Source organism: Streptomyces sp. NPDC007856, assembly GCF_042868225.1.
Lineage (GTDB): Bacteria > Actinomycetota > Actinomycetes > Streptomycetales > Streptomycetaceae > Streptomyces.
The window spans coordinates 165,233-219,749 of the sequence record NZ_JBIAEC010000011.1 but is presented as its reverse complement, the minus strand read 5'-3'; the positions used below and the strand labels follow the sequence as shown (position 1 = coordinate 219,749).

Below are 54,517 nucleotides of genomic sequence, written 5' to 3'. Positions count from 1 at the left end.
ACTCCGGCGACGGTGAGGCGCTGCCCGTCGGTCAGCTCGCCGTCGGGCGCCCGGTCGGGATGGGTCTGTTTCCACAGCGGCAGATCGTCGGCGTGCAGCAGGACCGGGGCGCCGGTGCGGGCGGCGAGGTCGGGTGCGGCGTCGATGTGGTCGTTGTGCGCGTGGGTGCACACGATGGCCCGCAGGGTGCGACCGCCGAGGGCCCGGGCGATGGCGTCGGCGTCATGGGCGGCGTCGATCACGACCGCCTCGGTGTCGTCGCCCACGATCCATACGTTGTTGTCGACGTCCCAGGTGCCACCGTCCAGCGAGAACGTCCCCGAAGTGACGAGCCGTTCGATGCGGGCGCCCGCCATCAGAGGACCACCACCGAGCGCAGCACGTCGCCCTGGTGCATCCGCTCGAAGGCCTTCTCCACCTCGTCCAGCGCGATGGTCTCGGTGACGAAGGCGTCCAGGTCGAGACGGCCCTGCAGATAGAGGTCGATGAGCATCGGGAAGTCACGGGAGGGCAGACAGTCGCCGTACCAGGACGACTTGAGGGCGCCGCCCCGGCCGAAGACGTCCAGCAGGGGCAGTTCGAGCTTCATCTCGGGGGTGGGGACGCCGACGAGCACGACGGTGCCGGCGAGGTCGCGGGCGTAGAAGGCCTGCTGGTACGTCTCCGGGCGGCCGACGGCCTCGATGACGACGTCGGCGCCGAAGCCACCGGTCAGCTCGCGCACCGCGTCGACCGCGTCGGCCTGCTTGGAGTTGACCGTGTGGGTCGCGCCCAGCTTCTTCGCGGTGTCCAGCTTGCGGTCGTCGATGTCCACGGCGATGATCCTCGACGCACCCGCCAGCCTCGATCCGACGACCGCCGCGGCTCCCACCCCGCCGCACCCGATCACGGCGACGGTGTCCCCGCGGCCGACGTTCCCGGTGTTGATCGCGGCGCCGAGGCCGGCCATCACTCCGCAGCCGAGCAGCCCGGCGGCAGCGGGCGAGGCGGCCCGGTCGACCTTGGTGCACTGGCCGGCCGCGACGAGCGTCTTCTCGGCGAAGGCGCCGATGCCCAGCGCGGGCGAGAGCTCCGTACCGTCGGTCAGGGTCATCTTCTGCTTGGCGTTGTGCGTGTTGAAGCAGTACCAGGGCCGACCGCGCAGACAGGCCCGGCACTGGCCGCAGACGGCACGCCAGTTGAGGATCACGAAGTCACCGGGCGCCACCTCGGTGACCCCCTCGCCGACCGCCTCGACCACACCCGCGGCCTCATGCCCCAGCAGGAAGGGGAAGTCGTCGCTGATACCGCCCTCGCGGTAGTGCAGATCGGTGTGGCAGACCCCGCAGGCCTCGATCTTGACCAGCGCCTCGCCCGGGCCGGGGTCGGGCACGATGATCGTTTCCAGACTGACAGGGGCGCCCTTGCTCCGCGCGACGACACCACGGACCTGCTGAGACATGGCCACTCCTCGGCTCACAGCGGGATCGAGACGTTGCCCATTACGGCACACCTCTCACGTTTCGCAACACAGCATCGCGGAGGCCGAAGCAGCGGTCAAGGATCGGTCAGCCGTCAAAGGTTTCGCCGACGACTCGGCCGGCCGACTCCGGTGAGCCGGAGTAGGCGTTCGGCGGCCGAACCGTCGGCGACGGGGTGGCGGGTCTCTTACATGATCAGGCGGGGGCGTACACCCGATGGACGAACTCCACGAGCTGGTCGTCGCCGAGGTGCCGGGCGATGTCGGTCTCGCTGATCATCCCGATCATGCGCTTGTTCTCGACCACCGGAAGGCGCTTGATCTGGTGGCCCTCCATCTCCCGCAGGGCGTCCGAGATGTCGGCGGCGGCATCGATCCAGCGCGGCGTGCCCTCGCACAGGTCACCGCACGTCATCCGCGCCGGGTCACGACCCGAGGCGATGCACTTCACCACGATGTCGCGGTCGGTGATGATGCCGCACATGCGGTCACCGTTGTCGGGGTCGCTGACCGGAAGTGCGCCCACCTCGTGGTCCCGCATCATCTGCGCGGCCCGGTCCAGCGTCTCGTGCCGGGGTATCCACTGGGCGCCCGGGCTCATGATGTCCTTCGCAGTCGTCATCGCTCGTCCCTTCACGACTGTGCCGGTGCGAGCAGTCAGCCCGCCCGGGAATCCTGGGTCGTCGGAGCGGACCGACGCGAGCGCCGGCCGACGGAGGCCGCACGCACCCGCCCTGTCCGCTTCCTCAGATAAGTGACCAGGTCGGTGCGCAGATAGCGCCGGGCGGCGGCGGCCGCCTCCCGCGGGTTGCGCTCGCCCATCAGCACGCACAGCGTGTAGCCCGAGTCCTCGAAGGCGGCACGGGACGCGAGATCGGCGGGTGCCGCGACGGTGGCGCGTTCGCACACCCGATAGTGTCGCAGCAGGCGGCGGACTTCGGATTTCGCCGGTAGCAGCATGGTGAGTTCACCACCCCAGGTGACTCGGCGGACTTCCGGTGGTGGCGCCGATGCCGCGGCGCACGAACACATCCATCGGCCGAACAAGGCCTGCAGCCATGGTGCCCGAGGTGCGCGGCGCTGTCTTGTTGGCCTTTCAATCGGCGCTCAGGCCCGTGCTCCCGGCCCCGTGATCCCGCCGGGCCCGGTCGTGTCCCGCCTCCTGCGCCACCTGGAAACGCGGTGGTGGCGGTGACGGCGACGGGTGCCGCCCACGGCCGTCATCGCCAGCCCGAGGCAGAAGACGAGTGCCGGCGTGAGGCCCGAGCCGAACAGCGCGAGGCCCGAGCCGAACAGCGCGAGGCCCGAGCCGAACAGCGCGAGGCCGTTCCGTCCGCCAACACCAGGTACCCGCAACTCTCCGGCTCACCCCCGCTGCACCGCGTGACGTCCGGCGCCCCGCTGCATCACCGGTCCGCGCCCGCCGACCCCGCCAGGACACTCAGCGTGCCGTCGGCCTCCATGCCGATGTGCAGGCCGTGGCAGATCCGGTCGAGGGTCGAGCGCAGCCACGCGCGGTCCGGCTCCCCGGCGGGCTCCAGCCGCATCCGCCGCGCCTGCCAGGGGACCATCCGCATGCCGATCGGGCGTCCCGTGTCCGCCTCCACCGAGACGAGGTAGCCGAGCCGGAGGTCGTCGCGGTACTCCTCGTAGCCCGAGATGCCCTCGTAGTCGTCGATGAAGTCGCCGCAGCCGTAGAGGATGAACCGGCCCCGGTACACCTCGACGGGGCGGGGATGGTGCGAGGAGTGCCCGTGGACGATGTCGACGCCGCCGTCGACCAGGGCGCGCGCGAAACGCGTCTGCTCGCGGGGAACGAGATAGCCCCAGTTGGTGCCCCAGTGCACCGACACGACCACGATGTCGCCCGGCCGCTTGTCCCGCCGCACCCGCTGGACGGCCGCCTCGGCCGCCGACGCCGACAGTTCGCGGACGTAGGCGACACCGGAGCGGTCCGTGGTCGCGGCCCAGTCGGGCGGGATGCCGCTGGACAGTGCTCCGAGGGCGAAGACCAGGATGCGGTGGCCGGGACCGAGCGGGACCGCCGCGGGCGCGTAGGCCTCGTCGGCGTCGCGCCCCGCGCCCACCGCTCGCAGTCCTGCGCCGGCGAGTGAGTCCAGGGTTTCCTCCAGGCCCGGCCGGCCGAAGTCCAGCACATGATTGTTGGACAGGACGCACACGTCGGGCCGGGCCACCGCGAGGGCGGGCAGGTTGGCCGGGTGCATCCGGTAGTGCACCGCCTTGCCCGGCATGAAGGCGTCGCTGCGCGTGACGGCCGTCTCCAGATTGACGATCCGGGCATCCGGCGCGACCTCGTCCAACAGCCCCAGCACGTCGCCCCACGGCCAGGCGGGGTGGACCGGCGCGGGGATCGGACCGCTGACCGCCTCGACCAGTTCCACGTACGTCCGGGCATCCGTGACGTAACCCTCGCGCAGCACCGGGCTTCCGGGGTGCGGAAGGATCTGGTCGACGCCGCGCCCGAGCATCACGTCCCCGCACAGGAACAGCGTCACCACGCCGCCCATACACCCACCCTAGGCGGCGTCTTCCCGGCCCGGTCCGGCTCAGGGAATGTGTGAACAGGCGTGACCCGAACAGAAGGCTCCGGCCGGTCGGATTCACTCCGCCACGGGACGAACTTGTCCAGACACCTTCTCTCCATGAGGCGATCGGGGGAAGTTCCCTCAGCCGTACCCGCGAGCACCCTAGAGTCGCAGTGTCATGTACGCGACCGATCAATCGGTCGCGGCCCGGGGACTTCCCACCTCACCAGGAGAGCGCATGGTCTCGCGTCGTACAGCTACCGCCCTCACCTCCGCAGCGGCCGCCCTGCTGCTCGGCTTCAGCGGCTACGCGGCCCCCACCGCGAGCGCGGGCACCGGCACCGGCCTCTCGGTGTTCGCGTGGAACGTCGATCTCGGCACCGCGATCGTCGACAGCACCCAGAACGAGAAGGCGGCGCAGCGCACCCCGACCGTCGAGTCGATCATCCGCAAGCACGGCGCGGACGTGGTGGTGCTGGACGAGGACTTCAACAACAGCTCGACCGCCGACATCATCAGCAAGCTCGCCGACCTCTACCCGTACCACACCCCCGTCGTCGGCCAGACCTGTTCCGGTGGCGGCTGGACGGGCATCAGCGGTGACTGCTCCAACTCGTGGTTCGTCATCAACGGCGGCACCATGATCCTCTCCAAGTATCCGATCACCGCCCAGTACGCCCACGTCTTCAGCAACTCCACCTACGGCACCTGGGACTACCACGCCAACAAGGGCGCGGCGCTGGCGCAGATCGAGAAGGAGGGTGTGAAGAGCTGGGTGGTCGGCACCCATCTGCAGGCCGACGAGTCCGACGCCTCCACGGACACCACACAGTCCACCCGGCTCGCCCAGCTCGGCGAGATCCGCACCTGGGTGGACGGCATCGCCGGCTCGACCGCGCCGGTCCTGATCGGCGGAGACCTGAACGTGGAGTACTACGGCGGCCAGTCGCGCGGTGACTACGCCAACGCCCAGGCCGCGGTGAACGGTGTGCTCGGCACCCCGGCCACCGACTCCGGTCAGACCCTGAGGACCATGGACTGCCCGGTCTCCGTCTGGTGCCAGTACATGTCCGGCATCGAGTCCTTCCCCAGGGACTACCGGGACGACCTCGACTACCTCGGCTATCTCAACGCGCCGGGCCGCCCGACGCCGGCCGCGATGTCCACCGTCAAGGTGGACTTCGACCCCCAGTCCGGCTGGACGACGGGCCAGACCGACACCAACGCCCCCAGCGACCACTACCCGGTCGAGGCGACGTTCCAGCTCGGCTGACCCGCGCGAGCCCGACAGGCCGGACGACAGCGGAGAACCCCTGGGACACCATGCCCCGGGGGTCCCCTCCGGCACAGCCGAGCAGGAGGCCCAGGAACACGCATACCCGGACCGGGGGGTGCGTGACGCCCGCGACGGCGCCGGGCGGGGTGATGCTGCCGCTGGGCAGGGCGCGCCGGTCGAAGGAGGTCGCCGACAGCCTGGGCATCTCCCGCGAACTCGCCGCCTTCCGCCTGGACAGGCTGGTGACAGCGGTATCCGCAAGGTGGGCCGACGGCCCAAGGTGTACGAGCCGGTGGCCGAGGCGATCGCCGTGCACATCCCCGAGCGCCGACACGAGATGCCGGCGGAGGTCCTCGCGGAAGCCGTAGTGACCGTCCGTCTCCAGGAGCAGTCGGGCGACCCCACGTCACCGTCCGGCGGGGAGTAGGCCGAACTCATGGGCGAAATCCGGTCGTTCGGACATAGGTTGTGCGGTGAGTGATCCATGCCTTGACACGCCCGCACCGAAAGACGGACACGACTCATGACCGACCCCGCGACCACGCCCGAGACGGCGATGGGCCAGAAGATCGACACGTCGGTGCCGCACTCCGCCCGTATCTGGAACTACTGGCTCGGCGGCAAGGACAACTACCCCGTCGACGAGGAGGCCGGCGACGCGTACACCGCGGTCTTCCCCGGCATCGTCACCATCGCCCGCAGCAGCCGTGCGTTCCTGCGCCGCAACATCACCTATCTGGTCCGTGAGGCGGGCATCCGGCAGTTCCTGGACGTCGGCACCGGTCTGCCGACCGCCGAGAACACACATGAGGTCGCCCAACGGCTCGCCCCCGAGGCGCGGATCGTCTACGTCGACAACGACCCTATGGTCCTGGCGCACGCCCGCGCCCTGCTCTACTCCTCCCCCGAGGGCGCGACCGCCTACATCGACGCCGACGTGACTTCCCCGGAGGAGATCCTCAAGGCCGCCGCCGCGACACTGGACTTCGACCGTCCTGTCGCGCTGATCCTCAGCAACATCCTGGGACACGTCGCCGACCACGATCAGGCCCGCTCGATCGCGGGCCGCCTGATGGACGCCCTGCCGTCGGGCAGTTACCTCTCCATCAACGACGGCTCGCGCGGCATCGACCCGGTCTTCGAGCAGGCCCAGGACGCCTACAACGACAGCGGCGCCGTCCCGTACAACCTGCGTACGGTCGACGAGATCACCGCCTTCTTCGACGGCCTGGAACTCGTCGAGCCCGGCGTCGTCTCGGTCCCGCAGTGGCGTCCGGAGCCAGATTCGGCCACCCCGGAGACCATCGCGGAGCACGGCGGGCTCGCCCGGAAGCCGTAACCGGCAACAGGCCGACGCCGCAGCCTTCTCGGACAACCCGTGCCCTGCGCGGCCGCGGCTGTCCGAGGGGGCGAAGTGCCATGGACCTCGCGCACTTCGCCATGGCGCCGGGCGGGCGCCCAGGGCACGGTCGTTCGTACCCGTCCAGGAGGACGAGTTCACCGGCATCGAGGAGTTCTCCCTCGGCGGGCTGACGGTGCGCGACGGGCACGCGGCGATCCTCACCCACGTGGAGGCGACGCTCGGTATCCTGACCTTCGTCGCCAGGCCGGCTCCGGTCGGCCTGCTCGCGGCCGTGAACCCCTTCGCGCCCGCGGGGGCGACCATGGCCCTGCTCCACGCCCAGGCCCCTCGCGGCGGCGTCCCGCGGAGCGGTATCAAGGGCCCCGGCCGCCTCGTCGTCCCCTGGCCGTCAGGTTGCTGGCGATGGTCGCGATGGGAGTGATCTTCGGCGCCCGATCGGCAGGCCCGGCGCCTCGGGCCTCGTGTACGCCGAGTTTCGGCATCGGCAGTGCTCTGGCCGGCGTCGCCTGTGCCTGGCTCCCGCAGCGGTTCTCCCTGCGCGCCCGGTGTGTGTCATTCGCCGCGGCCTCTTCATCGGCATGCTCACACTGTTCGTCGATGCCCGGCTCGTGTCCCTGCCCGCAGGCATCGCGCCGACGAGTTTCACGGTCGCGCCCTACATGATCAGCCTCTACGCCCTCACCGAGCGGCTCGCCCCCCGCCGGACGCGCCGCGATCGCCATGACCGTCCTGTCCGGCCGCGGCCCCCTGGGGACCGCCGCCGGACAGGCCGCGTCGGGAAGCCTCGCTGAGGGGCACGGCGTCGCGGGACCCCTCATGGTGACTCTCTTCGTCGCGTCCTGCGCGCTGCTGCTGGCGCACTCGGCCGCGCTGGCCGAGTAGGGACGCAATGTCTGGATCACCGACCTCGTGCCTCGGGCGCCGCGGTAGCTGTTCAGATCGGCGGCGGGCCCGCCTCGATGCGGCGCAGGACCGGTGCCAGCCGGTCCAGGTCGGGGCCGGTCTGGACCTGTCGCTCGTCCCACCAGGTCGCGCCGGCGTCGTACAGCGGACCGATCACGTCCCTGGCCTTGGCCGGGTCGAGGGGCGTGGCACCGCCGAGCACGAACTCGAAGGGGCGCTCGGCTGTGGCCGTACGCTGCTTGCGCACATAGCCGATCAGCTCGCGTACCTCCGCCGCGTCCGGCACATGCCCGTGCCGGGCCGTCTCGAAGAGCGGCACCGCGCCGTCCCACCGCGCCGCTCGGCGCATGGGCGGACGGCGCGGCCAGAACCCGCCGATCCACACCGGCGGACCGGGCCGCTGCACCGTGGCGGGCAGCAGCGTGACGTCCCGCACCTCGTAGTGCCGGCCGTGGTGGTTCACCGGCTCGCCGGACCAGAACCGCCGCAGCAGCTCCAGTCCCTCGTCCAGCCGCTCGGCGAGGAGGCGCGGATCGGTGGCGTCGCCAAAGCTGCCGTACTCGTCCTCGATCGGGCCTCCCAGGCCCGCGGCGAAGATCACCCGGCCGCCGCTGAGCTGGTCCAACGTGGCCACTTGGCGGGCGAGTTGCTGCGGACGGTAACGCGGGACCGGCGTCAGCAGGGTGCCCAGCCGGATCCGGGACGTCGCCGACGCGGCGGCGGTCAGCAGCATCCAGGGGTCCCCGAAGGGACGGCCCTGGTGCTGTCGGTGCAGGACGTGATCCCAGACGAACAGCCCGTGCCAGCCCGCCTCTTCGGCGGCAGCCGCCACGGTGGCGACGTTACGGGGATCGGCGAAGTCGCCGAAGTTGGGGATGTTGATGGAAAACCGCATCCCAGCAGCATGCGCACCCGACGGCGCAGGGGCAATCGGATATGCGATTCCTCAGAGTTCGGGAACGGTGGAGCCACCGCCTGCCTTGACCGCTTCCACGGCTGCCTGGTGCAGTTGCCGGCTGTGCACCTCGGAACGGCAGGGCACGGGGCTGCCCGTGAGGGTGAACCATTCGGACGTGCCCGTGTACTGGACCGCCACGTCGGCCTCTTTGCCGTCCCAGGTGGTGTGGACGGTCAGGTCGCCGGCGACGATCCCCGCTTCGACGGTTCGTGCGCCACCCTGGCCGGTGAAGACCCCGGGGGTCGTCCATGATGCCCAGACCATGACGTCAGCCTTCCTCTCCGGGTGAAGGGACGAATGAACTGATCCACTACGGGATGGGGATTCCGCGTTCCTGTGGTGCGCGGTGCGGCGGCAAGCCGTCGAGGGTCGCCCGTGCGGGACTCCGGCTGACAGCCTCGGCGCGGGTGTGCAGGCCCGCGGCGGCGGCCACGTAGTCCCGGGCCGTGAGCAGACCGACCAGCCGTCCGCGCGGATCCGTGACCGGCAGGGCGTCGAGGTGTTCCTCGGTCATCACGGCTGCGGCGCGCAGAGCCGATTCCTCGGGGTGGACCGTGACGGTCCGGCGGGCGTGCACGAGCTCGCGCACCTTGCGGCGGGACAGCGTCACCGCCGCGGCGGCGCAGGCCACGGCGAGTTCGGCGCGATCCAGGACTCCGGCGCAGCAGCCGTCCCCACGGACCACCGGGAGCTGACACTGCTCGGACCTCTCCATGACCTCCCACGCCATCAGCACGCTCTCGTCCTCACCGATCGCGTACGGGGCGGCATCCATCAGACTCCGCACCACGAGTCGCTCGTTCACGGTTGCCTCCTCGCGCCGGGCGTCCGGTCGCAGTGTTCCCCTCGGACGGCACCAGTGTCGCGCCCCACGCGCTTTCACGCTCGCCGGGCAGACGGCGCCTGTCATGGGGCCGTACGGCCCCTCCGCGGGCCGTTGGCCCCACGGTCGGCGCCGGGGTGCGGGGCGGACCGGAGGACGTACGTACGGCCCTCTCGGCCCCACTCCCCGTACTCGGGGATCAGACCGGCGTCCATCGCCCGGAGGCAGGGGCGGCCGATGTGCGCGTAGACCAGCCGTCCGACCCGGTTCCGGGCCGCTTCCGGGCCGACGTCCCGCACGGGTGCGTGCCCGCCCACTCCGCCGCGGAAGCGGATGGGGCGGTCCCAGCACGAGGCTTCCGCGAACATCAGGTCCGCGTCCGCCGCCCAGGCCGGGAAGGTCCAGAACTCCGGCGCCCACACCACCGCCCCCGGCTCTCCCTCGATGCGGTAACCGCAGGTGGGATGGGAGGTGTGGGCGACCGGCAGCGCGCGGATGCGCAGCTCGCCGAGGTCCAGGTCCGTCATGCGCGGCACCAGCCCGCGCTCGGCGGCGAGACGCCGCAGGGCCGAGCGCAGTTCGGCGTGCTCGTCGGTCACGAGCCAGGCGTCCAGCGGGCCTTCCGGCGGCTGTGCGCCGGGCCCGCCGTCGAACGCGACGCGCCGGCGGCCGTAGGCGACCAGCAGGCCGGCCGGGGCGAAACGCGGGGACGCCATGGCGCCCACGCCCAGCAGCGTGAGCCGGAACCGAGGCGGCATACCCGTCACCTCCGGGGAACGTCGCCCGTCCATCGTCTCAGGCGGGCGGCAGCCGTGAACCCGAGCGGTCCTGCGACGTACGGGGCCGGACGTCGGACCTCTCGGGGACGTTCGGCCCTGTGCCCGAAGGCCTTCGCCGTTCGATGGTGGGGTGGAGGGGGAACCGACCAGCGGCTCGCCGGAGGCCGGGCGATGTGACGGTCGTCGGACCGGGACGAGGGCGAGGAGGAACATCATGTCGCACACGGCGCAGTGGAACGTCCGCCTCCATCTCTTCGAGGACGACGACGGAACGACGAAGGCAGATGTCGTGCTGGACACCGGCACCTCCGCGCTCTCCGCCCAGGGATGCGCGCGCTGCCATCCCGCGGACGCGAACGTGCCGGAGATCGGCGACGAACTGGCGGCAGGCCGGGCCATGATCGACCTCGCCCATCAGCTGCTGAGCACCGCCGAACGGGACATGCGGGGAGCGCAGGCGCCCGGGCGGAGTGTCCGCCGCCAACCCTCTGCACGGCCCGTGTGAGTACGCGGCAGCGCCTCCCCGTCGATCTCCCGCTCGTGCCCCGGTGCGGTGATGTGTCCCGCGTGGCAGGTTGGAAACAGCACGACTCTGCGGAGAGGGCAGCGATCATGCGAGCTCACCTCGGCGACCAGCTCATCGTGGAGAGTCCGGCGACCGGTGCCGGCAAGCGCGACGGCGAGATCGTCGGACTCCACCATGAGGACGGAACACCGCCCTACGACGTGCGCTGGTCGGACACCGACGAAGTGACCCTTGTGTTCCCCGGACCCGACGCACACGTCCGTCCTCTGCACCACGAGCGGACCGTGGGCACCCACGAGCCACGACAGGACCCGGGTGACGTGGCCACCGTGTCCCCCGCCGCCTCACCGCGCTGGGCGGCCGACCCCGGCGACATCGGCCGACGCGTGGCCGTAGAACGCAGGAGGCAGGGCCTCAGCCGCGAGGAGACCGCCGGCCGCGCCCGGATGTCGCCCGACTATCTGGCCTACCTCGAGGAACGGCCCGCCGACCCGACCCTGGCGACGCTCGTCAGACTGGCCGACGCACTGGGCACCACGGTCGCCACCCTGCGCGGCGGAGGCATCGATCTCCCACCCGGCCAGGGCCACGCACTGCTCCATCCCGAGCTGCGCGACCTCGCCCCGGAGGAATGCCGCACGCTGCTCTCCACACACGGTGTGGGACGCGTCTCGGTGTCGACGTCCGACGGCCGCCCGGCAGTCGTCCCGGTCAACTACGACGTGGTCGACGACGCCATCGTCTTCCGGACCGTGCCTGATTCCGTGGCCGCGGCGGCCGCGGAACGGGAGGTCGCCTTCGAGGTCGATCACCTGGACGAGGCCCTGAGCCGGGGCTGGAGCGTCCTCGTCGTCGGCCCGGCGAGCGTCGTGACGGACCCGGACACCGTACGGCGGCTCACCCGGCAGGCCCACAGCACGCCGTGGGCGGGTGGTCACCGGGAGATGTGGGTGTCCATCCGGCCCGTGACCCTCACGGGCCGACGGATCGGCCCGGCCGAGGGGTAGACGGGTTCATCGGCGGCTCGCGGTGGCGGCGATGGGGGGCGGGACGGCCAGGATGCGACGGCGGTGCCCCGCTCACATCAGCTCCGCCGCGGCCACGGGCAGCTCGGCCAGCCGCCATTCGAGCATGCCGTCGTTGAGGCGGATGGCGCGTCGCCCGCGGTCGGTCAGGAGACGGACCGCGTCGTAGGCGAGGACGCAGTACTCGCCCCGGCAGTAGACGACGATCTCGGTGTCCTCGGGCAACTCGTGGATGCGGTCGGCCAGTTCGTGGACCGGGATGGAGATCGCGCCGGGGATGTGCCCGGCCCGGTACTCCTCCACCGGCCGCACATCGAGCACCGTCACGCTCCCTGCCGCGACGCGGGCCTGGAGTTCCTCGCGGCTGACCTCCACGGCGCCGTCGTCGCCGAGGTAGGCGTCGCGGGCGGCGGGCACGGCGGCCTGGTGGCTCTCGGCGACCTTGCGCAGCAGCGCGAACAGCCGGGCCACGTCGTCGCCGGCGAGCCGGTAGTGGATGCGCACGCCGTCCCGGCGGGTGGCGACGAATCCGGCCTGCTTGAGCGTCTGGAGATGCGCCGACGCGGTCGTCAGGTTCAGCCCGGCCGCCTTCGCGAGGGCGTCGACCGTCCGCTCGCCCTGGGCCAGCAGATCGAGCAGTTCCAGGCGTTTTCCGCTGGCCAGCGCCTTGCCGCTGGCCGCGAACGCGTCGTACAGCTCCGCCTTCGAGCCGGTTGCCGTGGTCTCCGCCATGCGCTTCCTCCATAAATCCATGGAATATTGTAGAGGATACGGGGGCGGCACGAGTACCGGATGTTGGAGGCACGGCCATGGGCTTCGCGGAGGACCATCTGATTCCGCTGGTGGACGAAGGACTGGGCAACAGCGCCTACCTCGTCGACCTGGGCGAGGGCCGTGCCCTGGCCGTCGACGCGAGCCGTGATCTGCGCGCCCTGCACGCCGCCGCCGACCGGCGCGGGCTGCGCGTCGCCTTCGCGGCCGACACCCATCTGCACGCCGACTTCCTCTCCGGTGCCGTCCAGCTCGGCCACGACCACGGCGCCACCGTGCTGGCCTCCGCCGCCGGCCGCCGCGCCTTCCCCCACCAGGCCCTCGCGGACGGCGACGAGGTCGACCTGGGCGGGCTGACGCTGCTGGCCCTGGCGACCCCCGGGCACACCGACGAGCACCTGTCCTTCCTGCTGCTGGACGGCGGCCGGCCGCTCGGGGTGTTCACCGGCGGCTCGCTGATCGTGAACTCCGCCGCGCGCACCGACCTGCTCGGCGCGGAGCGCACCGAGGAACTGGCCCGTGCGCAGTACCGCTCGCTGTGTCGGCTGACCCTGCTGCCCGACGAGACCGCGGTATGGCCCACCCACGGCGCCGGCTCGTTCTGCTCGGCCCCGCCCGGCGCCGAGCGCACCACCACCATCGGCACGGAGAAGCGGGCCAACCCGCTGCTCGCCGCACCCGACGAGGACGCCTTCGTGTCCCGGCTGCTCGCGGGCCTCGGCAGCTACCCCGCCTACTTCGAACGGCTCGCCGAGCTCAACCGGCGCGGCCCCGCCGTCCTGACCGCCGCACCGACGCTGCCCGCCCTGGACCCCGAGCAGGTGCGCACGCTGCTCGCCGGCGGCGGCCACGTGGTCGACGTCCGTCCCGCCGCCGAGTACGCCGCCGCACACATACCGGGGTCGATCTCCATCCCGCTGCGCGCCCAGTTCGCCACCTGGCTGGGCTGGCTGCTGCCCGGCGAGGACCCCATCGCCTGCGTCACCGGGGAGGGCCAGGATCTGCCGGAGCTCGTCTGGCAGGCGTACAAGATCGGTTACGAGCGGCTCGCCGGCCGTCTCCCGGGAGGCATGACCGCCTGGCAGGAGGCCGGCCTCCCCACCTCGGCCACCGCGTTCGTCACCCCCGACCAGGCGCCGGCCGCCCCGTACCTCGACGTCCGGCAGACGGCCGAGTACGCGGCCGGACACGTCCCCGGCGCCGTCCACCTCGAACTCGGTGCCCTCGCCGCCCACACCGCCGAGGTCCCCGGGGGTGCGGTGGTGGCCTGCGGGCACGGGGAGCGCGCCATGACCGCCGCCAGCGTCCTGGAGCGCGCCGGGCACACCGACCTGACCGTGCTGAACGGCAGCGTTGGCGACTACGCCGCCGCCCACGGCCACCGGCTCACCGGGGGCGCTGCCCGGTGAGCGCGACCACCGAGTCCGCGGCCGGGCCTGTTCGGCTGGGACTTCGCGAGAATTGGCTGCAGTTCACGCTGCTCGTCATCGTGAACGTCTGCGTCGGCGGCCTCGTCGGGCTGGAACGCACGACCGTACCGCTCATCGGCGCCCGCACCTTCGGCCTGACCAATGACCTGGCCGTCTTCTCCTTCATCATCGCCTTCGGCCTGACGAAGGCCCTCACCAACCTCGCCGCGGGCGCGCTGACCGCCCGCTTCCGCCGCAAGCAGCTCCTGGTGACCGGCTGGCTCATCGGCATCCCCGTGCCGTTCGCCCTCGCCTGGGCGCCGTCCTGGGGCTGGATCGTCGCCGCGAACGTACTGCTCGGCCTCAACCAGGGCCTGACCTGGTCGATGACGGTCAACATGAAGATCGATCTGGTCGGACCCGCCCGGCGAGGACTGGCCACCGGCCTGAACGAGGCGGCCGGTTACACCGCCGTCGGCACCACCGCCCTGGTCACCGGCTATCTCGCCACGGCGTACGGCCTGCGCCCGGTCCCGGAACTCATCGGTGTGGTCTTCGTCGCCGCGGGGCTCGGCCTCGCCCTGATCGTGCGGGACACCGCCGCGCACGTCGCCCTCGAACTCTCCCGGCACACCAAGCCCCTGGCCTCCGGCGAGAGCACCGCCCTGGCCGCCACCTTCGCCCGGACCTCCTGGCACCACCGGTCCCTGCGCGGCGCCAGCCAGGCCGGCCTGGTCAACAACCTCAACGACGGCCTGACCTGGGGCGTCTTCCCCCTGCTCTTCACCGACCACGGTCTCGGTCTCGCCGCCGTCGGGCTCGTCAAGGGCCTGTACCCCATCCTCTGGGGCCTCGGCCAGATCCCCACCGGCCACCTCTCCGACCGGGTCGGCCGCAAACCGCTCATCGTCGCGGGCATGCTGACCCAGGCCGTCGGATTCGTCCTCGCCCTCGTCCTGTTGGACACCCCGCTCCTCGCGGGCGTCCTCTCCGCCGTCGCGCTCGGACTCGGCACCGCCATGGTCTACCCCTCCCTGATCGCCTCCGTCTCCGACCACGCGCACCCCGCCTGGCGGACGGGCGCGCTGGGCACCTACCGCTTCTGGCGCGACATCGGCTACGCCGTGGGCGCCCTCGTCGCGGGCGTCCTCGCCGACACTCTCGGTCTGAACGCCACCGTCGTCGCCGCCGCCGCGCTCACCGCCGGCTCCGGCCTGCTCGCCGCCCGCTGGATCAGCGAGCACGACGGCGGCCGCTGACGCGGCTCACGGTGTGCGCGCCGGTCACTCCGGCGCCGGTGGGATGTTCTGGTTGGCGCGGAACAGGTTGTCCGGGTCGTAGGCGCGCTTGACCGCGGCCAGGCGGTCGTAGTGGCCGCGGTAGGTGGTGCGGACGCGCTCCTGGCTCTCCCCGGGGCCGATGAAGTTGACGTAGGAGCCGCCCATGGAGTGCGGGTGCAGATCGGTCCAGTAGTCGACGCACCACTGCCGGATCACCTCGGCGTTGGCGGGGTCCGGGTCGATGCCGGCGACGATGCCGGACCAGACGGCGTCCCGGTAGGCCCAGGCCGTGCCGTCCGCGTCGGGCTGGTGCGCTGTGCCGTCCACCGGGTACAGGTGCGCGGTCGACAGACCGGTCGGAATGTTCTGGCCGTATTTGTGGTGGACGTCGATCGCGGCGTCGGAGATGGTCTGGAAGAAGTCGCCGCGCCAGTACCACTGCAGTCCCTCGGGAAGCAGCCCGTCGAACATGGTCTGCAAGGCGGGGTAGGGCATCGGGGTGGCGAAGTGGAAGGCCGGCGGCGCCGGCTCGTTCACCACGGCGAACATCTCCGCCAGGCGCTCGTCGGAGAGGTCTCCCGTATAGCACCAGATCACAGCGCACATCTTCTGCCCGTGGATCGGCTCGGGGAAGGGCGGCCCGGGCGGCACGACGAGGAGGGCGAAGAACCCGTAGAGCTCGTCGGGCGCGGCAGGCAGGAACTCCCGGTACCAGCGCAGCACTTCGGGCGTGCGGTCGACGGGCCACACCGTCACTCCGGCCCCGACCGTGGACGCCGGGTGCAGCCCGAAGGTGAACGACGTCACCACGCCGAAGTTGCCGCCGCCACCGCGCAGCGCCCAGAACAGGTCCGGGTGGCTGTCCGCCGACGCGGTGACATAGCTACCGTCGGCGAGGACGACATCGGCGGACGACAGGCTGTCGATCGTCAGGCCGTACCTGCGGGTGAGATAACCGTGGCCGCCGCCCAGGGTGAGACCGCTGACGCCGGTGGTCGACACGATCCCGGCCGGCACGGCGCGCCCGACGGCGTGTGTCGCATGGTCCAGGTCACCGAGCAGGGTGCCTCCGCCCACCTGAGCGGTGTCCGTCTCCGGGTCCACCCTGACCCAGCGCATCGGCGTCAGGTCGAGGACGAGTCCGTCGTCGACCAGGCACAGACCGGGGCCGCTGTGGCCGCCGCCGCGTACGGCGAGCTCGACTCCGGTGTCCCGGGCGAAGGAGATCACCGCCTGCACGTCCGCCACGTCAACGCACTGGGCGAAGGCGGCCGGCCGCCGGTCGATCATGGCGTTGTAGATGCTGCGGGCCGCGTCGTAGCCGGGGTCCTGCGGTGTGATCAGGGGTCCCCGCAGTGCCTCGCGCAGGCCGCCGACAGTCGTTTCGTCGATGGTGTTCATGACGGAGTGCCTTCTGAGAGGTACGAGTCCTGCCCATTGCCAGGCTATGCCCGAATGGGATCTCCGCACCTCACGAACCGGGATCGCCGGCCGACGCCACGGGAACGAACTGACGGCCCGCCCTGGCACCGAACGCGCCGGAACGCCGAGGACCCCCGGCAGGCGTGTGGCCGGCCAGGGGTCCTCGACGGGTCAGCCTGTATCAGCCGTCGGACTCCGACGACGGGATGTAGGCACCCGGCACGTCGTTCGGTGCGTAGATCTTCTTCTCACCGGGATACGGCGTACTCCAGTTGTGCGTCTGGTACCACGTGAAGTGGTTCATCTGGGCCGGGTTGGCGAAGTCGGCCGTCGCGTGGGAGCCGGTCAGGTGCTGCTTCGACTTCCAGCTGTTCCACTCGGCGGCGAGCTGCTGCATGTCCGCCGGGACCTTGGCCGCCGGGACGGCCGCCGCCTTCGGGTCCTGCGCCGCCGGGGTGTCGACGCCGCAGGAAGGCGGGGTCTTCAGGCCGTCGGTCAGCGAGGTCCGGTTGGGCAGCGCCTTGAACGGCGTGTAGTCCGGGCGCTGGGTGAACGCCCCGCGCATCGGGCTGGCCGCACTGTCCTTCTGGTTCATCGGGTGGATCCCGAGGATCTGCTCGATGGTGCGGACCATCGTGATCTGCGAGTAGTAGTGGTTGTCGACGGTGCCGTGCTGGGCCCAGGGGCTGATGATCTGGATCGGGGCACGGTGGCCGTCGACGTGGTCGAGACCGGCCTGGGAGTCGTCCTCGACGACGAAGATCGCCGAGTCCTTCCAGTACTTGCTGTGGGAGATCTCGTCGACCATCTTGCCGACCGCGAGGTCGTTGTCCGCCACCGCGGCCGCCGGGCTCGCCGGACCACCGGTGTGGTCGTTGGAGAGCCAGAACATGTTCAGGTTGGCCGGACCGTTCTTCTCGAAGTCCTGCTTCCAGATCTGGTACTTGTAGACGTCCGGGACGTCGAGGTCGAACATCGGGAAGCCGGGCACCGAGACGGAGTTGAGCGAGGGGATCGCCGAACCGGTCTGGATGGGGTACGCGGTGGGCCGGCCGGTCGCGTCCATGTTCTTGGCGTCGCAGTACAGGTTCTGCCAGGTCGCGCCGGACGGCTTGTTCTCGATCGACTGGAACTCGCCGAAGTCCCGCACGGTCTTCCCGGCCGCCTGCGCACCGGTCCAGATGAAGCCGGACTTCTGGTGGCCGAGCGCGTCGTTCTCGGTGTCGTAGCTGCGCTGGTACTCGCCGGCCGAGGACTCGGTGTACTCCGGGTCGTCCGCCTGCATCAGCCAGTTGTGGCCTTCGGCGGAGTTCGTACCGACGTCGTACGTGTTGTCGTACAGGCCGAACTGCTTGGCCAGCGCGTGCTGGTTCGGCGTCACGTTCTCGCCGAACTGCGTCACCGACGGGTCGCCGTTGCCCTGCGGCATGTCGCCGAAGACCTGGTCGTAGGTCCGGTTCTCCTTGACGATCATGAAGACGTGCTTGATCGTCGAGGGGTCGCCGAGCCGCTGCGGGACCGGCACCGGACGCGCCTTGCTCCCGCCCCTGGCCATCGAGACCGAGCCGGGGGTCCAGCCGTTCTGCCGGAAGACCTTGGCCGTCTCGGACCTGATGACGCTGTCGTCCGGCAGAGTGAACCGCTGCACGCTGGACGTCGTGTCGTGGGTGCCGTGCCCGGCGGGGTTGTTCGGGCGACGGGCGTCGATACCACGGGTGTTGGAGACCAGCACCTGGTTGCCGACGGTCGTGATCTCCGCGGGGAAGTAGTCCGTCGGGAGCAGACCGACGTAACTCACCGGCTCCAGCGGGCTCTTGTACCGGTAGACGGCGACCGCGTTGGCGCGGCCGAGGGTCACCAGCAGCCGGCCGTCGTCGGTGAGCGTCACCGCGTTGGGCTCGTAGCCCACCGACGCCTCCGGCCACGGCTGGGTGTCGATGGTCTGGACGACCTTGTTCTTGTCGGTGTCGATGACCGACACGTTGTTGCTGGCCGTGTTGGTGACGAACAGCGCCTTGCCCTTGGCGTACAGGGCGGTCGGGTGCAGACCGACGTCGATGCTCGACGGGTCCGCGGCCGGGTTCGCCAGGTCGATGACGCTGACGGTGCCGGTGGTGGTGGCTCCGGTCCTCGGGTTGGCCGGCACCTGGGTGCCGTACGAGTTCATGGTGGTGTCGCCGGCCCTGGCCGGACGGCCGCCCTCGTTGCCGACGTAGAGCTTGTTGCCGACCTGGACCATGTCACGCGGGGCGTTGCCCACGTTCCAGCTCTGCTTGATGGCGCCGGTCGCCGCGTCGATGGCGACCACCCGGTTCTGGCCGTTGACCGCGGAGTACACGGTGGAGCCGTCGGCGGAGAACACCGCCTGGCCGACCAGGGCGTGCTTGGATCCGTCCGCCGGGATCTTGATGCCGGTCGGGTTGTCGACGGTGCCGTCCGGGTTGACCGTGAACTTGGTGTAGCCGTCGGTCTGGCCCAGCCACAGCTGCTTGCCGTCGGGCGAGTACGTGGGGCCTTCCTGACCCACGGAGTTGCTGCCGAGACGCGGGGTCGACGTGGCGGCGGTGCCGACGACCTGCTGCACCTTCCAGTTCTTCACGTCGACGATGGCCAGCGCGCTGCCACCGTCGGTGACCGCGGCCGCTATGTGGGTGCCGTCCGGGCTGGGCGAGGACGACATGATCTTGCCGTTGTTGATGACGAGGCGGTCGCCGTACGGGGCGAGGTACTGGTCGCTGGAGACGACCTGGCCTCGATCGGTCGTCTGGCCGACCTGGTCGGTGCCGAACTGGTGGGTCTGGGCGTAACCGACGCCTGCGGTGACGGCGAGGACGACCGCTGTGGCGCCTGCCGTGAGGGCGCTCCGGCGCCCGATTCGTCTACCGCGAAACTCCGTCTCCACAGGCCTGCGATGGCGTGTTACCTGCATGGAGAGTCATCCTTTCGAGGTGCTGAGAAGTTCGACGTTGCCGTCGAACTGCCAAAGGGGGTTCGGTGCGTCGCCGGTCGGGGTCCGCACCAGGAAGTAGCCGTTCACTTCCTTCGGTCCGTCGCCGTCGGCGACGAACCGCCCGTCTGAGGTGGCGTCGAGTTGGTAGACGGCCGTCCCGGTGGCCTCGACGCCAGGCAGATGCCAGGACACGACACAGCGCCAGTCGTTGCCGGGTCCCTCTGCGGCGACCCTGACGCTGCCCTTGTCACACGTCGCCGCGGCCTTCAGCTGCGCTTCGGTGACGTGCGGGCGGTTGAGCTGCTCGGTCTGCATGCGATAGAGGTGGGCGAACTCCGTGGCGAGGGAGCGCTGCACCTTGTCCTGCGAGATCCCGGAGCCCGTGGCCCAGGTCGCCGAGGCGACGAGGGCGACGGTCGCGCCGGCCAGTGCGACGAGCGGCAGGAGACCGACGGTGACCGCGCGGCGCCCCGAGCCGTCGGCGGTGGGATTCGTGAAGTCGCGCCGCAGGAACAGCAGATACGCCAACGTTGTCGCCAGCAGGGCCCACACCAGGCTGACCCCGATGCCGATCAGGAGCGGGCCGAGCTGTGCCGGGCTGGTGAACAGCCCGTTCCAGGAGATGAAGGCGTAGCCGGGCAGGGCGAGGCGTACGGCGACCGGGAGCGGCAGCATCTGCGCGACCTGCATCGCGAGCGCGACGACCGCGGGCAGCAGCAGCCCCATCGGGGACCGCCCCAGCGCGACGGACCCGAGGAGTCCGATCGCGGCGAGGGCCAGGGTCGGGGCGAGTACGCACACCCAGGCGAGGGCGACCTTGCCCGCGGCGTCCGACGGCGTCAACTGGTGGCCGTCGAGACCGACCAGCGGCCGGTTGCCGACGGTCACCAGACCGCCGGCCGCGCTGGAGCAGGCCAGCCCGGCCACCAGCAACAGGATGACGGTGAGGCTGGCCAGCGCCTTGGCCGCGAAGATCCGCCGGGGCGAGCGGACCGCCACGAGCAGGTGGCGCCAGGTGCCGAGCCGGTCCTCGGATGCGAACACGTCACCGGCGACCACCGAGGTCAGCAGCGGCAGCGCCCAGGTGCCCGCGAAACCGAGCATCACCAGCGGTCCGGCCCAGCCCGTGGCGAGCATCCAGCGGCCGAAGAGGGTGTCGGAGGGGAGTGTGCTCTGCTGGCTCACCGCCGCGACGAAGAGCGCCGGGGCGATCCAGCAGGCGAGCACCAACAGGCGGATCCGCCATTGCGAGACGAGCTTGACCAGTTCGAAGCGGTAGCCGCGGGCCACCGAGACACGGCCGGCACCGGTGGACCGGTCGGGGGCGGGAGCGGTCACGGTGGCGGTCATCGGCCGGCCTCCTGCTGCTGGGCGTGGGTGTCCTGCGGCTGGGCGCCGGCTTCCTGTCGCTGTTCGGCGTCGGGCCCCGTCCCTTCCCTGGCGGCCTCCTGATGCTCGGTCAGGGCCAGGAAGGCGGCCTCCAGCGGGGACACCACGGGGGCGAGCTCCCGCAAGGCGGTGCCCGAGCGGACGAGCCGCACCACGAGTTCGTCGAGGGCCGGCACCAGGGCGCGTACGACGAGCACCTCGTCGCTGCCGGGGCGTCCGTCGTCGACGAGGTGGATCCCGGGCGTGTCGGCAGCGAGCCGGCGGGCGGTCCGCGGATCGGAGGCGATCAGCCGGTAGTCGAGTTCACGGTTCTCGGCGGCCAGCTTGCGCACCGGGCCGGAGAACGCGACGCGTCCGGTGGCGAGGATGGTGACCTCGGAGCACAGTGCCTCCAGGTCGTCCATGCGGTGGCTCGACAGCACGACGCTGGTTCCCTCCGCCGCGAGCCCGGCGAGGACGCCGTGGACGTGCTTCTTTCCGGCCGGGTCGAGGCCGTTGGACGGCTCGTCGAGCACGAGCAGCCGGGGCTTGGTGAGCAAGGCGGCGGCGAGCCCGAGCCGTTGCCGCATGCCCAGGGAGAAGCCCCGGATCCGGTCGTCGGCGACGTCGGTGAGTCCGACTTGGGCAATGACGTCGTCGATGCCGGCCGTGCGGGGGTCCTGTCCGCGCAGAGCCGCGAGCGCGGCGAGGTTCTGCCTGGCGGTGAGCGACGGATAGAGGCCAGGGCCGTCCACGAACCCGGCGACACCGTCGGGAGCGGCGAACGTCCTGCCCACCGGCGTACCGAGGATCTCCAGACGGCCGCTGTCGGCCACGGCCAGCCCGAGCAGGAGCCCGAGGAGCGTCGTCTTGCCGGCGCCGTTCGGGCCGACCAGCCCGTGGATCTGTCCCCGCGCCACATCGAGGTCGATGCCGTCGAGTGCGACGACATCACCGAAGCACTTGGTGATCCCGCGAGCCCGGATCGCGAGCAATGAGTCCATGAGCCCCTTCTTTCGAAAGCCTCATGGACCCTAGGGAGAGCACACCGTCCGCACAGGAATCGCCAGTCGAACGCTCAAGGAACGGAAGACAACAGCCGTCCGCAGCCGCGAGGCCGCACCAGCGCCCCTGCTGTCCAGCGCGGCTGACATGCCCTCAGTGACACGTGTCAGAACACGGCTCGCACCTCCCCCACCTCCCGACCCCGACCCAGCACCGGCGTACGACCGACGCGGTCCACGACGGGTGCCGTGACGCCCATCAGGCGCAGCGCGCGGGCCAGGACGGGCCCGAGGGCTCGCACTCCACCGTCCTCGATCTTGAGGGCCAGGGCGCGGCCGTCGGGCAGGGCGAGGGCCTGTACGGCTTCCGCGCCCACCTTCGACAGGACGCCCGGTATCTCCTTCATGAGCCAGGTGTCGTGGCGATGGGTGCCGGCGACGTACTCGGGGTGGGCGCGCATGGCGTCGGCGACCCGCCGCTCGGGGGTGCCGGGTGCGGCGAGGACGAAGGAGCGGAAGGCGCGGGCGAGGCCGGTCAGGCCGATCGCCATCAGCGGCGCCCCGCAGCCGTCCACACCGACGGCGGCCACCGGTTCACCGGCCGCCTCCTCCACGACCGTACGGATGACGCGTTGCAGCGGATGGTCCGGGTCGAGGTAGGACTCCAGCGGCCAGTCGCGCAGCGCGGCGGCGGCCAGCATCGCCGTGTGTTTGCCGGAGCAGTTCATGGCCACGCGGTCGCGCCGGCCGCCGGCCGCCAGATAGGCCTCCTGTTCCTGCTGGTCCAGCGGGAGGGCGGGCGGGCACTGAAGGTGCTCCGGGGTCAGCCCGTGCTCGTCGAGCATCGCTCGCACCAGGTCGCGGTGGAACGGCTCGCCGGAGTGGCTCGCGGTAGCCAGGGCCAGCCGTTCTCCCTGGAGGCCGAGGCCGGCCCGCAGCACGCCCGCCGCCTGCATCGGCTTGTTGGCGGAACGCGGGAAGACGGGGGACGTCACATCGCCGATCGCCCACTCCACCGAGCCGTCCGCGGCGAGGAGCACCACGCTGCCCCGGTGCCGCCCTTCGACGAATCCGGAGCGTACGACCTCGGCGAGGACCGGGGTACTCGGCGCGCCGGCGGTGGGGGTGGTCATGGCGGACTGGGACATCGGCGGTCACCTTCCGAGTGGGAATCGGTCCGGCCCGCCCGGCCGTCCCCGGGATCGCCGGACACGTCGGCCGGATGAGCGGGTCGCTCCGCACCGTACCGGCGCCCGAGTTGTGCGCCACAGGCAGGCCTCACCGGCGCACCGTGCTCGCCGTGGCAGCCGGAGCCACGGCAACCGCCGTCTCCCCCGCCGACGCCGCGGAGGCGTCCGGGGACCAGAGCCCGGCATCCGCCGCGCGAACGCTCCGCGCGGCAGCTGACCACACGGTGGAGAAGCTGCACGCCGTCGCGCCCGGGCTGACCGGCGACCACAGTTGGCGCGCGGGCGCGATCGAGGCGGCCGAGTCGCTCATCCAGCGCTACAACCCGCGCGGCCGCTTCATCCGGGCTTGGGGAGCGCTGAACGACCCGAACAACGCGGGACAGGCAGATGATGACAAGTGCCTCTATATCGCTGTAGAGCACGCGAATACGGCGCAACGGGTCTTTCCCCGCTCGGACGGCTCAACGCCACATGTTTTCGACTTCGACCCGGACACCGGCGCCCCGATCGGCCCGAACACCGTCCATGGACAACAGTGGCTTCTCTCCACGGCGGGCCGTCTCGCCGACTTCGCGGTGGGAGCGCTGAGTCCGGATCACATACCGGTGTGGGACTACCGTGCGCCGCAAGCGCCTTACGACATCAAGGACGCGTCGGCCGGCGCGATTACCGGCAGGTCGCCCTGCGAATCCTGACCGCGCTGTCGGAGACCTGCCTGACGCGGAACTCCACCCGCGCGGAGGCGATAGTCGCCCGCTGCACCCGCAACCGGCCGGTCGAGGACGGAATCGAGGTCTCTCTCCCCTACGCCGACTACTACCTGCTCGAAGGCATCCTGCGCGTGCCGCGGCCGCAGGACGTCGACCGGGCCGTCGAGCTGTCGGCACTCTGAAGCAATTGTGCAGGTCACACCCCTGCTTGTCCGGGCAGGCCATAGGTTGGGAACATGAGTGACGACTGGCGCACGGACCGGATCGGGGCTGCTCTGCGGGGTGAGAACCCGACGGTGCTACGACGGCTTCGGGCCGGGTTCGCGGTGATCGGCGACGTGCAGTTCCTGCCGGGCTACTCGGTCCTGCTGGTGGACGACCCGGGTGTGCAGCGGCTGTCGGACCTGCTCCGGGGCAAACGGCTGGCGTTCCTGTCCGACATGGACCGGCTCGGAGAGGCGGTGGAACGGGCCTGCCGACGGCTGGATCCCGGCTTCCGCCGGGTGAACCTGGAGATCCTCGGCAACACCGACCCGTTCCTGCACGCCCACGTCTGGCCCCGGTTCGAGTGGGAGTCGCCCGAGGTGGTGGGCAAGCCCGTATGGCTGTATCCGCCGGACCGGTGGCGGGACGCTCGGTTCGGGCTCGGTCCGCAGCACGACGCGCTGCGGGATGCGATCGGGAGTGAGCTGGACTTGCTGGCGTCCATGTCCTGAGCGTGTGCGCGCCGATGCCGAGCGGGAGGTGCTCGGCATCGGCGCACGGTTCGCGGCTCAGTTCAGTGTGAGCGTCGCGGAGTCGTTCCGGCTGTCAGGGTCGAATGCCGGCCGGTGGGAGTTGGCGGGATCCGGGCCCCAGACCAGCTGGACGCCGCCCTTGGCATGCGTGGTCACCTCGTCGACCCGGAGGGTCAGGCTGAAGTCGGTGACCTGTCCCTTGGGCAGGACGATGCCCGGCGGGCGGCAGACGTACGGGCCGTGGGCCTGTGCCGTCGGGTTGTGGTCCTGCCAGGGAGCACAGTTGGCCGAGTGGCCGACGGCGGTGGTACCGGGCGGGAACGTCACCCAGACGGTGGGCACTCCCTCACCGCCGCTGCGGTCGTACAGCGTGGCCGGACCGCCCGCGGACAGGTGGAAGGCGAGGGTCGCGTTCTTGCCCTGCCCGGCCTGCGCGCTCGCGCCGGAGACTCCGAAGTCGGCCGTGTTGTGCGCCTGGAGGGAGGTGATCCGGTAGTCGGTGACGTCACCCGTCTGCGGCAGGGAGACGGACCCGGCCGGGACCGAGGACTTTCGGCCCGCCTTGATCACCTTCAGCTTGAGCGTGGACCCCTTGCCCCAGGTCCACCTGATGCCCTGCCCGTCCGGCCATCCCGGCTGGCCCAGCGGCACGGTCATCGTGTCGAGGTACGTGTACAACGCGGCCGAGTTCACCCGCAGGCGCACCGGAGCGGCCAGGGCGGCCGTCTCTCCGAGGTTGATCGCGCCCTTGGGGTAGCACTCCGCGAAGTGGATCGTGCCGTTGTACCCGTACTTGCAGTTGGCGTAGTGGTCGGCGAAGTCGAGGCCCGGTGAGGCGGCCAGGACCGCCTGGACGCCCTTGGCGGGACGGTTGCCCACATTGGTGAACCGGACCGGTTCGCTGACGGTGCTGCCGACCTTCAGGCCGGTGTGGTCGGTGAGCTTGTCGAGGCCGAAGGAGGGGCCTCCCACCTCGACTCTGCCGGTGCCGCCCACGATCTGTGCGTGCGCGGAGTGGCCGCTGACCTTGTACGTGCCCACGGCACCGAGCGCGGCACCCTTCAGCGGGGTCAGCGTCAGGCTCGTCTCGGCACCCATGTGGGTGGTGGGAGAGGAATCGGACTGGAACATCTCCGAGCACGTGGCGACCAGGCCCTTGGCCGTGCAGTTGTCCGAGAACGTCACCTTGGCGATCTTCGACAGGCCCCGGGCGTCCACGGTCAGCGTGGCATCGTACGCCTGCAGGTTCTTGGCCTTGGTCTGGAAATCGAAGGACACGTCAGCGGTGGCGGGCGCGGCCGGCAGCGCCACCGGTTCCGGCGCGTCGAGGGTGATCACCGGCTGTCCGGTGGCGGCGCCGGCCGGGGCGGCGCCCAGCAGTGCCGCGGTCAGGCCCGCGGCGGACATGAAGACCGCGGCCGTACCGGTGAGGGATCTTCGTCTCATCAACATCCTCTGGTCAGAAGGAGATTCACACACGTTGTTCCGAACGGTCGGATGGACCTTAGCCCCTGCGCGCTTCCCGCCCGTCACCGGGCTGTGTTACGCCCCTGTGACACCGAACTGACAGTTCCAAGATCAGGCCCTGCCAAGCTCGGCTTCACCGCACGACCTGACCAGTCCATGTTCCTGGGGGAATCGACTCATGACCTCACGCACCCGCACCATGGCGGCCGCCATCGCCGTGGCCGCAGCCGTCACCGGCACCGCGCTGCTCGGCGTTTCCGGCGCCGCGTCGGCCGCGACCACCGCCTCGCACGGCACCCTGACCGTCAGCAACGGCACCAACTACGTGCTGATCGGCGGCCACAAGGTGAACTTCGGGGTGCCCGTCCGGGACCTCGCCTGGTCTCCGGACGGCAAGAAGGCCGCCTTCGTGGACGGCTCCGGCAACCTGGACATCGCCAACCCGGACGGCAGCGGGCGCGTGGTCGTCGCGAGGAATCCCGGCAACCAGAACTGGTCCCACCCGACCTGGCAGGTGACCGCGAAGGACACCCAGAACGGCATCCCCGCCAAGGACAACCTCATCTTCGCGGCGCGCGCCGACGGTGTGTCCCGGCTGAAGTACATCTCCGCCAAGGCCGTCCACGGCACGCCCAAGACGCTGTCCCTGAACGGCGAGGCGGGTCCGGGCGGTGCGTTGCCGCAGACCGGCAACCTCTGGCCGAACGCGGCCGGCCACTACGGCAGTTCGGTCTACGCCAACGACCACACCGGTGCCGTCTACATCCGTGACGACTACCTGCGCCAGCAGGGCGGCAAGCTCACCCAGGGCTCCCAGCCGGCGCTGTCCCCGAACGAGGAGGAGGTCGTCTTCGTGCGCTCGGTCGCCGGCCACGACCACGTGCTCGTGGAGGACTTCATGCACGGCAACCACATCAAGGACCTCACCCCGCACGCCACGACCGACTACACCGAGCCGGCCTGGTCCCCCGACGGCAAGACCCTCGCGGTGCGCACCCCGTCCGGCACGGTGACCCTGCCGGCCGACGGCTCGGGCCGTCCGGCCAAGGTCACCTCGACGGTCGGGCTGGCGGCGTACCGCCCCTGACGTCGTACGAGTGAACGGGCCGGGCGCGTCCGGGGTCGCGGAGTGTGGGTCACTTCGCGGTCCGGGCGAGCTCGGCCCGCAGTTCGTCCAGGTGCGCGTCGGCGGTGTCGTGCGGCAGGAACTCGACGACGTCCAGGAACCGGAAGAGCACCCGGCTCCCGGTGACGGCGTACTCGTACTCGCCGAAGCCCACCACCGCACCCATCGTGCCCCGGACGGCGCCCCGCACCACATGCGAGGTCATGTCGTCCGGTTCCGTCGCCGACATGCCGCGCCGGGCGTTGGGCCGGGCCAGATAGGGGCACACCATCGAGGCGTACAGCATGCAGGCACGGTGGCCCGGTCCTTCGAGGGTCGGCGCGAGATTGCGGTAGGGCCGTCCGGCGGCCAGCGCCTCCCCGATCGCAGCGCTCTCCGCGGCCCCCACCACACGCCACACGGGCCCCTGCGGCATGGCCTGGTTGCACACCGAGCACAGACGACTCCGCGCGCATGCGGCGCTGCGTTCGTAGTCGGTCAGCGCGAACTGCGGCTCCTCCCCTTCCCAGGGGGTGATCGCCGGGACCGGATACCCACGGGCGTCACGGGGCCGTGCCTCGACCGACGCCGGCATGGGGACACTCTCGAATCGCACAGGCCATGACTACCAGGACCCATGGCTTTTGGCCAAGGCGGCACAGGTAGCCACCCGTTGCGGAGACGATCGGCGAGGATCGGCGCATGAACAAGATCGTGCTGATGTCGGATCCGAGGGTCGCGGCCGTCCCCGTGACCGACTGCGGAGAACCGCTCGTCGACGTCCGGCTGCGGGATGCCCTCGCCGTGGACGCGCGCAGGGCCGAACCGTCAGGGGCGTTCGCACAGCTGCGAGAAGGCGTCCTGATCCGCCTTCTCAGGGCCCGGCAACTCCTCCCGGACGGGCTGCGTCTGCTGTTCGTCGAGGGTTACCGGCCGCCCGCGCTGCAGCGCGAGTACTTCGAGCGGTACGCCGGCACGCTGCGGGCCGCTCATCCTGACTGGTCGCCGGCGCGGGTGCGCGAGGCCGCGAGCCGATATGTGTCGCCGCCGGAGATCGCGCCGCACAGCGCCGGCGCCGCGGTGGACCTCACGCTCGTCGACGCCGAGGGCCGGGAACTCGACATGGGGACACCGGTGAACGCCAGTCCGGAGGAGAGCGACGGCGCTTGTTACACGGACGCCGCCACGATCGGCCCCGAGGCGCGGGCCAACCGGCGGGTGCTCGGCGCGGCCCTGAGTGCCGTCGGCCTGGTCAACTACCCCACAGAATGGTGGCATTGGTCCTACGGCGACCGTTACTGGGCTCTCGCCACCGAAGCCGGCAGTGCGCTGTACGGGCCACGGGAACTCGGATGAGCCCTGATCCGGCCCGCCCCGATGACCCGTGCCCGGCGGGTGAACGAGTGGACCGCACGCACCTCGCCGACGACCTGCCCTCCGAGCCCGGCCTTGTCCCGGCGGCTTGGGACGCGCCCCCGCTCGACCCCGAACTGGCGGTCGCACTCGCGGGTTTGGGGCGTGATGTGAGGGAGCCGGTCACCCGGGAGAACCTCGTGGCCCTGCAGAAGCGGGATGCCGCGGCGCGCCCCAGGCCGACCCTCGAGGACCTCCGGGCCGGTGGCCGCTTCGAGGTGGCGGAGCTGCGGGTGCCGGGGCCGCCGGGCGGACCGGACGTCACCCTCGTCAGCGCACGGCCCGCCGGGATCACCGGGCCGCTGCCCCTGCTGTACTACATGCACGGCGGCGGAATGGTCACGGGCAATGCGTGGTCCGTGCTGCCGCGGCTCCTTCGCGAGTGGGCCGCCACCCTGGAACTGGCGGTCGTCTCCGTCGAGTACCGGCTGGCACCCGCGGCACGGTATCCCGCGGCGGTGGAGGACTGTTATGCGGGGCTGGTCTGGACGACCGCGCGCGCGGCGCAGCTGGGCATCGACGCCGGCCGTGTCGTCGTCGGGGGAAAGAGCGCCGGCGGCGGACTCGCCGCGGTACTCGCCCTGCTCGCCCGTGACCGGCGCGGGCCCGGCACGATCGGACAACTGCTCCTCTGCCCGATGCTCGACGACCGCGGCAACACCTGCTCCAGCCGTCAGATGGCCGGCATCGACACCTGGGACCGGATCTCCAACGCGACCGCCTGGCAGGCGGTGCTGGGCGACCGGTACGGCGCCGCGGACCTGCCGCCGTACGCGGCGCCCGCCCGCGCGACCGATCTGTCCGCACTGCCCCCGGCCTATGTCGAGGTCGGGTCGGCGGAGACCCTGCGGGACGAGGCCGTGGCCTACGCGCAGGCGCTCTGGCGGGCCGGAGGCCAGGCGGAACTGCACGTCTGGCCCGGCGCCTGCCACGGCTTCGACACCTTTGCACCACGGGCGGCACTCAGCCAGGACGCCCGCGAGGCCCGTACCCGCTGGCTGCGGCGCATCCTCAGGCAGCCGTGCTGACCCCGTAGGTGACCAGGCCGTAGGCGAGGTGCGGGAGCGCGTCCGAGGTCCAGTCGGCGGGCGACCAGGTGCGCGGGTCGCTGATGTCCAGGCCGGCTATGGGCGCGTCGGCCGGCGTCATCGCCAGGGCTCCGGTCAGCACGGCGCCCAGCCAGGCGTGCGGCCGTAGCCCGGCGCGGTGGAGCAGTGACACGAGGGCGCCCGTGCCGACTCCCACGGCGCTGCCCGACAGCGCCCCCAGACCGGAGAGCCGGTTGTCCCGTCCCTCCCCGTCGGGGACCGGGTGTCCCGCCCGGGTGGTGATCTTCTCCACCACGGCCTCGGGGGTGCTGCTCGAAGGCCGGCCGCGCACCGCCATGTCCAGGCAGCTCACGGCGTTCAACGCGGTGGTGCCGGCGGCCCCGGCGGCACAGCCACGGGCGATGGTTCGGAACATGTCGCTCCGGGTCCCCCGCCGTGACGTGGGCCAAACGGCGCCGCCCTCGGCCGCGGCCGGACCCGGCGGCACCTTCACGGCGTGGGCGGCCCCTGCCCTGGCTCCGGGCCGCCGCGTGTGATCCGGGTCAGGTCGGTCACCAGCGAGTCCAGCCACGACACGGTCGCGTAGTACCGGCGGGGTGCGCCGGGCGGCTCGGCGACGGGTCCGACAACCCCCGGATCGACCAGCGGAATCGGCCCGGTCGGAGTGTCCGCTCCGGGGTCCAGGGCCGCCGAGATCAGCAGCATCCGCCCGGCCACCCGGTCCCCCAGCCCGCTGAGGGCCTCGGCCGCCACGGGGCCGAGGCCGGTGACCGGCGGCGCCAACAGCCGTTCGGAGCCCCACAGGGTGTGGTGTCCGGCCATCAGCGCGGCCTGCCAGTCCACGGTGCGCGGAGCGGGCCTGCGCGGCGCGCCGCCGAACGGTGTCGGCTCGCTCTGGAACTGCGCGAACGCGGACTCGGCGAGGATGACCGCGCGCTGCAACGACCGGTGTCCGAACACCCCGGACGGCGCGGCCACCGCGCCGCCGCCCGCCACCGAGGCGCCGGTCGCCACCACGATCTCGGCCGCCCTGCGCAGGAGTTCCGCCGACGCGTAGCGCAGTTCGTCATGGGCACCGCGCGGCCAGGCCAGCAGTCCGAGGACGGCGCCGACGGCGCTGCCGACCAGCACGTCCAGCATCCTGACCTCCGCCAGCCGCCAGGTCGGCGGGGCCAGCTGGGCGAAGACCAGGGCCACGAGCACGGTGAACAGGCCCTGTGCCCAGCCGACGCCCTTGACCGGCCCCACCGTGAAGGCGAACAGCATCCACACCGGCAGTACGACGGCGTAGACGGCGGTGTCGGTGCCGGCCAGGCTCAGTGCCCCGGCGGTGACGAGAGCTCCGGCCAGGGTGCCCGCGAGCGCCAGGCGGATGGTGTGCCAGGTCTCGTCCATGGTGGTCCGGGTCAGGGTGAGCGTCGCCAGCATCGCCCAGAATCCATGGGGCAGCGTGTCCACCCCGGCCACGAGCCGGGCCGCGGTCAACGCCAGGGCGATACGGACCGCGTTCTGGAAGAACACCGAGCGGCGACCTGCGTGGCCGCGGAGCCGGTGCCACCACAGGATCGGCGCCCGCGTGCCGGCGTACCAGAAGCGGCCTCGCGAGATCTGCACCGCGGCATGCCTTCCGCGTACGGCGAGATCGGCCGCGGTGGCCATGGCGAGCGCGGCGTCGGCGATCTCCAGCACTGCGGCGTGCCGGCGCAGTACGGCGGGCGGGAAGTCCGGCGCGCGAGCGGTTCCGGGGGCCGGGCCCGCGGACACGGCCGACAGGTGCGCGCGTGCCCTGACCAGGTCCCCGTAGGGGGCCACCGGCGACGGCCCGGTCCCCAGGCAGTCCACGGTCGCCGTGGCCAGCCGGGCGACGGCCCGCAGTACGGCGGTCACCTCGGGGCCCGGCTGCCCGCCGGGCGGGACGGGCAGTTGTGCCAGGCGGCTGAGGAGGGTGCGGGTGGCGAGGCCGGTGTGGGCGAGGGCGCGATCGCGCAGGCCTGGCCCGGCCGGGCGTTCCGCCTCCGGCACGGTCAGGGACCGCAGGCTCCGACTGGCCTCCCCGGCCGCCCGGACGTCGGGACCGGTCAGGGCGTACGGCGGTGCGGCGAGGAGGGCCGCGCCGTGTCCGGCGGTCCGTACGGCGTGGGCGGCCCGTTCCCGGTACGTCGGCGGGCTGGGCTCGGGGAACATCAGGGCTTCGGCGACGATGAAGAGGACCAGTCCGGTGCTGGTCCCGATCAGGCGCTCGCCGAGCGTGCCGGGGGCGTACGGGGGGAACGACGGGAGGATGTAGAGGAGTTGCAGGCCCGGCGCCGCCCCTGCCGGCCGAGGACCGCCCACGGCGGCGAAGGCCAGCCCGAAGCCGACCGCCAGCATGCCGACGACGGCGCACCAGGTCCGTATGGACAGATATGTGCCGACGACGACCAGCAGCCAGCACACCGGAAGCAGGCGGAGCACGGTCGCGGCCCGCTGCCGGCCGGTGCCCGGGATCTTGGCGAGTCCGCCCAGGGCCACGGCGGCGAACAGGGCGTAGGTGGCCGCCACAGGACGGTCGAGGCCGTAGCGGAAGAGGTAGAAACCGGCCGCGGCGACCAGCGTCACGCGTACCGCCCGGCGGCCCGAGTCGGCGTAGTCCGCCGGGCTCCGGCGGGCTGGGACACCACCCACCCCTACAGAATCACCCACCTCCGAAGGCCCGGCACCCCGCCGGTCGGCGCGGCGGAGAGCCGCCACGGGCGGGTCATCCCAGGGTGAAGCGGATCGGCGTACCGGCGGCGGCCTGCGCGGCAGCCGCGAGGGCGGCCTCGGCGGCGACGCCGATCACCGGATAGCCGCCCGTGGTCGGGTGATCGTGCAGGAAGACCACCGGGCGCCCGTCCGGGGGCACCTGCACGGCGCCGAGGACCATGCCCTCACTCGGCAGCTCGCCGGTCGACACGCGCTCCAGCGTCGGCCCTTCGGTGCGCAGGCCGATCCGGTTGCTGTGCTGCGACACGCGGTACGTCGAAGATGTGAGGGTGCGCAGTGCGCCGGGGGTGAACCAGTCGGCGCGGGGGCCGAGCCGCAGCGGCAGGGTCAGTGCGGTCGGCGGCGCCGGCCAGGGAGCGCTGTCGGGAGACACCGGCTGCCGGGCTGGAGCGCCCAGCGGGAGGACGTCCCCGTCGCGCACCGGCGCCGGGCCGAGCCCGGAGAGCAGGTCCGTCGAACGGCTGCCGAGGACCGGCTCGACGGCGATGCCGCCGGCGACGGCGATGTACGAGCGCACGCCCGCCGTCACCGCGCCCGCGTTCAGTAGGGCGCCCACGGGCAGCCGTACGGGCACGCCCCAGGGCGCCGGCCTGCCGTCCACGGTCACCGGGCAGGGCGCGCCGCCGACCACGACGGTCACGCCGCGGTCGGGGCGCAGGGCGCAGCCGGTCAGGGTGGTCTCCAGGACGGCGGCACCGGGGGCGTTGCCGAGCAGCAGATTGGCCAGTCTCAGGGCGGGGGCGTCGAGGGCGCCGGAGCGCGGCACCCCCAGGTGGGCATGGCCACGACGGCCGCCGTCCTGGACCGTGGTGAGGGCGCCGGAGCGCACGACGGTGAGCTTGGCAGTCATGGCGTGCCTTCCTCCGCCACGAACCGGACGCGCGTTCCCGGCGTGAGCAGGGCCGGTTCCGCCCGGCCGAGGTCCCACAGCGGGGTCGGGTCCGGCATGGTCCCGATCAGCTGCCAGCCGCCGGGGGTGGCGCGCGGGTACACCGCGCTGTAGGGGCCGGCGAGCGCGACCGCACCGGCCGGGACCCGGGTGCGGGGTGTGTCACGGCGCGGCACGTGCAGTTCCGCCGGCAGACCGGTGAGGTAGCCGAAGCCGGGGGCGAAGCCGCAGAAGGCGACGCGAAAGGCGCAGGAGGAGTGCCGGGCGGCGACCTCGTGCACGGCGACGCCCCACAGGGCGGCCACCTGGGCCAGGTCGGGTCCGTCGTAGCGTACGGGGATCTCCACGACTCCCCGGTCGTCGGCGGCCCGGGTCGGCACGTCCCAGTGGGAGAGGTGGCGCGCCAGCTCCTCCGGGTCGGTGACGCCGTCCAGGAGCACGGTCCGCGCGCCCGGCACGATTTCCGCGACGGGCGGCAGGGTGCCCGCCGCGCGCCGCCGCAGGAGTTCGGCGTGGAAGGCTCCGGTGTGCTCGGCGTCCGGCAGCTCGACGAGCACCGCGTGCCGCCCGGCGAGGCGCACCTGCAGAGACCGGCTGTCCGTCACGCGAACGCCCCGACCTCGATCCCGGCCGCCTCCAGAGCCGTGCGCACCCGCGCCGCGATCCGGGCGGCGCCCGGGGTGTCGCCGTGGACGCACAGGGAGCGGGCGGTCACCACGACCGTCGTACCGTCCACGGCCTCGACCGCGCCGTCCATGGCGAACGCCAGCGCGCGCCGGACCACCGTCTCCTCGTCGGTCACCAGGGCGTTCGTCTCGCGCCGCGACACGAGCGTGCCGGCAGGGGTGTAAGCGCGGTCCGCGAAGGCCTCCGGTACGGCGGTGAGGCCCGCCTGCTCGGCCGCGGCCAGCAGTTCGGAGCCCGGCAGGCCGAGCACCGACAGGGCGCCGCCCGCGAGTTTCACCCCCTCGACGACGGCCGCGGCCTGCTCGGCGTCGTGCACGGTGCGGTTGTAGAGCGCGCCGTGCGGCTTGACGTAGGCCACCTCGGCCCCGGCGGCCTGGGCGAAGACCCGCAGTGCCCCGATCTGGTAGGCCGTCTCGGCCGCCAGCTCGTCGGCCGGTACGTCCATGGCCCGGCGGCCGAAGCCGGCCAGATCGCGGTAGGACACCTGCGCGCCGATCCGGACACCGCGTTCGGCGGCGAGGTCACAGACGCGGCGCATCACCGCGGGGTCGCCCGCGTGGAAGCTGCAGGCGACGTTGGCGCTGGTCACGACGGAGAGCAGGGCGTCGTCGTCGGTGAGGGTCCAGCGGCCGAAGCCTTCACCGAGGTCTGCGTTGAGGTCGATCACGTCCCGAAACGTAATCGATTGTTGAACAATCCCACAAGGGAGTCGGCACGGCACCCCTGCGGAGCGGGCCGACCCGCAGATCGGCCATCTGCCGGGTCTCAGCCTCAGCAGAGCCGCCGCGCTGCGTTCCATCGCTGTCACGCCGCAACCTTCGCGGCACTGGCCCTCGACGCGGGATCCGCTGCCGCCCCGGCGGGCGTGTCCTGCTAACGGCGGGCGGCGACTCGTTCCACGACCGTTCGCCACGACGCGAGCGGAGCCACCGCCAGGCCCACGACCTTGCCCGCGTCGTCGGCACGGCGCAGTGCGATCGCGGCCGGGAATTCAGGGTCCGCCGCGAAGGCCGCCGCCTCCGCCGGGACCATGGGACCGCCCTGGCAGCCGAGTGTGCGGGCGCTCTCCGGCGACAGCGCCAACTGCGGGTCGGCAGCCGCGAGGTAACGTTTGGCCGGGATGTGCGCGGCGACCAGGCGGGCGACCCGCGGCCCCAGCAGACCCTCGACCGCGGCCGCGGCATGCCTGCCGTGGCCCGCTTCGTCGGCGGGCACGAGGTAGTGGCCGATGTCGTGGACGAGCCCGGCCACCTGCAGTTCCTCGTCGTCCGGGTGGCTCACGGCGAGCAGGGCGGCGACCTGGAGGCCGTGGTCCAGGATGTCCACCGGGTCGCCCGACCGGTCCGGAGTGTCCCAGACGTCCGCACAGTCGGCCAGCAGGGCCATCAGCTCGTCCACGGACGGCAGGGGGGCGTACGTCATGCGCCCAAGCTGCCGCGCCGAGGCGTACGGCAGGTGTCGGCAGGGTGTACGGCCGAAATGGCGCGCTGTCGAGAGGCCGGCCGCCGAGATCGACAGCCGGCCGGGGTGGGTCAGCCCAGTTCGGTGTCCAGCCAGTGCAGGACATCGGGGGTCACGGGGTCGGTGATGTCGGCGAACTCCTCGTGCGTGTTCAGGAACTTGGCCACGTACGGGCAGACGGGCACGATCCGCTTGCCGACCCCGCGCACGTCGGTGAGCGCCTCCTGGACCAGCCGGGAGGCCAGGCCCTGTCCGGCGAACGCCTCGTCGACCTCGGTGTGGAAGAAGACGCGCTGTTCACCGCGGTCACGGTAGGCGGTCAGTCCGGCGCGCTTGCCGTCGACCAGGATTTCGTACCGGTGCTTGGCCTCATTGTGCTCGACGGTCGGAGCGGCGGCGGGCTGGCTCATGAGATGCCTTTCCTCGAACCTCATCATCGTTACCGCAGGTCAGCAGCGTGTGGCGCGACTGTCGGCCGGCAGACCGTCAGCATGGGTCTCCGGGGTTGATCGTCTGGGCCAGGATACGCCCGCCATCTGGGGCGGCGCCTCGCCCTGGCAACGGATCTTCGACCTGGGCGCCGACACCACGAGGTACCTCTCCACCATCCCGTCCAACAACGGCGGAGTGCTGCGCACCGCCGTCACCACCGGCGGAGGCGGCGCGGAGGCCCGGGTGAGCGGTTACCCCGCGCTGCCCGCGAACCAGTATCGACAGCGCGGCCAGTCGGGACTTGGCCGCTTTGCTGCCGTTGCCACTCCGGGCACGCCGACGTCCGGTCAGGCTCGGGGAGTTGTCGAAGGGGGCTCGCCCTCACGGAGCGCGAGGAGTCAGGCGCCGCGTCGAGCGGTGTCCATGCGGGTGGCCGCGAGTGCCGCGACGAGCGTCACGGCGGCGGCCAGGGCGAGACTGACGCGCAGTCCGTGCTCAAGGCCTGCGGGAAGGTCACCGGGGCCAGCGGACAGTTGTGCCGCAGGTCTGCCCATTCGTCCGGCGGCACGAGCGCCTCACCAACGACAGGTGAAGTCGACTGATCGACTTAAATCGATGGGCCGGACGGACGGCCGTAAACGCTCCGGCCCGTCAGTTCCGCCCGGCAGGTCAACTGGGGTTCCGTCGCGGCTTCAACGGGACCCTGGGAAGCTCGGGCGCCGGCAGCGGGGCACCGTCGTACCCCTGCACCGAACCGAACCGGTCCCCCGACATCCACTCATCGCGGGCCTCTACGATCTCTTCATGTGACCGGCAGATGAAGTTCCACCACATGATGATCTCCTCCCCGAAGGGGGTTCCGCCGAGCAGCACCGTCCGCGCGATGTCGTCCGACTCGTTCGTCAGCGTCAACACGGCGGCGCCCGGCGGGACATAGCCCAGCTCCGAAGGTCCGACCAGGGTGTCCGCCAGGCGCACCTGCCCCTGGTCGACCAGGAGGCCGTGTTCGAAGGCGGGGTCCACGGCGAGTGTGAGGGTCGCGCGGGGCTGGAGGACGATCTCGGCGCCGAGCAGGGGCGTGAAGGTCGGCACCGGGGAGATCCGGCCGGCGAGGGAGCCCAGGAAGACCCTGATCTCGGCCTCACCGGTCAGCAGCGGCTCGGGTGCGTAGTGCTGGAAGTCCCGTTCGGTGTGGCGGTGTTCCTCCGGCAGCGCCACCCACAGCTGCACGCCGTGCAGGATCGTGGTCCGCGGGGTGGAGACCTCCGAGTGGCTGATGCCGTACCCGCCCGTCATCAGGTTCAGCTCGCCGGGCCGTACGAGCGCGTGGTTGCCCATGCTGTCCCGGTGCTCGATCTCCCCGGTGAACAGCCAGCTCACCGTCTGCAGCCCGGTGTGGGGGTGCGGGGCGACGTCCATGCCGCCCGTCACCGAGACGTCGTCGGGGCCGTAGTGGTCGGCGAAGCACCACGCGCCGATCAGGGTCCGGGCGCGCTGGGGCAGTGTGCGGCGTACGGTCATCGCCCGGGGACCGCCGAGGGGCACATCGCGCGGGGTCAGTACGTCGACCCCTGCCGCCTCGGTCGACCGCTCGGCGTCCACCGCGCCACCGCACCGCAGTTCCATGGGTTTCGTCTCGACGTTGCTCACCGTGGACCGCCTCCTGGAAGGGTAGTTCTATATTCAACTATCATGCCATGACCCCGGGCGGTCGACACCAGATCTCCATGCATGCCGGCCGCCGGCTCGACCGGACGCTCGCCATGCTGACCAAGTTACGCATTCTGTTCGAAATCGGCTGATACATCCTCGGCGTACGATGCCGGTCATCTCCATCAGAGATGACCGGCATCGCGGATCATCGCGACCAAGAGGGAAGCAGAGGGAGCGGCCCAGCGCTGGTGCTGGTGAGAGCAGCGACGAAGCTGCTCGGTCGTCGCCAGGCATCCCGCCGAGCCGGCCTCACCGGCTCCCGCCCCCGAAGAAGGTCGACGTGCCCCAGCCCCTCGAACTCCGGATCTCGCGTCAGGGTGCGGCCGGCGCCGAGCCCGCACACGGTGTGCCTGGCCTGCTGATCGCGCTGCTGGCCGTCGCCGCCGGCATGACGGTCGCCAACCTGTACTACGCCCAGCCCCTGCTCTCCTCGCTGCGCGAGGTCTTCCACACCAGCACGGCGGCGGCCGGCTGGCTGATCACGCTCACCCAGGTCGGTTATGTGATCGGCATGCTGTTCCTGGTCCCGCTCGGCGACCGGCTGGAGAAGCGGAGCCTGATCACGGCCCTGCTGACGGTCACCACGGCCGCCCTGGTCGCGGCCGGGCTGGCCCCGAACTTCCCCGTTCTGCTGATCGCGTCCCTGGTCAGCGGCGCCACCTCGGTCGTCGCCCAGATCCTGGTCCCGTTCGCCGCGAGTCTCGCACCCGACCACGCCCGCGGCCCGTCGTACGGGCACTGCCTCACCGGGAGCGGATGATGGACCTGCGGCAGATGGAAGCCGTCGTCGCGGTGGCGGACGCGGGCGGGTTCACGGCCGCGGCGAGGCGGCTGCACGTGGTGCAGTCCGCCGTCTCCGGCACGGTCCGCGCCCTCGAACGCGAGCTGGGCACCCCGCTGTTCACCCGGAACACCCACCGGGTGGCGCTCACCCCGGCCGGGGAGGCCTTCGTACCCGCGGCACGAGCGGCCCTGCGCGCCGCCGAGCTGGCGCGCGAGGCGGTCGACGCGGCCAAGGGCGAACTGCGCGGGCGGGTGACCGTCGGCATCATGCAGGGCGTCTGGGCGGGACTGCACCACGCACTGGCCGCGCTGCGGTCGGAGCACCCAGGGGTGGTGGTCCGGTTGCGGCAGGAGGCGGTGACCGACATCCGGCAGGCCCTGCGCGAGGGCACGGTGGACCCGGCGGTGGTGGCGCTGGACCGCCAGCAGCAGCGGGGGCTCGTGACCCGGTTGCTGTCCCGCGAGGAGATGGTCCTGGTCGTCTCACCGCGAAGGGACCCCGCCGCGAGCGCCCCGGAGGGCACCGTCGAACCGGACACGGTGGCGCAGCTGCCCCTGGTGGACTTCACCCCGGGCCGGGCGATCCGCCATGCCGTCGATCGCGCCTTCCGGGCCGCCGGCGTCGACCGCACCACGACCTTCGAGGTGAACGACATCGTCGCCGCGTCCGAACTGGTCCGCAACGACCTGGGCGTCTGCATCATGCCCGAGTCCATCGCCGACCGCTTCCCCGACCTGACGACGTATCGGTTCACCCGCCATGCGCCGAGCTGGAAGGTGATGGTGGTACGGCCGCACGGTGAGCCGCCCGCGGCGGTCGCGGCGCTGCTGCGGCACATCACCTGACGCCGGAGCCGAGGTCAGTACGCAGGACGGCCCGCCGTCCGTGCAGCTCACCCTGCTCCATCCGGGCGTGCACATCGGCGGCCGCGGCGAGGGGGAAGACCTCGATGCTGCGCGGGCGCAGCGCACCGCGGCCGAGGAGGTCGTTGATGTACGCGGCGGCTTCCGCGAGTTCGTCGGATGTCGCGTGGGAGATCACGAACCCCACGATGGAACGGTCGTTCATGTACAGCGCCCCGGCGGGCAGCACGGGGCGGGTCCGGGCGCCCGCCAGCAGTACCACGCGGCCCCTGCGGGCGAGGAGGTCGACCGTGGTCTCCAGGTCGTTGACGCCGGCCGTGTCCAGGTACAGGTCGAGCCCCGACGGCGCCGCGCGGCGGATCTTCTCGGTCAGTTCCGGATCCCGGTAGTCGAACACCTCGGCCGCGCCCAGCTCCGCGCAGTACCGCGTGTCCCGCGCGCCGGCCGTGGCGAGGACGTGGGCGCCGGCCCGCACCGCCATCGTCACCAGGGCACTGCCGACATTGCCCGCGGCGCCGCCGACCAGCACGGTCTCGCCCACGCGGAGCCGCCCGTGGACGAACAGCGCCAGATAGGCGGTCGCCGCCGGATGGAACGCCGCCACCGCCGCGTACGGATCGACTCCGTCGGGCAGGCGGTACAGCCGGTCGGCCGCCACCACCGCCTGCTCCGCTGCCGCGCCCTGCCTTCCTTCGTGCCCGAGGCTGTTGCACCACACCCGGTCACCTGCACGGAAGCCGGTGACTCCGGCGCCCGCCCCGGCGACCGTGCCGACCAGATCACGGCCCACGACGAAGGGGAAGTCGACCTGCGTGGCGAAGAGCCCCGACCGCACGAACGTGTCCACCGGGTTGACCGCGGTGGCCAGGACGTCCACCAGTACGTCGGTGGGGCCGGGCCGGGGCGCGGCGATCTCGCCGTACCGGATGACGTCGGCGGGACCCAGTTCCTCGATGTACGCAGCACGCATGGCACCACCTCGATGTACGCAGCACGCATGGCACCACATGGTCCCACCGCCCCGCTGCAAACCCCGGGTGCGCCGGGCCGTCACCAGCGCACCGCGCTGAAGTCGATGCGCCGGGGCCGCAGTTCGCGGGTCCAGGCGGTCGTGTCAACGCCTCGGCTCGGCGCTCTCCACGCCGAGTGCCCAGGCCCCGTAGGCCGTCCCGGTGGTCTCGAAGGAGAAGATCACATGGGAGGCGGCGGTGTTGACGTCACGCCAGAACCGCTGGACCGGGTCGGACTCGAAATGGCCCGTCGTCCCGGTGCCGCGGAAGAGCCGTTCGACGGCCGACACCGACAACTCGACCGCCAGCGCGAGGTCCCGCGGTCCGCGGACCGCCGCCTCGCCCTCCTTGGTCTCCTCGATGCCGTCGGCGACCCGCGCAGCCCGCTGGACGAGGAGCTCCGCGGCGTCCACCTCCGCGGCCGAGCGCGCCAGGTCGATCTGCACCGAAGCCTTCTCGCGCAGCGGGGCGCCCCGCCGGTCGACCCGGCGCAGGTTCTGCTCGGCCGCGGCCCGCACCGCGCCCCGCGCGGCGCCCACCACGGGCACGGCGAGCGGCAGCCCGTTCACCGCGTTCACCGGGACCGTGTGGCAGCGGGCTTCCGAGGCCGTCGCCCGCCCCGCGTTGATGTCCAGCCGCGACAGGGTCAGGTGGTCGGGCACGAACACGTCGTCCAGGACCATGGTGTCGCTGCCGGTCCCGCGCATGCCCAGGGTGAACCAGGTGTCCTTCACGGTGATGTCCGCCTGCGGCACCGCGAAGAACCGCACCTCGCCGCGCCCGTCGGGGCCCACCTTGCCGGGCACGGCGGAGCAGGCGAAGACCCAGTCGGCGAAGCGCACCCCGCTGATGTACTTCCACTCACCGCTGAGCCGCCAGCCGCCGGAGACGGGCTCCGCCTTGCCGGCCGGCATGAGCGCACCCGCCATGAGGGCGTCCGGCCCGTCGCCCCAGAGCACCGCCTGTCCTTCGACGGGCAGGTACGCGCCGTACCGGGCCGCGTAGGCGGACAGCGAGGCTGCCCAGGCGGCCGAGGCGCAGCCCTCGCCGACCAGGGCCACCGCCGAGGTCATGTCCACGAAACGGCCTTCCGTGCCGCCGAAGGCCGAGGGGACGAAGTGCCGGGCGAACCCGGCCTCCCGCACCGCCTCCACCACCTCGGGCGCAAGACACCGGGCGGCCTCCGTCTGGTCGCTGCACCCCGCCGCGATCTGCGCCACGCGCGGAGCACCGGCGACGACCGCAGCCACGCTCGGCCTCTCGGCAAGGATCGTCGCTGTGCTGTCGCTGAGCATATGTTCGCCACCTCCGTTGGGATGGCCGCAGTCTCTCCGGCCGAGCCCGCGACAGGCCGCACCCGAGCCGGGACCGGCCCGTCAATCACCCGACCGGCTTCGCTCCGCCCCACCGGTGAGCGGGAACGGCCCCTCCCCTCCGCACTGGGCTCGCTGACGCCCGGGTCAGGCTTCGCGCCCGGTGGCACCGAGCAGCCGATGGAGACCGGCGCGGCACTCCGCTGGTGGGAGTCGAGGCGTTCCTCCGGTTACTCCCGGCCGGAAACCACCCGAAAACCTACAATGACGAGACGGGAAGGGTGCGCTCGCCGTGATGGCCTGCGACAACCGTGGGAGGCCGCCGTGCAATTGGAAGAATTCCTGGCCCAGGTCCGCGACCGGGGTGAGTACCGCAGCCGCGAGGAGACCGAGCACGTCTGTGAGGCGGTCCTGTGGGTGCTCGCGACCCGGATCGCCCCGGAAGAGGCCGACGAACTGGCGGCCCGGTTGCCCGCTCCACTCGACGAGGCCCTGCATCTGGACCGCGGGCGTCCCGAGACGTTCGACTGTGACGAGTTCCTCCGGCGGGTCTCCATGCAGACCGGCGCCCGGCCCCGTACGGCCGAGTGGGACGCGGACGCCGTACTGTCCACGGTGGCCGACGCCGTGCCCGACCGACAGATCGACCACCTCCTGTCCGGCCTGCCGGGCCGCTACGCCGAGTTCTTCGGCAGGCCGAACCCGAGCTGACAGACCATCAGTGCCGCCGGGAAATGCGCCTTCCCCCGGTCAGCCGGCCTTCCCGGTCAGTCGCTCGTCGCACCACTGCCTGGCCACCTCGGCGACCTGTTCCAGCGCTCCGGGTTCTCCGAACAAGTGCGTCGCACCCGGAACGACGTGCACGGCGTGCGGGACCCGCAAGTACCGGGCCGCTTCCTCGTTCAGCTCCTGGACCTGCTGGTCCTGGCCGCCGACGATGAGCAGCACCGGGGCCTGTACCTGTCCCAGGGCGTCACCCGCCAGATCGGGCCGGCCGCCTCGCGAGACCACGGTCAGCACCCGGTCGGGGCGCTCGGCCGCGGCCACCAGCGCAGCCGCGGCGCCCGTGCTGGCGCCGAACAGGACGACCGGGAGGCCACGGGTGTCGGGCTGCGTGTCCATCCAGTCGATCGCGGCCACGAGCCGTCGGCCGAGGAACGGGATGTCGAAGCGGTGCTCGCCGGTCAGCGCGTCGTGCCGCTCCTCCCGTTCGCTGAGCAGGTCCATCAGCAACGTGCCGAACCCGGCGGTGCGCAGTTCGGCGGCCACCATCCGGTTGCGCGGACTGTGCCGGGAACTGCCGCTGCCGTGGGCGAAGAGCACCACGGCCCGCGCCGCCGTGGGGACCACAAGGTCACCGGAGAGTGTGGCGTCGCTGGTGGGCACCAGAACCATGTCGGAGATCATCGGCATCACTTCTTCCACGCCTGCCGACCCAGCGGATTGGTGTACCCCGCGTACCCACCATATCCGCGCGAAAGACCCCATGCCGGGTCGGCCGGCCCGCTCTGCCGTCAGGGGGTTGAGGCACCTTCGGCGCATGCGGCGCTTCACGGCATCGGTCCTGGTGAGGCGATGAGCGGCTGGTGGTCGTCCCTGGACGAAAGGACCCGTCGGGAGATCGACACGGAGGTGCTGCACCACCGTCCGATCATGGCGCTCAAGGCCGCCTGGGACGCGCTGCGCCCCCTCGGGGCCGCCTTGCGCGAGGCGGAGGAGGTCGTCCACGCCCGCTACGACGCCCTCGGCGACAGCGTGCGACGCAGGCAGCCCGATCCGCTGGACGTCCCCTCACTCTCGGCCCGCGCTGCCGCGCACCCGGGCCGGGTGGTCGCGATCGAGGCGGTCTGGGACGGCGACACAGTCCATGACTGGTTCGTGTGCCTGGTCGCGGTCCTGGAGGATCCGGACGGGGAAGGGCATCTGGCGACCGTCCACCGGCGCACCGACGGGCCCCGGCCGGCCACCGCCGCCACCGAGGCGGGGAAGGCCCTGGCCGACCGTCTCGGGGTGCCGTTCCATTTCGCTTCCCCTGACGTTCCCGACGACGAGGCCCCGCGCCGGCGACAGATCCAGCGGCCCGGGGCCTGCGACGTCACCGACGTGCCATCTGTCTCTCGCGAGTCCCGGACCTAGCGGAAGCGCCCCTCACGCATCCAGCTCTCCTCGCGATCACGTTCCACTGGATCTCGTCGGTGCCTCCTCCAACTCGATCGAACAGCTGTACCACCGTGGATGCGAACGCTGTTGAGCACGACGGTGCGGCCGGGACGCACTTGATGCGTCGTACACGTATCTGCATAATACCCTTATGCATAAGCAGGTTATGGACCTGGTCGGCCCAGGCGACGCATCGGCCGAGCATCTGATGCTCGCCGTGGAGGACATCGTCCGGTACGTGCGCCGGAGCGCCACGGCCGGCGGCCTGAGCACCGCGGCCTCGTCCGCGCTCGGCCGGCTGGGGCGCGAAGGACCACAGCGGCTGACCGAACTGGCCCGCGCCGAGAACGCGACCCAGCCCAACATGACCCAGCTCGTCACCCGCCTGGAACGCGCAGGGCTGGTACGCCGCACCGCCGACCGCACCGACGGCCGCGGGGTGCTGGTGGAGGCGACCGACACCGGCCTGGAGGTGTTCCGGCAACGGCGGGCCGAGCGCGCCGACGCCCTGGCGGAGCTCATGGCGGAGCTGACCGGGCCGGAGCGGCACGCCGTGGCGATCGCGCTGCCCGCGCTGGCCCGCGTGATCCATGACCGCCAGGCACGTTCCTGAACCTGCCCGTCACCCTCAACCTCCCTGGAGAGAACCGGAGATGAAGCCGTCATGAGCGCACCGCAAGGAAGGACCGCCAGCCCGTTCCGGCAACCCAAAGCCGTCTGGGCCGTGGCGTTCGCCTGCGTGATCTCGTTCATGGGCATCGGCCTGGTCGACCCGATCCTGCCCGCCCTCGCCAAGAGCCTGCACGCCTCGCCCAGCCAGGTCTCGCTCCTGTTCAGCAGCTATCTGATCGTCACCGCGGTGGCGATGCTGGTCGTCGGCTGGTTCTCCAGCCGGTTCGGCGCCAAGCGCACCCTGGTCATCGGCCTCGCCGTCATCGTGGTCTTCGCCGCGCTGGCCGGCTCCTCGGCCTCCATCAACGGCATCGTCGGCTTCCGCGCCGGCTGGGGCCTGGGCAACGCCCTCTTCATCGCCACCTCGCTCGCGGTCATCGTCGCCTCGGCGAGCGGCGGATTCGGCGGCGCGATCATCCTCTACGAGACCGCACTCGGCCTCGGCATCGCCGTAGGGCCGCTGCTGGGCGGCGAGTTGGGCGCCATCAGCTGGCGCGGCCCGTTCTTCGGCGTCGCCGTCCTCATGGCGATAGCCCTCGTCGCGACCCTCGCCTTCGTACCGTCCCTGCCCAAGCCGGCCCGGCCCACCTCCCCCGTCGCGCCGCTCAGGGCGCTGCGCCACCACGGCCTGCTGACGATGGGCATCATGGCCCTGCTCTACAACTGGGGCTTCTTCACCATGCTGGGCTACGCCCCCTACCCGATGAAGCTGAGCGCGCATCAGCTGGGTCTGGTCTTCACCGGCTGGGGACTGCTGGTGGCCCTGTTCAGCGTCTTCGTCGCGCCGCGCCTGCAGGCTCGCTTCGGCACCGCGCCGGTTCTCTACGCCAACCTCGTCGGCCTGGCCGTCGTGATGGCCGTCATCGCCGCCGGCGTGCGGACACCGGCCGTGGTCATCGTCGCGGTCATCGTCAGCGGCGCCTTCATCGGCATCAACAACACCCTCACGACGCAGGCCGTCATGCTCGTCTCCCCCGTGGAGCGCCCGGTGGCCTCCTCCGCCTACGGCTTCCTGCGCTTCATCGGCGGCGGTCTGGCGCCGTACGTCGCCGGCAAGCTCGCCGACGCCACCGACCTGAGCGTGCCCTTCTACCTCGGCGCCGCCACGTTCGTCCTGGCCGTCCCCGTGCTGGCCAGCGGGCACGGCCTGCTGCGCCGGGCCGAGGCGGACACCGGTGAGAGCGAACCGATGGCGCCCTCGCTGACGCCCGTCGGCACCCCGGCCGCCATGAACACCCCGCCGGTCATCGTCGCCGTGGGCGCGCACGACCGGGCTGCCGCCATCGTGGACGCGGCGGCCCGCCTCGCGCGGGACACCGGCAGCCCGCTGGAGGTCGTCCACGTCCAGCAGACGGCGGTGGTCGAGGAGCAGGCCGTCGAGACCGAGACCACCGAGCAGGCCCGGGCGGCCGTGGTCGCGCACCTGCACCGTCTCGCGGGGCATGGCGACGCCGCCAGCGGTCAGATCCTCCACAGCGTCGGCGATCACGCGGCCGCCGGCCGTGCGCTGGCCCAGCACGCGGCACGCGTGGGCGCCCGCGCGGTCGCGGTGGGCCGCTCGCCGCGTGGTCCGCTCGCCCAGTTCGCCGACGGCAGTCTCACCACGGCGCTCACGCACAGCGCCCCCTGCACGGTCGTCCTGGTCGACGCCGACGACAGCCGTCGGCACCTGACGCCGGCGACCCTGGCGGAACTGCGCGAGAGCGCGGTCTGAGGTCCACTGCCGCGCCGGACCCTTCCGGGCCCGGCGCGGGCGACCGCAGCACAGGGGGAGTCCGCCCACGGGGAGCGGTTCAGCGGGCTTCTCGCTGGTGACGGACGGTCCGATCGCCCAGGCTCCGGGCCGGCCGCAGCACGTCGAGGGCGAACCCGGAACGGAGGACGCCGAGCGGCTCGCGCTGCTGATGGTGCTGGGAATCCAGGAGATCCAGCCCGCGCCATGAGCCCGGGACGGGCAGGATGCCGGGGGGACTCCCATCCGGGTGTGTTCCGGATTGCGCTCGGGTTTGCGGCCGCTCATGGTCGGAGGGTGAGCATGTCACCCGCGCTGCGGCCGCCCGACAGCCCTCGTGAGACCGGTCGCGGTCGGGTGGAGGGTGCCCCGGGCGTTCTCCGGGCCCTTACCGTCTTCGCGTCCGTCCGGCTCGTCGGGGTCGTCCTGCTGATCGTGGTCGACGCGGTGGCCGGCCGCCCGTTCGGGAAGAGCCTGGTCCATGCGTGGGACTCGGTCTGGTATCTGCACATCGCCGAGCACGGCTACGGGACCCAGCTGCGCATCACCAGCACGGGCGCGGTCCAGACCGACTGGGCGTTCTTTCCGCTGTATCCGGGGCTCATCCGGGCCCTGCGCGGCTTACTCCCCTTGACCGCCGGGCAGGCCGGAATGCTGATCGCCTGGAGTTCCGCCTTGCTCGCCGTGTACGGCATCTACAGGATCGGCCATCACCTCTACGGGCGGGCGGTCGCCACCGCTGTCGTCGCCCTGTGGGCCGTACTGCCGCCGTCGGTCACCCTCACCCTCGCCTACACGGAACCGCTGTTCACCGCATGTGCCGCCTGGTCGCTGTACGCCGTGCTGCGCCAGCGCTGGCTCGCCGCGGGCTCGCTGGCGCTGCTGGCGGGCCTCGCACGGCCGAACGGGATCGCGGTCGCCGCGGCCGTCGCCGCCGCGGCCGCGCACGAGGTCGTACGGCAGCGTGGGCGCGCCTCCCCGGGTCTCCTTCTCGGCACGGTCCTGGGCCCACTGGGCTGGGCGGGTTATGTGCTGTGGGTGGGACGGCAGACCGGTGACCTGTGGCACGGCTACCTGCACGTGCAGAGTGCCTGGAACTCCCGTCTGGACCTCTCGGTCGGGCCCCTGCGGTTTCTGGAGTCGATGCCGTTGCAGGGCAGCTTGGTGGCCTATCCGGTGTCCGTGGTCCTCGTCGTGACCGGCATCGTGTCGTTCTGCGTGCTGTGTCTGGAGCGCGCCCCGCTGCCGCTGGTGGTCTTCGCGGGCGTGCTGCTGCTGTTGGTGGTCGCGGTGTCCGGCCCCTTCTCCTCCAAGCCGCGCTTCCTCCTTCCTGCGTTCCCCCTGCTCATCCCGCCGGCTCGCGCCCTGGTGCGGGCGTGGCGCGCGGGCCCGTCCTCCCGGGCCCTCCTGGTGGGCGGCGGCCTCACCGCCGTGTCCCTGCTCTACGGCGTCTACCTGGCTGCGCTCGCCACCCAGCCGCTGTGAGGCGCCACCCGAGCCGACGCTGCGCCCGGGCGAGCAGGTCGACCGGCACAGTGCTGGTGGCCAACTGGGCGAGCAGCTCGTCCACGTGGTGCTCGATCCGGGTCTTCATCAGGCGCATCCGGCGCGTGGAGAACCGGGGCACAAGCAACTCGCGCATCCGCGGATGCCCGGTGGCCTCGGTGTCGTAGTCGTCCCCGGCCATCAGCGCCACCACGGTGATCCTGGCCGTGTTCTTGGCCGCCGGCTGCGGCTTGGGATCACTGAGACCGAGTCGACGGTCGGAGAGCAGTGCCTTCACCTCGTCGTAGCGGGTGACCAGCCAGGCCTCTTCACCGACGGCCCGCACCCTGGTGATCGGCCCCTCCCGCTGCAGTGCGCGCATCCGGGGTGCCACGCCGAGTATGGACGGGTTGTCGAACGGTGACGCCGGAAGTTCGTTCATGCGGGCTGTCCTCGTGGCGTGCAGGGGGATTCGCCGGGCATCCGGGCACGCCGACGGTGGCGTCGGGTGCGCTGCGCGCCGGTTCACGGGCGCGCCGAAGCGACGGCCCCCGCTTCGGTGGACGACCGTTGCTGACGTGCGGGTGGTGCAGACGCCGGTTCGGCGAGGAACTACAAGGACGACCCGATGACCAGTGCCAGATCGATGAGGCGGTTCGAGTAGCCCCACTCGTTGTCGTACCAGCCGACGACCTTGACCTGCGGGCCGGACACCCGGGTGAGCCCGGCGTCGAAGACACAGGAGGCCGGGTCGCCCACGATGTCGGTGCTGACCAACGGCGCGTCCACATAGGACAGCAAGCCCTTGTACGGTCCCGAGGCCGCCGCTGCGTACGCCTCCTTCACCTCGTCCACAGTGGTGCCGCGGCGGGTGGTGACCGTGAGGTCGGTGACCGAGCCGGTGGGGACGGGCACCCGCAGGGCGAAGGCGTCCAGCCGGCCGGCGAGTTCCGGCAGGACGAGGCCGATGGCCTTGGCGGCGCCGCTGGAGGTGGGCACGATGTTCAGGGCCGCGGCCCGGGCCCGGCGCAGGTCCTTGTGCGGGGCGTCCTGCAGGTTCTGGTCCTGCGTGTAGGCGTGAACCGTGGTCATCATGCCGGTGTCGATGCCGACGGAGTCGTGCAGCACCTTGGCCAGTACGGCGAGGCAGTTGGTGGTGCAGGAGGCATTGGAGATGATGGTGTGACGGTCGGGATCGTAGTCACCGTCGTTGACGCCCATCACCAGCGTGATGTCCTCGCCGCTGGCCGGAGCGGCGATGATGACCTTCTTCGCTCCGCCTTCGACGTGTGAGCGCGCCTTCGCGGCGTCGGTGAAGATGCCGGTGGACTCGATCACGATGTCCACTCCCAGGTCACCCCAGGGCAGGGCGCCGGGATCGCGCTCGGCGAGGACCTTGATCGTCCGGTCGCCCACGCGGATCGCGCCCGGCTCGGCGGTGATCTCCTCGGGGAAGCGCCCCAGAATCGAGTCGTAAGCGAGCAGGTGGGCCATCGTGGGCACGTCGCCCAGGTCGTTGACGGCGACGATCTCCAGCTCCGAAGTCCGCGCGGCCGCCGCACGGAAGACGTTGCGACCGATGCGCCCGAAGCCGTTGATGCCGATTCGCACAGTCATTGGTGTGTTCCTCACCTAGCGCTCTACAAGTCCATTGACGCGCCGTTGCGCCGAGGTCCACTGCGAACCGTGCGCCTGGACGAGGCGCCGGCACGTAATCGATCAGGAGCTTATATAAGTCTGCGATACATTTCCAGGGTGACTTCTACTCAGCGTGCCGACAGCAACACGGACTTGGATGTCGGTGACCTCACCAGGGCGATCGAGAACTTCAACCGCTACTACATCCGGCTTCCCGCGGTGCAGAAGCTGTCGTTCACGACACTGTCCGTGCTGGACACACTGGCCTGCAGCGGTCCGAAGCGGCTGACCGAACTCACCAGGACGGAGCAGATGAGCCAGCCAGGGCTCACTCAGCTGGTCACCCGGCTCGAGCGCGACGGTCTCGTGGAACGCCGCCCCGACCCGACGGATGGACGCGCCGCCCTCGTCCACATCACCGACAGCGGCCGAAAGATCGGCCAGGCCCGGCGGGAGGACCGGGGCCGTCACCTGACCCCGCTGATCGCCCAGCTGACACCCGCGGAACGACAGGCGATCGCCGCGGCCCTGCCCGCCCTGACCCGCCTGGCGGAACTCGGGGCCGAAGCCGGACGGTAGGGACCAGCCATTCCTCGAACGTGTGTCTTATCGGCGCTGATTCCCATCACGGCCGGCGGGAGCATCGCGAGGAGCTCCCGCCCGACCGCGTCACCGGGCACATGCAGCGCCGCCCGCGGCTCGCGCCGCAGGTGCTTCGCCTCCACGCGGTCTGCCGTGGCCAGCCGCACCGATCGGGCCGCCGTCAGTTCGTGTACACCGCGGCCCGGTCCACGCTCACGAACGCGGCCTGCGACTGGGCGTCGTGTTCGCCGGTGACCCGGATCCGCAGTGTGTGCCGGCCGTACGGGAGCCGGGGGCTCACGTACTGGAGGGTCTCGCCGGTGTCGGTCCAGACCGTGATGGCCACCGTGTAGTCGAGCTGCCTGGGATCGACCCGGCCGTCGACCAGCTTGGCCATGAAGGCGATGACCTCGGCCATCCGGTCCACGTCGACCTCGGCGGGTCCGCCGGCGGGGAGCCGGAAGGCGCCGCCGGTCTGCCGGTACAGGCCGTAGAACAGGCGCCAGCCCTGGGCGGTGTCGGTGACATAGCCGAAGGCGATGCCCTGCTTGGCCGAGGCCCTGGCCAGTTCCCGGCCGGCGGCGAGGAACTTGTCGGGCAAGTCGAACGCCTCCGCGTCCAGAGTGCCGCCTCGCCGGTTCTCCCTGGCCGTCGGTGGGTGTGGCGCGGACCCGGTGGCCGGGGTTGTTGGCGGTCAGCGGGAGTTCCAGGAAGAACGAGCCGGAGGCCAGGTCGGGGGTTTATGCGGGGCCGTTTGAGGGCGACGGCGCGTGGGACCGGCTCCAGCCACACGGTCTGCCAGATGCCGGTCGTCCGGGCCGACGGCGCGTGGGACCGGCTCGAGCCACACGGTCTGCCAGATGCCGGTCGTCCGGGCGTAGTGGCAGTGGGAGTTGGCGTACCAGGTGGACTGCTTGCCGCGCGCCTGGACGCCGTGCCGGCTGTCCTGGGCCCGTACGACTGGCACGGGAGCACCGGCCGGACGCGCTGCTGTGCCTGAACGACCATCTCGCCCTCGGCGCGCTGCGGGCCCTCCACGAACTGCTGAACCGGGAGGCCTCGAGGTCGTCGAAGCCGATCACATCGAGGTCTCCCGGTACCACGACCATGTGGCCGGGCACCGGATCATCGTGCGGGAGAGCACGGGCGGCTGAGCAGAAAGGGCTCAGCCCTCGGTGGGACGGTACGGGCCGGGGACGAAGACCAGCGCGTCGCCCACGGACCGCTCGGTGGGTCCGCTGGGATGGTTCACCAGTGTCCCCTCGACGGACATGGTGGTCGAGCCGCCGCCGTCCAGGTTGACCGCGTCGGTCATCTGCAGGGCGTTGGCGACCGCCGCCGTCTCGTCCATCGTGGTGCCGACGCTGGTCGTCATGCGGCCGTCGATGGTCGCCAGGACGACCTTGCCCTCGCGGGTCGTGCCGGCCACCGTGCGCGGGTTGCGGTCGAAGAAGCTGCCCGAGCCGGCCGGCACCAAGATCCGGCCGTGCGCAGTGAGCCGATAGCGGCCGTTCACGCCGAACAGCCCCGGACGGACGGGGAGTCGCCGGCCCTGCTCGTCCGTGAGCACCGACTCGGTACGCAGGCAGCCACCGTCCGCGGTGTGCAGCAGGGCGGCCGCGTCGGCGCCCGTGGCCTGTACCGAGGTCTGGCCGGGGGTCAGATGCGTGCCGCGCGCCCTCTGTGTGCGTACGACGCAGCCGCGCCGGTCGAGGACCACCTCGACGCCCGCGCCCGAGGGGGTGGAGTCGGCGAACTCGGGCGTGAAGCGCACGACGTCGCCGGGCACGGTGCACTGGGTCGGATCGGTCAGGGCGGCGCACGCCGCCGGGACGACGGGCGGATGGTCCACGTACTTCAGCGGGAGCGCGGCTCCGGTCCGCCGGTTGTGCAGGCTGCCCGACCAGCTCAGCCAGCCCATCAGGGCGCGGTTGCCGTGGGCGTCCACGACGAAGTCCGCCTCCGTGGGGTCGCCGGTGGGCACGCTGAGCAGCCGTCCGTCGTAGAGGCCGAGCCCTACCGGGTCACCGGGATAGTCCTTGCTGGCGGTGAAGGTGAAGAAGGAGCCGTTGACGCCGGCCAGGGCCCCCGAGGAGCGCACCAGGTCGGTCGTCTTCTCCGTGTGGGCCAGGTCGGGGCCGTACGTCGCCTTCATCTGCCCGCGCGCCCTGCGCGGGTCGATGGTCAGCACGTCGACCACCCAGGGGCCGCGTGTCGTGGTGTTGATCTGGTCGGCCGGGGCGGGGTCGGTGCCCCGGCCGATACGGGTGAGGGTCACACCGTCGGCCAGGGTCTGTGTCGTGCGGGTCTCCGCGAGGCCGGGGTCGCCGAGCGGGAGCGTCGCCTCGGCGGCGCCGGCCCGGCCGGCGGGCGGCGCGAGCAGCAGGAGCAGGGCGGCCGCGGTGAGCGTGGCCGCGCGGGTCAAACCGGGTCTGTACGAGGTGAATGACATGCACGCGAGCGTGCTCGTCGTGTGGGACGTTTACTCGTGCGGCGGTTGATGCGCCGGTCCGGGTTCGGTTAACGGCCGGTTACGCGGGCCGTGTTGGCGGGTCAGTGGCCTGGGTGCGCAGGGACGCGCCCAACTGCCGCCGGCTGCCCGTTCCGCGACGCGAAGGCGACCACGGCTTGTCATGGCGGGAGGCGACCGTACCGGGGTTCACGCTCCAGGGCCGGTTCACCGGCCTTCGGGATGGGGCCATGGTGGATGAGGATGTCGGCCGTACGTCGCCGGTCATGCGGACGGGGAGTCCGGCCGGGCCTCATGGGACCTGGCCGGACTCCCCATCGCGCTGCCCGCTGCCGCTAAGAGCTTTCACGTAATGCGAGCAGGGACGTGCTGCCCCGCGAGGGGTGCTTCGTTTACCGGATGTCGAGCTTGAGGTTGTGGAGTGCGGCGACGCCGCCGACGGCGTGGTTGATGGCGTCGCCGCGGCGTCGGCATTGGCGGAGGATCTGGTGGTCTTTGAGTCGGGCGATGGTGTGTTCGGCGACGGCCCGGCGTTTGCGGAACCGGCGGTAGTTGCGGTCTTTGATGATGCGACCGTCGGGGCCTCGGCGTGGTGTGCGGATGCGGTCGCATCCGCGGTAGCCGCCGTCACCGGATAGCCGGGGATGGTCGGGCAGTGTTTTGGCGAGGGTTTCGCGGAAGACGACCACATCGTTGTGGTTGCCCGGCCATGCGTCCCCGACGGCAACGACGCGCCGGTTTCGGGCCCGGCAGACGATCTGCACGTTGACGCTTCGCCGGTAGTTTTTGCTTTTGGCGGTATGTCCCCGGTCATGGACGGGGATCAGGGTGCCGTCGACAATCCACAGTTCGCACCTGTCAGCAGGTGGTGGTCCGAGGAGCTCGGCGAGTGGCTCGGCGAGCCGGACGAGGGCGCGGTGTGCCGCGGCGTGAGAGATGCCGAATAGGGATCCGAGCTGCTGCATGGTGAGGTTGGTCCGGTAAGCGAGGACGACGAGCAGGACACGGTCGGTGAACGGCAGTGCCCAGGGCCGGCCCCGGCCCGTATCAGGTGCGAGTTCCCACAGCTGCTCGGCGAGGTACTGCATTTGCGGCCCAGTCAGACCGGTCCAGGTACGAAGGTCGGCGGAGGTGCAGCGGGCGAGACGCAGGCGCATGCCGGTCATCGTAGAGACCGAAGACCTCTCGTTGCGCGGGGCGTTGTCAGTGGGGTCTTGTAGCTTTGGTGTTGGTTGCCGCACTGGTCAAACTGCGGACAGATCCCGGCTGTTGCTACGTGAAAAGGAGGTGGGTCAGCAATGGACGCAGAGCTGCGTGCCCCGGCGCCTACCTCCGATGTTGCACCTTCTGCCCGCCGATACCGAGGTAAGAACAAGAAGAAGCGCTGGACACGAGACGCGGGCACTGAGCTTGCGGTAATCCGCCTTCCGCTCGATGTGCACGACCCCGCCACCCGGCACCGGACCGAGGACCTGTTCTCCGCGATGTGGTCCGTGAAACGCGCACTGCAGCGCGACGCGCGGGACGCCGTCGACGCGTACTGGGCTGGCGATGTCCGCCGCGATGTGGATGCGAGAGCGTGGCGGCTGGAACTCGGCCTGTCCCGGGAAGAAATGGAACGCCGCGCCTACCGGCACATGGAAAACTCCCAGCACCTCGGTCATCACGTCACCAAAGCACTGGTCATGCACCAGACCGACGAAGTCTTCGAAACCTCGGTGAGTCGGCATCTGTTCCCCGATGCCTCCGGCCGCCGTCACGGCCGGCCGAAGGTTGGCCGGTGGTGGGACTACACCCGCATTCCGGGCCGTGCCCGCTCCCACACCACCGACCGCAAATGGGAAACCTTCCGGCCGCACGGCACCCTCGCCGGGCACCTCGACGCCTACCGCCACCGCAGCCTCGACCGCACGATACTCACCCCGGAGCAGGTCGCCGCACTTCCTGCAGGAATCGGGGTGCTCGAGCAGCCCCGGCACCTGCCTGCGCCTTCGCGCCCGTCGGGACGCATCGCGACAGGTGAAGTCACGGCGAAGAAGACTCCCAAGACGCGGGCCGCGACGTGGTGGGATCACACCGGGCCTTTGGCGGTCGTGTTCACCGGCGGCGCCGATTCACGTCGCGGCGACCTGGTCCTGCCCGTCCGGCTGCCCTCGGGTTCAGGCCGCTGGCCGCGCCTTCTGCACTTCCTGAACAACCCCGAGACCTGCCACAAGATCGACCTCGTGCGCCGCCGCGACACCTCCGCGCCGGGCGGGTGGGCGTACGAAGCCCACCTGATGGTGCTGACCGGCGGCTACGCATCCCCCGCCACGAAAGCCCGACGCCACGCCGCGGCTCAGCTCGAG

The 54,517-nt window shown here is 71.6% G+C and carries 56 protein-coding genes and 2 pseudogenes (2 of these 58 cut by a window edge); 24 read left to right on the top strand and 34 right to left on the bottom strand.

Translation table 11 applies throughout. From position 1 onward, the window contains the following. The 5 genes from ACFYOH_RS26045 to ACFYOH_RS26025 form a co-directional block, all read right to left on the bottom strand. Positions 1 to 356, bottom strand: partial view of an MBL fold metallo-hydrolase gene (locus ACFYOH_RS26045; protein ID WP_388629854.1) — the 5' portion only. 277 nt of this gene lie to the left of the window's left edge; only the first 356 of its 633 coding nucleotides appear in the window; it begins with the start codon at positions 354 to 356; its stop codon lies beyond the left edge, outside the window. Beyond that, complete coding sequence (locus tag ACFYOH_RS26040; RefSeq protein ID WP_388629852.1) at positions 356 to 1,441, bottom strand: S-(hydroxymethyl)mycothiol dehydrogenase; 1,086 nt, start codon at positions 1,439 to 1,441, stop codon at positions 356 to 358. The genes ACFYOH_RS26045 and ACFYOH_RS26040 overlap by 1 nt, the downstream gene beginning before the upstream one ends. Positions 1,442 to 1,655: 214 nt before the next feature. Beyond that, entirely contained in the window at positions 1,656 to 2,081 is a 426-nt protein-coding gene (locus ACFYOH_RS26035) for a CBS domain-containing protein (RefSeq protein ID WP_388629849.1), read from the bottom strand. 35 nt (positions 2,082 to 2,116) lie between these two features. Continuing rightward, positions 2,117 to 2,419, bottom strand: a complete 303-nt coding sequence (locus ACFYOH_RS26030; protein ID WP_388629846.1) for a DUF5133 domain-containing protein — start codon at positions 2,417 to 2,419, stop codon at positions 2,117 to 2,119. A 446-nt stretch (positions 2,420 to 2,865) separates the two neighbouring features. Then, positions 2,866 to 3,987, bottom strand: a complete 1,122-nt coding sequence (locus ACFYOH_RS26025; RefSeq protein WP_388629843.1) for a CapA family protein — start codon at positions 3,985 to 3,987, stop codon at positions 2,866 to 2,868. 256 nt (positions 3,988 to 4,243) lie between these two features. Here ACFYOH_RS26025 and ACFYOH_RS26020 point away from each other — a divergent pair, with 256 nt between their 5' ends. The 5 genes from ACFYOH_RS26020 to ACFYOH_RS26000 all read left to right on the top strand — a co-directional run bounded on the left by ACFYOH_RS26020 (position 4,244) and on the right by ACFYOH_RS26000 (position 7,526). Next, positions 4,244 to 5,278: a sphingomyelin phosphodiesterase gene (locus ACFYOH_RS26020; protein WP_388629840.1), complete on the top strand. Its 1,035-nt coding sequence runs from the start codon at positions 4,244 to 4,246 to the stop codon at positions 5,276 to 5,278. A gap of 265 nt (positions 5,279 to 5,543) precedes the next feature. Next, positions 5,544 to 5,708 (top strand): hypothetical protein, encoded by a 165-nt coding sequence (locus tag ACFYOH_RS26015; RefSeq protein WP_388629837.1) that lies wholly within the window; start codon positions 5,544 to 5,546, stop codon positions 5,706 to 5,708. A gap of 96 nt (positions 5,709 to 5,804) precedes the next feature. Then, positions 5,805 to 6,620 (top strand): SAM-dependent methyltransferase, encoded by an 816-nt coding sequence (locus ACFYOH_RS26010; RefSeq protein WP_388629834.1) that lies wholly within the window; start codon positions 5,805 to 5,807, stop codon positions 6,618 to 6,620. 196 nt (positions 6,621 to 6,816) lie between these two features. Then, the gene (locus ACFYOH_RS26005) at positions 6,817 to 7,065 is read left to right on the top strand and encodes a hypothetical protein (protein WP_388629831.1); all 249 of its coding nucleotides are present in this window, start codon (positions 6,817 to 6,819) and stop codon (positions 7,063 to 7,065) included. A 299-nt stretch (positions 7,066 to 7,364) separates the two neighbouring features. Beyond that, positions 7,365 to 7,526 (top strand): hypothetical protein, encoded by a 162-nt coding sequence (locus ACFYOH_RS26000; protein WP_388629828.1) that lies wholly within the window; start codon positions 7,365 to 7,367, stop codon positions 7,524 to 7,526. Positions 7,527 to 7,578: 52 nt separating this feature from the next. Here ACFYOH_RS26000 and ACFYOH_RS25995 read toward each other — a convergent pair whose 3' ends face one another. The 4 genes from ACFYOH_RS25995 to ACFYOH_RS25980 all read right to left on the bottom strand — a co-directional run bounded on the left by ACFYOH_RS25995 (position 7,579) and on the right by ACFYOH_RS25980 (position 10,086). Further along, positions 7,579 to 8,442, bottom strand: a complete 864-nt coding sequence (locus tag ACFYOH_RS25995; RefSeq protein ID WP_388629826.1) for an LLM class flavin-dependent oxidoreductase — start codon at positions 8,440 to 8,442, stop codon at positions 7,579 to 7,581. A gap of 51 nt (positions 8,443 to 8,493) precedes the next feature. Next, positions 8,494 to 8,769: a hypothetical protein gene (locus tag ACFYOH_RS25990; RefSeq protein WP_388629824.1), complete on the bottom strand. Its 276-nt coding sequence runs from the start codon at positions 8,767 to 8,769 to the stop codon at positions 8,494 to 8,496. A gap of 46 nt (positions 8,770 to 8,815) precedes the next feature. Then, on the bottom strand, positions 8,816 to 9,310 hold the full coding sequence (locus ACFYOH_RS25985) for an HPP family protein (protein WP_388629822.1): 495 nt from the start codon (positions 9,308 to 9,310) through the stop codon (positions 8,816 to 8,818). 101 nt (positions 9,311 to 9,411) lie between these two features. Then, complete coding sequence (locus ACFYOH_RS25980) at positions 9,412 to 10,086, bottom strand: hypothetical protein (RefSeq protein ID WP_388629820.1); 675 nt, start codon at positions 10,084 to 10,086, stop codon at positions 9,412 to 9,414. Between the two features lie 235 nt (positions 10,087 to 10,321). Between ACFYOH_RS25980 and ACFYOH_RS25975 the strand changes: the two genes are divergently transcribed. Next, positions 10,322 to 10,612, top strand: a complete 291-nt coding sequence (locus tag ACFYOH_RS25975; protein ID WP_388629817.1) for a DUF1876 domain-containing protein — start codon at positions 10,322 to 10,324, stop codon at positions 10,610 to 10,612. A gap of 107 nt (positions 10,613 to 10,719) precedes the next feature. Then, positions 10,720 to 11,640, top strand: a complete 921-nt coding sequence (locus ACFYOH_RS25970; protein WP_388629814.1) for a DUF1918 domain-containing protein — start codon at positions 10,720 to 10,722, stop codon at positions 11,638 to 11,640. Between the two features lie 72 nt (positions 11,641 to 11,712). Here the strand turns inward: ACFYOH_RS25970 and ACFYOH_RS25965 are convergent, their stop codons facing one another. Beyond that, the gene (locus tag ACFYOH_RS25965; RefSeq protein WP_388629812.1) at positions 11,713 to 12,390 is read right to left on the bottom strand and encodes an ArsR/SmtB family transcription factor; all 678 of its coding nucleotides are present in this window, start codon (positions 12,388 to 12,390) and stop codon (positions 11,713 to 11,715) included. Positions 12,391 to 12,467: 77 nt separating this feature from the next. Between ACFYOH_RS25965 and ACFYOH_RS25960 the strand changes: the two genes are divergently transcribed. After that, on the top strand, positions 12,468 to 13,838 hold the full coding sequence (locus tag ACFYOH_RS25960) for a rhodanese-like domain-containing protein (protein WP_388629810.1): 1,371 nt from the start codon (positions 12,468 to 12,470) through the stop codon (positions 13,836 to 13,838). After that, entirely contained in the window at positions 13,835 to 15,097 is a 1,263-nt protein-coding gene (locus ACFYOH_RS25955) for an MFS transporter (RefSeq protein ID WP_388629808.1), read from the top strand. Before ACFYOH_RS25960 ends, ACFYOH_RS25955 begins: the two co-directional genes overlap by 4 nt. Positions 15,098 to 15,121: 24 nt before the next feature. Here ACFYOH_RS25955 and ACFYOH_RS25950 read toward each other — a convergent pair whose 3' ends face one another. From ACFYOH_RS25950 to ACFYOH_RS25930, 5 genes are all read right to left on the bottom strand, one after another. Further along, positions 15,122 to 16,519 (bottom strand): FAD-binding oxidoreductase, encoded by a 1,398-nt coding sequence (locus tag ACFYOH_RS25950; protein ID WP_388629805.1) that lies wholly within the window; start codon positions 16,517 to 16,519, stop codon positions 15,122 to 15,124. Positions 16,520 to 16,721: 202 nt separating this feature from the next. After that, the gene (locus tag ACFYOH_RS25945; protein WP_388629802.1) at positions 16,722 to 19,469 is read right to left on the bottom strand and encodes an alkaline phosphatase family protein; all 2,748 of its coding nucleotides are present in this window, start codon (positions 19,467 to 19,469) and stop codon (positions 16,722 to 16,724) included. 6 nt (positions 19,470 to 19,475) lie between these two features. Then, positions 19,476 to 20,840 carry an ABC transporter permease gene (locus ACFYOH_RS25940; protein ID WP_388629800.1) on the bottom strand — a complete coding sequence of 455 codons (1,365 nt, stop codon included), beginning with the start codon at positions 20,838 to 20,840 and terminating at the stop codon, positions 19,476 to 19,478. Continuing rightward, positions 20,837 to 21,862, bottom strand: a complete 1,026-nt coding sequence (locus tag ACFYOH_RS25935; protein ID WP_388629797.1) for an ABC transporter ATP-binding protein — start codon at positions 21,860 to 21,862, stop codon at positions 20,837 to 20,839. The genes ACFYOH_RS25940 and ACFYOH_RS25935 overlap by 4 nt, the downstream gene beginning before the upstream one ends. Positions 21,863 to 22,029: 167 nt before the next feature. Then, positions 22,030 to 23,010, bottom strand: coding sequence for an asparaginase (locus ACFYOH_RS25930; protein WP_388629795.1), 981 nt, complete (start codon positions 23,008 to 23,010; stop codon positions 22,030 to 22,032). Between the two features lie 152 nt (positions 23,011 to 23,162). Here ACFYOH_RS25930 and ACFYOH_RS25925 point away from each other — a divergent pair, with 152 nt between their 5' ends. Both ACFYOH_RS25925 and ACFYOH_RS25920 read left to right on the top strand, forming a co-directional pair. Next, a complete protein-coding gene (locus ACFYOH_RS25925; protein WP_388629793.1) occupies positions 23,163 to 23,747 on the top strand; it encodes a hypothetical protein in 585 nt (194 codons plus the stop codon). A 251-nt stretch (positions 23,748 to 23,998) separates the two neighbouring features. Next, positions 23,999 to 24,478, top strand: a complete 480-nt coding sequence (locus tag ACFYOH_RS25920; RefSeq protein ID WP_388629790.1) for a diadenosine tetraphosphate hydrolase — start codon at positions 23,999 to 24,001, stop codon at positions 24,476 to 24,478. 57 nt (positions 24,479 to 24,535) lie between these two features. Here ACFYOH_RS25920 and ACFYOH_RS25915 read toward each other — a convergent pair whose 3' ends face one another. Beyond that, positions 24,536 to 25,945: a hypothetical protein gene (locus tag ACFYOH_RS25915; RefSeq protein WP_388629788.1), complete on the bottom strand. Its 1,410-nt coding sequence runs from the start codon at positions 25,943 to 25,945 to the stop codon at positions 24,536 to 24,538. Positions 25,946 to 26,144: 199 nt separating this feature from the next. Here ACFYOH_RS25915 and ACFYOH_RS25910 point away from each other — a divergent pair, with 199 nt between their 5' ends. Beyond that, complete coding sequence (locus ACFYOH_RS25910) at positions 26,145 to 27,053, top strand: hypothetical protein (protein ID WP_388629785.1); 909 nt, start codon at positions 26,145 to 26,147, stop codon at positions 27,051 to 27,053. Between the two features lie 49 nt (positions 27,054 to 27,102). Here the strand turns inward: ACFYOH_RS25910 and ACFYOH_RS25905 are convergent, their stop codons facing one another. Next, a complete protein-coding gene (locus ACFYOH_RS25905) occupies positions 27,103 to 27,666 on the bottom strand; it encodes a hypothetical protein (protein WP_388629782.1) in 564 nt (187 codons plus the stop codon). 107 nt (positions 27,667 to 27,773) lie between these two features. Here ACFYOH_RS25905 and ACFYOH_RS25900 point away from each other — a divergent pair, with 107 nt between their 5' ends. Further along, a complete protein-coding gene (locus ACFYOH_RS25900) occupies positions 27,774 to 28,427 on the top strand; it encodes a M15 family metallopeptidase (RefSeq protein ID WP_388629779.1) in 654 nt (217 codons plus the stop codon). 47 nt (positions 28,428 to 28,474) lie between these two features. Then, positions 28,475 to 29,512 (top strand): alpha/beta hydrolase, encoded by a 1,038-nt coding sequence (locus tag ACFYOH_RS25895; protein WP_388629777.1) that lies wholly within the window; start codon positions 28,475 to 28,477, stop codon positions 29,510 to 29,512. On the opposite strand, the gene ACFYOH_RS25890 is transcribed toward ACFYOH_RS25895, so the two are convergent. The 8 genes from ACFYOH_RS25890 to ACFYOH_RS25855 all read right to left on the bottom strand — a co-directional run bounded on the left by ACFYOH_RS25890 (position 29,496) and on the right by ACFYOH_RS25855 (position 37,397). Continuing rightward, entirely contained in the window at positions 29,496 to 29,948 is a 453-nt protein-coding gene (locus ACFYOH_RS25890; RefSeq protein ID WP_388629774.1) for a hypothetical protein, read from the bottom strand. The genes ACFYOH_RS25895 and ACFYOH_RS25890 overlap by 17 nt on opposite strands. A 74-nt stretch (positions 29,949 to 30,022) precedes the next feature. Further along, positions 30,023 to 32,197 carry an FUSC family protein gene (locus tag ACFYOH_RS25885; RefSeq protein ID WP_388629772.1) on the bottom strand — a complete coding sequence of 725 codons (2,175 nt, stop codon included), beginning with the start codon at positions 32,195 to 32,197 and terminating at the stop codon, positions 30,023 to 30,025. Between the two features lie 73 nt (positions 32,198 to 32,270). Next, a complete protein-coding gene (locus ACFYOH_RS25880; RefSeq protein ID WP_388629769.1) occupies positions 32,271 to 33,128 on the bottom strand; it encodes a biotin-dependent carboxyltransferase family protein in 858 nt (285 codons plus the stop codon). Next, positions 33,125 to 33,772, bottom strand: a complete 648-nt coding sequence (locus ACFYOH_RS25875) for an allophanate hydrolase subunit 1 (RefSeq protein ID WP_388629767.1) — start codon at positions 33,770 to 33,772, stop codon at positions 33,125 to 33,127. Before ACFYOH_RS25875 ends, ACFYOH_RS25880 begins: the two co-directional genes overlap by 4 nt. Next, positions 33,769 to 34,521 carry a LamB/YcsF family protein gene (locus tag ACFYOH_RS25870; RefSeq protein ID WP_388629764.1) on the bottom strand — a complete coding sequence of 251 codons (753 nt, stop codon included), beginning with the start codon at positions 34,519 to 34,521 and terminating at the stop codon, positions 33,769 to 33,771. Before ACFYOH_RS25870 ends, ACFYOH_RS25875 begins: the two co-directional genes overlap by 4 nt. A gap of 206 nt (positions 34,522 to 34,727) precedes the next feature. Next, a complete protein-coding gene (locus tag ACFYOH_RS25865; protein ID WP_388629762.1) occupies positions 34,728 to 35,276 on the bottom strand; it encodes an HD domain-containing protein in 549 nt (182 codons plus the stop codon). A gap of 110 nt (positions 35,277 to 35,386) precedes the next feature. After that, positions 35,387 to 35,725: a GNAT family N-acetyltransferase gene (locus ACFYOH_RS25860; protein WP_388629760.1), complete on the bottom strand. Its 339-nt coding sequence runs from the start codon at positions 35,723 to 35,725 to the stop codon at positions 35,387 to 35,389. Positions 35,726 to 36,416: 691 nt separating this feature from the next. Beyond that, positions 36,417 to 37,397 (bottom strand): pirin family protein, encoded by a 981-nt coding sequence (locus ACFYOH_RS25855; protein ID WP_388629758.1) that lies wholly within the window; start codon positions 37,395 to 37,397, stop codon positions 36,417 to 36,419. Positions 37,398 to 37,740: 343 nt separating this feature from the next. Between ACFYOH_RS25855 and ACFYOH_RS25850 the strand changes: the two genes are divergently transcribed. Together ACFYOH_RS25850 and ACFYOH_RS25845 are read left to right on the top strand one after the other, a co-directional pair. Further along, on the top strand, positions 37,741 to 38,220 hold the full coding sequence (locus tag ACFYOH_RS25850; RefSeq protein WP_388629755.1) for an MFS transporter: 480 nt from the start codon (positions 37,741 to 37,743) through the stop codon (positions 38,218 to 38,220). Then, entirely contained in the window at positions 38,220 to 39,089 is an 870-nt protein-coding gene (locus ACFYOH_RS25845; protein ID WP_388629752.1) for a LysR family transcriptional regulator, read from the top strand. Before ACFYOH_RS25850 ends, ACFYOH_RS25845 begins: the two co-directional genes overlap by 1 nt. Here the strand turns inward: ACFYOH_RS25845 and ACFYOH_RS25840 are convergent. Continuing rightward, complete coding sequence (locus ACFYOH_RS25840) at positions 39,082 to 40,077, bottom strand: NADPH:quinone reductase (RefSeq protein ID WP_388629749.1); 996 nt, start codon at positions 40,075 to 40,077, stop codon at positions 39,082 to 39,084. The genes ACFYOH_RS25845 and ACFYOH_RS25840 overlap by 8 nt on opposite strands. A gap of 144 nt (positions 40,078 to 40,221) precedes the next feature. After that, positions 40,222 to 41,412, bottom strand: coding sequence for an acyl-CoA dehydrogenase family protein (locus tag ACFYOH_RS25835; protein WP_388629746.1), 1,191 nt, complete (start codon positions 41,410 to 41,412; stop codon positions 40,222 to 40,224). 342 nt (positions 41,413 to 41,754) lie between these two features. Here ACFYOH_RS25835 and ACFYOH_RS25830 point away from each other — a divergent pair, with 342 nt between their 5' ends. Further along, the gene (locus ACFYOH_RS25830) at positions 41,755 to 42,141 is read left to right on the top strand and encodes a DUF2267 domain-containing protein (RefSeq protein WP_388629744.1); all 387 of its coding nucleotides are present in this window, start codon (positions 41,755 to 41,757) and stop codon (positions 42,139 to 42,141) included. Positions 42,142 to 42,180: 39 nt separating this feature from the next. On the opposite strand, the gene ACFYOH_RS25825 is transcribed toward ACFYOH_RS25830, so the two are convergent. Beyond that, positions 42,181 to 42,837, bottom strand: coding sequence for a dienelactone hydrolase family protein (locus ACFYOH_RS25825; protein WP_388629741.1), 657 nt, complete (start codon positions 42,835 to 42,837; stop codon positions 42,181 to 42,183). Positions 42,838 to 43,005: 168 nt separating this feature from the next. Here ACFYOH_RS25825 and ACFYOH_RS25820 point away from each other — a divergent pair, with 168 nt between their 5' ends. The 5 genes from ACFYOH_RS25820 to ACFYOH_RS25800 all read left to right on the top strand — a co-directional run bounded on the left by ACFYOH_RS25820 (position 43,006) and on the right by ACFYOH_RS25800 (position 47,479). Next, on the top strand, positions 43,006 to 43,566 hold the full coding sequence (locus ACFYOH_RS25820; protein ID WP_388629738.1) for a hypothetical protein: 561 nt from the start codon (positions 43,006 to 43,008) through the stop codon (positions 43,564 to 43,566). 175 nt (positions 43,567 to 43,741) lie between these two features. Continuing rightward, positions 43,742 to 44,203 carry a MarR family winged helix-turn-helix transcriptional regulator gene (locus ACFYOH_RS25815; protein WP_388629736.1) on the top strand — a complete coding sequence of 154 codons (462 nt, stop codon included), beginning with the start codon at positions 43,742 to 43,744 and terminating at the stop codon, positions 44,201 to 44,203. Positions 44,204 to 44,254: 51 nt separating this feature from the next. Continuing rightward, positions 44,255 to 45,976, top strand: a complete 1,722-nt coding sequence (locus ACFYOH_RS25810) for an MFS transporter (protein ID WP_388629734.1) — start codon at positions 44,255 to 44,257, stop codon at positions 45,974 to 45,976. A gap of 97 nt (positions 45,977 to 46,073) precedes the next feature. Next, positions 46,074 to 46,205, top strand: a complete 132-nt coding sequence (locus tag ACFYOH_RS25805) for a hypothetical protein (protein ID WP_388629732.1) — start codon at positions 46,074 to 46,076, stop codon at positions 46,203 to 46,205. 92 nt (positions 46,206 to 46,297) lie between these two features. After that, positions 46,298 to 47,479, top strand: a complete 1,182-nt coding sequence (locus ACFYOH_RS25800; RefSeq protein ID WP_388630170.1) for a hypothetical protein — start codon at positions 46,298 to 46,300, stop codon at positions 47,477 to 47,479. On the opposite strand, the gene ACFYOH_RS25795 is transcribed toward ACFYOH_RS25800, so the two are convergent. After that, entirely contained in the window at positions 47,418 to 47,921 is a 504-nt protein-coding gene (locus ACFYOH_RS25795; RefSeq protein WP_388629729.1) for a hypothetical protein, read from the bottom strand. The genes ACFYOH_RS25800 and ACFYOH_RS25795 overlap by 62 nt on opposite strands. A 170-nt stretch (positions 47,922 to 48,091) precedes the next feature. Continuing rightward, on the bottom strand, positions 48,092 to 49,096 hold the full coding sequence (gene gap, locus ACFYOH_RS25790) for a type I glyceraldehyde-3-phosphate dehydrogenase (protein WP_388629726.1): 1,005 nt from the start codon (positions 49,094 to 49,096) through the stop codon (positions 48,092 to 48,094). A 138-nt stretch (positions 49,097 to 49,234) separates the two neighbouring features. Between gap and ACFYOH_RS25785 the strand changes: the two genes are divergently transcribed. Further along, positions 49,235 to 49,696, top strand: coding sequence for a MarR family winged helix-turn-helix transcriptional regulator (locus ACFYOH_RS25785; protein WP_388629723.1), 462 nt, complete (start codon positions 49,235 to 49,237; stop codon positions 49,694 to 49,696). Between the two features lie 50 nt (positions 49,697 to 49,746). Here the strand turns inward: ACFYOH_RS25785 and ACFYOH_RS25780 are convergent. The 4 genes and pseudogenes from ACFYOH_RS25780 to ACFYOH_RS25765 all read right to left on the bottom strand — a co-directional run. Then, a pseudogene (locus tag ACFYOH_RS25780) lies at positions 49,747 to 49,875 on the bottom strand (PPOX class F420-dependent oxidoreductase); the annotation flags it as partial. 5 nt (positions 49,876 to 49,880) lie between these two features. After that, positions 49,881 to 50,057, bottom strand: a pseudogene (locus ACFYOH_RS25775) (hydrolase); the annotation flags it as partial. 807 nt (positions 50,058 to 50,864) lie between these two features. Further along, positions 50,865 to 52,151: a phosphodiester glycosidase family protein gene (locus ACFYOH_RS25770; protein ID WP_388629721.1), complete on the bottom strand. Its 1,287-nt coding sequence runs from the start codon at positions 52,149 to 52,151 to the stop codon at positions 50,865 to 50,867. A gap of 410 nt (positions 52,152 to 52,561) precedes the next feature. Then, positions 52,562 to 53,326, bottom strand: a complete 765-nt coding sequence (locus ACFYOH_RS25765; RefSeq protein WP_388629719.1) for a transposase — start codon at positions 53,324 to 53,326, stop codon at positions 52,562 to 52,564. A 141-nt stretch (positions 53,327 to 53,467) separates the two neighbouring features. Between ACFYOH_RS25765 and ACFYOH_RS25760 the strand changes: the two genes are divergently transcribed. Then, positions 53,468 to 54,517 carry the 5' end (the start) of a transposase gene (locus ACFYOH_RS25760; protein ID WP_388629717.1) on the top strand. It continues 1,113 nt past the right edge of the window, so only the first 1,050 of its 2,163 coding nucleotides appear in the window; its start codon is at positions 53,468 to 53,470; its stop codon lies off the right edge, out of view.

Bases quoted from the DNA above. Each gene is read 5' to 3' on its own strand.
- ACFYOH_RS25800 (WP_388630170.1), top strand. From the start codon at position 46,298: ATGTCACCCGCGCTGCGGCCGCCCGACAGCCCTCGTGAGACCGGTCGC.
- ACFYOH_RS25915 (WP_388629788.1), bottom strand. From the start codon at position 25,945: ATGAGACGAAGATCCCTCACCGGTACGGCCGCGGTCTTCATGTCCGCC.
- ACFYOH_RS26010 (WP_388629834.1), top strand. From the start codon at position 5,805: ATGACCGACCCCGCGACCACGCCCGAGACGGCGATGGGCCAGAAGATC.
- ACFYOH_RS25950 (WP_388629805.1), bottom strand. From the start codon at position 16,519: ATGAACACCATCGACGAAACGACTGTCGGCGGCCTGCGCGAGGCACTG.
- ACFYOH_RS25995 (WP_388629826.1), bottom strand. From the start codon at position 8,442: ATGCGGTTTTCCATCAACATCCCCAACTTCGGCGACTTCGCCGATCCC.
- ACFYOH_RS25920 (WP_388629790.1), top strand. From the start codon at position 23,999: ATGAGTGACGACTGGCGCACGGACCGGATCGGGGCTGCTCTGCGGGGT.
- ACFYOH_RS25930 (WP_388629795.1), bottom strand. From the start codon at position 23,010: ATGTCCCAGTCCGCCATGACCACCCCCACCGCCGGCGCGCCGAGTACC.
- ACFYOH_RS25960 (WP_388629810.1), top strand. From the start codon at position 12,468: ATGGGCTTCGCGGAGGACCATCTGATTCCGCTGGTGGACGAAGGACTG.
- ACFYOH_RS26035 (WP_388629849.1), bottom strand. From the start codon at position 2,081: ATGACGACTGCGAAGGACATCATGAGCCCGGGCGCCCAGTGGATACCC.
- ACFYOH_RS26030 (WP_388629846.1), bottom strand. From the start codon at position 2,419: ATGCTGCTACCGGCGAAATCCGAAGTCCGCCGCCTGCTGCGACACTAT.
- ACFYOH_RS25935 (WP_388629797.1), bottom strand. From the start codon at position 21,862: ATGGACTCATTGCTCGCGATCCGGGCTCGCGGGATCACCAAGTGCTTC.
- ACFYOH_RS25880 (WP_388629769.1), bottom strand. From the start codon at position 33,128: ATGACTGCCAAGCTCACCGTCGTGCGCTCCGGCGCCCTCACCACGGTC.
- ACFYOH_RS26020 (WP_388629840.1), top strand. From the start codon at position 4,244: ATGGTCTCGCGTCGTACAGCTACCGCCCTCACCTCCGCAGCGGCCGCC.
- ACFYOH_RS25940 (WP_388629800.1), bottom strand. From the start codon at position 20,840: ATGACCGCCACCGTGACCGCTCCCGCCCCCGACCGGTCCACCGGTGCC.
- ACFYOH_RS25795 (WP_388629729.1), bottom strand. From the start codon at position 47,921: ATGAACGAACTTCCGGCGTCACCGTTCGACAACCCGTCCATACTCGGC.
- ACFYOH_RS25990 (WP_388629824.1), bottom strand. From the start codon at position 8,769: ATGGTCTGGGCATCATGGACGACCCCCGGGGTCTTCACCGGCCAGGGT.
- ACFYOH_RS26040 (WP_388629852.1), bottom strand. From the start codon at position 1,441: ATGTCTCAGCAGGTCCGTGGTGTCGTCGCGCGGAGCAAGGGCGCCCCT.
- ACFYOH_RS25835 (WP_388629746.1), bottom strand. From the start codon at position 41,412: ATGCTCAGCGACAGCACAGCGACGATCCTTGCCGAGAGGCCGAGCGTG.
- ACFYOH_RS25860 (WP_388629760.1), bottom strand. From the start codon at position 35,725: ATGAGCCAGCCCGCCGCCGCTCCGACCGTCGAGCACAATGAGGCCAAG.
- ACFYOH_RS25980 (WP_388629820.1), bottom strand. From the start codon at position 10,086: ATGCCGCCTCGGTTCCGGCTCACGCTGCTGGGCGTGGGCGCCATGGCG.
- ACFYOH_RS25825 (WP_388629741.1), bottom strand. From the start codon at position 42,837: ATGATCTCCGACATGGTTCTGGTGCCCACCAGCGACGCCACACTCTCC.
- ACFYOH_RS25975 (WP_388629817.1), top strand. From the start codon at position 10,322: ATGTCGCACACGGCGCAGTGGAACGTCCGCCTCCATCTCTTCGAGGAC.
- ACFYOH_RS25890 (WP_388629774.1), bottom strand. From the start codon at position 29,948: ATGTTCCGAACCATCGCCCGTGGCTGTGCCGCCGGGGCCGCCGGCACC.
- ACFYOH_RS25865 (WP_388629762.1), bottom strand. From the start codon at position 35,276: ATGACGTACGCCCCCCTGCCGTCCGTGGACGAGCTGATGGCCCTGCTG.
- ACFYOH_RS26000 (WP_388629828.1), top strand. From the start codon at position 7,365: ATGACCGTCCTGTCCGGCCGCGGCCCCCTGGGGACCGCCGCCGGACAG.
- ACFYOH_RS25810 (WP_388629734.1), top strand. From the start codon at position 44,255: ATGAGCGCACCGCAAGGAAGGACCGCCAGCCCGTTCCGGCAACCCAAA.
- ACFYOH_RS25765 (WP_388629719.1), bottom strand. From the start codon at position 53,326: ATGCGCCTGCGTCTCGCCCGCTGCACCTCCGCCGACCTTCGTACCTGG.
- ACFYOH_RS25815 (WP_388629736.1), top strand. From the start codon at position 43,742: ATGCATAAGCAGGTTATGGACCTGGTCGGCCCAGGCGACGCATCGGCC.
- ACFYOH_RS25910 (WP_388629785.1), top strand. From the start codon at position 26,145: ATGACCTCACGCACCCGCACCATGGCGGCCGCCATCGCCGTGGCCGCA.
- ACFYOH_RS25905 (WP_388629782.1), bottom strand. From the start codon at position 27,666: ATGCCGGCGTCGGTCGAGGCACGGCCCCGTGACGCCCGTGGGTATCCG.
- ACFYOH_RS26025 (WP_388629843.1), bottom strand. From the start codon at position 3,987: ATGGGCGGCGTGGTGACGCTGTTCCTGTGCGGGGACGTGATGCTCGGG.
- ACFYOH_RS25845 (WP_388629752.1), top strand. From the start codon at position 38,220: ATGGACCTGCGGCAGATGGAAGCCGTCGTCGCGGTGGCGGACGCGGGC.
- ACFYOH_RS25970 (WP_388629814.1), top strand. From the start codon at position 10,720: ATGCGAGCTCACCTCGGCGACCAGCTCATCGTGGAGAGTCCGGCGACC.
- ACFYOH_RS25820 (WP_388629738.1), top strand. From the start codon at position 43,006: ATGAGCGGCTGGTGGTCGTCCCTGGACGAAAGGACCCGTCGGGAGATC.
- ACFYOH_RS25900 (WP_388629779.1), top strand. From the start codon at position 27,774: ATGAACAAGATCGTGCTGATGTCGGATCCGAGGGTCGCGGCCGTCCCC.
- ACFYOH_RS25770 (WP_388629721.1), bottom strand. From the start codon at position 52,151: ATGTCATTCACCTCGTACAGACCCGGTTTGACCCGCGCGGCCACGCTC.
- ACFYOH_RS25945 (WP_388629802.1), bottom strand. From the start codon at position 19,469: ATGCAGGTAACACGCCATCGCAGGCCTGTGGAGACGGAGTTTCGCGGT.
- ACFYOH_RS25840 (WP_388629749.1), bottom strand. From the start codon at position 40,077: ATGCGTGCTGCGTACATCGAGGAACTGGGTCCCGCCGACGTCATCCGG.
- ACFYOH_RS25965 (WP_388629812.1), bottom strand. From the start codon at position 12,390: ATGGCGGAGACCACGGCAACCGGCTCGAAGGCGGAGCTGTACGACGCG.
- gap (WP_388629726.1), bottom strand. From the start codon at position 49,096: ATGACTGTGCGAATCGGCATCAACGGCTTCGGGCGCATCGGTCGCAAC.